This window comes from Asticcacaulis solisilvae, assembly GCF_017875235.1.
GTDB classification, from domain to species: Bacteria; Pseudomonadota; Alphaproteobacteria; order Caulobacterales; family Caulobacteraceae; genus Asticcacaulis; species Asticcacaulis solisilvae_A.
The window spans coordinates 1-56,538 of sequence record NZ_JAGGMI010000010.1; the positions used below are offsets into that span (position 1 = coordinate 1).

Annotated in this window: 56 protein-coding genes (1 of these 56 only partly in view); 37 read left to right on the top strand and 19 right to left on the bottom strand. The window is 61.6% G+C overall.

What is annotated here, in order from left to right:
- Positions 1 to 509: 509 nt before the first annotated feature.
- Positions 510 to 941 (bottom strand): CBS domain-containing protein, encoded by a 432-nt coding sequence (locus J2X24_RS15815; RefSeq protein WP_209723852.1) that lies wholly within the window; start codon positions 939 to 941, stop codon positions 510 to 512.
- A gap of 102 nt (positions 942 to 1,043) precedes the next feature.
- Positions 1,044 to 1,658: a rhomboid family intramembrane serine protease gene (locus J2X24_RS15820; RefSeq protein WP_245344750.1), complete on the bottom strand. Its 615-nt coding sequence runs from the start codon at positions 1,656 to 1,658 to the stop codon at positions 1,044 to 1,046.
- A gap of 302 nt (positions 1,659 to 1,960) precedes the next feature.
- Here J2X24_RS15820 and hfaA point away from each other — a divergent pair, with 302 nt between their 5' ends.
- From hfaA to hfaD, 3 genes are read left to right on the top strand one after another with little or no spacing between them, the layout of a single operon-like run.
- Positions 1,961 to 2,431, top strand: coding sequence for a holdfast anchoring protein HfaA (hfaA, locus tag J2X24_RS15825; RefSeq protein ID WP_209723856.1), 471 nt, complete (start codon positions 1,961 to 1,963; stop codon positions 2,429 to 2,431).
- Positions 2,421 to 3,467 (top strand): holdfast anchoring protein HfaB, encoded by a 1,047-nt coding sequence (gene hfaB / locus J2X24_RS15830; protein WP_209723858.1) that lies wholly within the window; start codon positions 2,421 to 2,423, stop codon positions 3,465 to 3,467. The genes hfaA and hfaB overlap by 11 nt, the downstream gene beginning before the upstream one ends.
- Positions 3,388 to 4,665, top strand: coding sequence for a holdfast anchor protein HfaD (gene hfaD / locus J2X24_RS15835; protein WP_209723860.1), 1,278 nt, complete (start codon positions 3,388 to 3,390; stop codon positions 4,663 to 4,665). The genes hfaB and hfaD overlap by 80 nt, the downstream gene beginning before the upstream one ends.
- Before the next feature lie 54 nt (positions 4,666 to 4,719).
- On the opposite strand, the gene J2X24_RS15840 is transcribed toward hfaD, so the two are convergent.
- From J2X24_RS15840 to J2X24_RS15855, 4 genes are all read right to left on the bottom strand, one after another.
- A complete protein-coding gene (locus J2X24_RS15840; RefSeq protein ID WP_209723862.1) occupies positions 4,720 to 6,723 on the bottom strand; it encodes an ATP-binding protein in 2,004 nt (667 codons plus the stop codon).
- 8 nt (positions 6,724 to 6,731) lie between these two features.
- Positions 6,732 to 7,061, bottom strand: coding sequence for a circadian clock KaiB family protein (locus J2X24_RS15845; RefSeq protein WP_245344751.1), 330 nt, complete (start codon positions 7,059 to 7,061; stop codon positions 6,732 to 6,734).
- Positions 7,058 to 8,773: a circadian clock protein KaiC gene (kaiC, locus tag J2X24_RS15850; protein WP_209723863.1), complete on the bottom strand. Its 1,716-nt coding sequence runs from the start codon at positions 8,771 to 8,773 to the stop codon at positions 7,058 to 7,060. The genes J2X24_RS15845 and kaiC overlap by 4 nt, the downstream gene beginning before the upstream one ends.
- Before the next feature lie 167 nt (positions 8,774 to 8,940).
- A complete protein-coding gene (locus J2X24_RS15855) occupies positions 8,941 to 10,194 on the bottom strand; it encodes an SGNH/GDSL hydrolase family protein (RefSeq protein WP_209723865.1) in 1,254 nt (417 codons plus the stop codon).
- 171 nt (positions 10,195 to 10,365) lie between these two features.
- On the opposite strand from J2X24_RS15855, the gene J2X24_RS15860 reads away from it, so the two are divergent.
- Positions 10,366 to 13,254 carry a M16 family metallopeptidase gene (locus J2X24_RS15860; RefSeq protein WP_209723868.1) on the top strand — a complete coding sequence of 963 codons (2,889 nt, stop codon included), beginning with the start codon at positions 10,366 to 10,368 and terminating at the stop codon, positions 13,252 to 13,254.
- On the opposite strand, the gene J2X24_RS15865 is transcribed toward J2X24_RS15860, so the two are convergent.
- The 3 genes from J2X24_RS15865 to J2X24_RS15875 form a co-directional block, all read right to left on the bottom strand.
- The gene (locus J2X24_RS15865) at positions 13,255 to 13,641 is read right to left on the bottom strand and encodes a type II toxin-antitoxin system VapC family toxin (protein ID WP_209723870.1); all 387 of its coding nucleotides are present in this window, start codon (positions 13,639 to 13,641) and stop codon (positions 13,255 to 13,257) included.
- Positions 13,638 to 13,877, bottom strand: coding sequence for a type II toxin-antitoxin system Phd/YefM family antitoxin (locus J2X24_RS15870; RefSeq protein ID WP_209723872.1), 240 nt, complete (start codon positions 13,875 to 13,877; stop codon positions 13,638 to 13,640). Before J2X24_RS15870 ends, J2X24_RS15865 begins: the two co-directional genes overlap by 4 nt.
- Before the next feature lie 118 nt (positions 13,878 to 13,995).
- Positions 13,996 to 14,802 (bottom strand): hypothetical protein, encoded by an 807-nt coding sequence (locus J2X24_RS15875; RefSeq protein WP_209723874.1) that lies wholly within the window; start codon positions 14,800 to 14,802, stop codon positions 13,996 to 13,998.
- A gap of 147 nt (positions 14,803 to 14,949) precedes the next feature.
- Here J2X24_RS15875 and J2X24_RS15880 point away from each other — a divergent pair, with 147 nt between their 5' ends.
- From J2X24_RS15880 to J2X24_RS15915, 8 genes are all read left to right on the top strand, one after another.
- Positions 14,950 to 15,537, top strand: coding sequence for a PAS domain-containing protein (locus J2X24_RS15880; protein WP_209723876.1), 588 nt, complete (start codon positions 14,950 to 14,952; stop codon positions 15,535 to 15,537).
- A 55-nt stretch (positions 15,538 to 15,592) separates the two neighbouring features.
- A complete protein-coding gene (gene ppk2 / locus J2X24_RS15885; RefSeq protein ID WP_209723879.1) occupies positions 15,593 to 16,375 on the top strand; it encodes a polyphosphate kinase 2 in 783 nt (260 codons plus the stop codon).
- 142 nt (positions 16,376 to 16,517) lie between these two features.
- Positions 16,518 to 17,111, top strand: a complete 594-nt coding sequence (locus tag J2X24_RS15890) for a hypothetical protein (protein ID WP_209723881.1) — start codon at positions 16,518 to 16,520, stop codon at positions 17,109 to 17,111.
- Positions 17,112 to 17,369: 258 nt separating this feature from the next.
- Positions 17,370 to 18,356 carry a 4-hydroxybenzoate octaprenyltransferase gene (ubiA, locus tag J2X24_RS15895; protein WP_209723883.1) on the top strand — a complete coding sequence of 329 codons (987 nt, stop codon included), beginning with the start codon at positions 17,370 to 17,372 and terminating at the stop codon, positions 18,354 to 18,356.
- A gap of 103 nt (positions 18,357 to 18,459) precedes the next feature.
- Positions 18,460 to 19,302, top strand: a complete 843-nt coding sequence (locus tag J2X24_RS15900; protein WP_209723885.1) for a PdaC/SigV domain-containing protein — start codon at positions 18,460 to 18,462, stop codon at positions 19,300 to 19,302.
- On the top strand, positions 19,299 to 19,949 hold the full coding sequence (locus J2X24_RS15905; RefSeq protein WP_209723886.1) for a class I SAM-dependent methyltransferase: 651 nt from the start codon (positions 19,299 to 19,301) through the stop codon (positions 19,947 to 19,949). Before J2X24_RS15900 ends, J2X24_RS15905 begins: the two co-directional genes overlap by 4 nt.
- Positions 19,946 to 20,287, top strand: coding sequence for a VOC family protein (locus J2X24_RS15910; RefSeq protein ID WP_209723888.1), 342 nt, complete (start codon positions 19,946 to 19,948; stop codon positions 20,285 to 20,287). Before J2X24_RS15905 ends, J2X24_RS15910 begins: the two co-directional genes overlap by 4 nt.
- 16 nt (positions 20,288 to 20,303) lie before the next feature.
- Complete coding sequence (locus J2X24_RS15915; RefSeq protein ID WP_209723891.1) at positions 20,304 to 21,542, top strand: sel1 repeat family protein; 1,239 nt, start codon at positions 20,304 to 20,306, stop codon at positions 21,540 to 21,542.
- Here the strand turns inward: J2X24_RS15915 and J2X24_RS15920 are convergent.
- Entirely contained in the window at positions 21,499 to 22,398 is a 900-nt protein-coding gene (locus tag J2X24_RS15920) for an NAD-dependent epimerase/dehydratase family protein (protein WP_209723892.1), read from the bottom strand. The genes J2X24_RS15915 and J2X24_RS15920 overlap by 44 nt on opposite strands.
- Positions 22,399 to 22,515: 117 nt before the next feature.
- Between J2X24_RS15920 and J2X24_RS15925 the strand changes: the two genes are divergently transcribed.
- Together J2X24_RS15925 and J2X24_RS15930 are read left to right on the top strand one after the other, a co-directional pair.
- Positions 22,516 to 24,054: a UbiD family decarboxylase gene (locus tag J2X24_RS15925; RefSeq protein WP_209723894.1), complete on the top strand. Its 1,539-nt coding sequence runs from the start codon at positions 22,516 to 22,518 to the stop codon at positions 24,052 to 24,054.
- A gap of 100 nt (positions 24,055 to 24,154) precedes the next feature.
- Positions 24,155 to 26,059 (top strand): rhamnogalacturonan lyase, encoded by a 1,905-nt coding sequence (locus J2X24_RS15930; RefSeq protein ID WP_209723896.1) that lies wholly within the window; start codon positions 24,155 to 24,157, stop codon positions 26,057 to 26,059.
- Between the two features lie 12 nt (positions 26,060 to 26,071).
- On the opposite strand, the gene J2X24_RS15935 is transcribed toward J2X24_RS15930, so the two are convergent.
- Both J2X24_RS15935 and J2X24_RS15940 read right to left on the bottom strand, forming a co-directional pair.
- Positions 26,072 to 28,051, bottom strand: a complete 1,980-nt coding sequence (locus J2X24_RS15935; RefSeq protein WP_209723898.1) for a putative bifunctional diguanylate cyclase/phosphodiesterase — start codon at positions 28,049 to 28,051, stop codon at positions 26,072 to 26,074.
- A gap of 93 nt (positions 28,052 to 28,144) precedes the next feature.
- Positions 28,145 to 30,055: a putative bifunctional diguanylate cyclase/phosphodiesterase gene (locus tag J2X24_RS15940; RefSeq protein WP_209723901.1), complete on the bottom strand. Its 1,911-nt coding sequence runs from the start codon at positions 30,053 to 30,055 to the stop codon at positions 28,145 to 28,147.
- A 226-nt stretch (positions 30,056 to 30,281) separates the two neighbouring features.
- On the opposite strand from J2X24_RS15940, the gene J2X24_RS15945 reads away from it, so the two are divergent.
- From J2X24_RS15945 to J2X24_RS15955, 3 genes are read left to right on the top strand one after another with little or no spacing between them, the layout of a single operon-like run.
- Entirely contained in the window at positions 30,282 to 31,655 is a 1,374-nt protein-coding gene (locus J2X24_RS15945; protein WP_209723903.1) for a TldD/PmbA family protein, read from the top strand.
- Entirely contained in the window at positions 31,655 to 32,461 is an 807-nt protein-coding gene (locus J2X24_RS15950) for an inositol monophosphatase family protein (protein WP_209723905.1), read from the top strand. Before J2X24_RS15945 ends, J2X24_RS15950 begins: the two co-directional genes overlap by 1 nt.
- A 27-nt stretch (positions 32,462 to 32,488) precedes the next feature.
- A complete protein-coding gene (locus tag J2X24_RS15955) occupies positions 32,489 to 32,719 on the top strand; it encodes a DUF4170 domain-containing protein (RefSeq protein WP_209723906.1) in 231 nt (76 codons plus the stop codon).
- Here J2X24_RS15955 and J2X24_RS15960 read toward each other — a convergent pair whose 3' ends face one another.
- Together J2X24_RS15960 and J2X24_RS15965 are read right to left on the bottom strand one after the other, a co-directional pair.
- Entirely contained in the window at positions 32,720 to 33,223 is a 504-nt protein-coding gene (locus J2X24_RS15960; RefSeq protein ID WP_209723908.1) for a CYTH domain-containing protein, read from the bottom strand. It abuts the gene before it with no gap.
- A complete protein-coding gene (locus tag J2X24_RS15965; RefSeq protein ID WP_209723910.1) occupies positions 33,223 to 33,912 on the bottom strand; it encodes a protein tyrosine phosphatase in 690 nt (229 codons plus the stop codon). The genes J2X24_RS15960 and J2X24_RS15965 overlap by 1 nt, the downstream gene beginning before the upstream one ends.
- A 238-nt stretch (positions 33,913 to 34,150) precedes the next feature.
- Between J2X24_RS15965 and J2X24_RS15970 the strand changes: the two genes are divergently transcribed.
- The 8 genes from J2X24_RS15970 to J2X24_RS16005 all read left to right on the top strand — a co-directional run bounded on the left by J2X24_RS15970 (position 34,151) and on the right by J2X24_RS16005 (position 42,008).
- Positions 34,151 to 35,944, top strand: coding sequence for an ABC transporter ATP-binding protein (locus tag J2X24_RS15970; protein WP_209723912.1), 1,794 nt, complete (start codon positions 34,151 to 34,153; stop codon positions 35,942 to 35,944).
- Positions 35,941 to 36,720, top strand: coding sequence for a lysophospholipid acyltransferase family protein (locus tag J2X24_RS15975; RefSeq protein WP_209723914.1), 780 nt, complete (start codon positions 35,941 to 35,943; stop codon positions 36,718 to 36,720). Before J2X24_RS15970 ends, J2X24_RS15975 begins: the two co-directional genes overlap by 4 nt.
- Complete coding sequence (locus J2X24_RS15980) at positions 36,717 to 37,985, top strand: 3-deoxy-D-manno-octulosonic acid transferase (protein ID WP_209723916.1); 1,269 nt, start codon at positions 36,717 to 36,719, stop codon at positions 37,983 to 37,985. Before J2X24_RS15975 ends, J2X24_RS15980 begins: the two co-directional genes overlap by 4 nt.
- 2 nt (positions 37,986 to 37,987) lie before the next feature.
- Complete coding sequence (gene lpxK, locus J2X24_RS15985; protein ID WP_209723918.1) at positions 37,988 to 38,989, top strand: tetraacyldisaccharide 4'-kinase; 1,002 nt, start codon at positions 37,988 to 37,990, stop codon at positions 38,987 to 38,989.
- 37 nt (positions 38,990 to 39,026) lie between these two features.
- Entirely contained in the window at positions 39,027 to 40,076 is a 1,050-nt protein-coding gene (locus J2X24_RS15990; RefSeq protein WP_209723920.1) for a glycoside hydrolase family 5 protein, read from the top strand.
- A complete protein-coding gene (locus J2X24_RS15995; RefSeq protein WP_209723922.1) occupies positions 40,076 to 41,116 on the top strand; it encodes a glycoside hydrolase family 5 protein in 1,041 nt (346 codons plus the stop codon). The genes J2X24_RS15990 and J2X24_RS15995 overlap by 1 nt, the downstream gene beginning before the upstream one ends.
- Position 41,117: 1 nt before the next feature.
- Positions 41,118 to 41,429, top strand: a complete 312-nt coding sequence (locus J2X24_RS16000; RefSeq protein ID WP_209723925.1) for a hypothetical protein — start codon at positions 41,118 to 41,120, stop codon at positions 41,427 to 41,429.
- Positions 41,430 to 41,495: 66 nt separating this feature from the next.
- Positions 41,496 to 42,008 carry a hypothetical protein gene (locus J2X24_RS16005; RefSeq protein WP_209723927.1) on the top strand — a complete coding sequence of 171 codons (513 nt, stop codon included), beginning with the start codon at positions 41,496 to 41,498 and terminating at the stop codon, positions 42,006 to 42,008.
- A gap of 150 nt (positions 42,009 to 42,158) precedes the next feature.
- On the opposite strand, the gene purD is transcribed toward J2X24_RS16005, so the two are convergent.
- Positions 42,159 to 43,424: a phosphoribosylamine--glycine ligase gene (purD, locus tag J2X24_RS16010; RefSeq protein WP_209723929.1), complete on the bottom strand. Its 1,266-nt coding sequence runs from the start codon at positions 43,422 to 43,424 to the stop codon at positions 42,159 to 42,161.
- Positions 43,425 to 43,573: 149 nt separating this feature from the next.
- On the opposite strand from purD, the gene J2X24_RS16015 reads away from it, so the two are divergent.
- The 10 genes from J2X24_RS16015 to J2X24_RS16060 all read left to right on the top strand — a co-directional run bounded on the left by J2X24_RS16015 (position 43,574) and on the right by J2X24_RS16060 (position 52,069).
- A complete protein-coding gene (locus J2X24_RS16015; protein WP_209723931.1) occupies positions 43,574 to 44,932 on the top strand; it encodes a glycoside hydrolase family 27 protein in 1,359 nt (452 codons plus the stop codon).
- A gap of 63 nt (positions 44,933 to 44,995) precedes the next feature.
- Positions 44,996 to 45,748, top strand: a complete 753-nt coding sequence (locus tag J2X24_RS16020; protein ID WP_209723932.1) for a Bax inhibitor-1 family protein — start codon at positions 44,996 to 44,998, stop codon at positions 45,746 to 45,748.
- 34 nt (positions 45,749 to 45,782) lie between these two features.
- Positions 45,783 to 47,408 carry an exodeoxyribonuclease VII large subunit gene (gene xseA, locus J2X24_RS16025; RefSeq protein ID WP_209723934.1) on the top strand — a complete coding sequence of 542 codons (1,626 nt, stop codon included), beginning with the start codon at positions 45,783 to 45,785 and terminating at the stop codon, positions 47,406 to 47,408.
- A 37-nt stretch (positions 47,409 to 47,445) separates the two neighbouring features.
- A complete protein-coding gene (locus tag J2X24_RS16030) occupies positions 47,446 to 47,664 on the top strand; it encodes a DUF2093 domain-containing protein (protein ID WP_209723936.1) in 219 nt (72 codons plus the stop codon).
- The gene (locus J2X24_RS16035; RefSeq protein WP_209723938.1) at positions 47,643 to 48,503 is read left to right on the top strand and encodes a M23 family metallopeptidase; all 861 of its coding nucleotides are present in this window, start codon (positions 47,643 to 47,645) and stop codon (positions 48,501 to 48,503) included. The genes J2X24_RS16030 and J2X24_RS16035 overlap by 22 nt, the downstream gene beginning before the upstream one ends.
- Positions 48,504 to 48,692: 189 nt before the next feature.
- A complete protein-coding gene (locus J2X24_RS16040; RefSeq protein ID WP_209723940.1) occupies positions 48,693 to 49,187 on the top strand; it encodes a response regulator in 495 nt (164 codons plus the stop codon).
- 119 nt (positions 49,188 to 49,306) lie between these two features.
- Positions 49,307 to 50,578: a flagella assembly cyclic-di-GMP phosphodiesterase TipF gene (gene tipF, locus J2X24_RS16045; protein ID WP_209723942.1), complete on the top strand. Its 1,272-nt coding sequence runs from the start codon at positions 49,307 to 49,309 to the stop codon at positions 50,576 to 50,578.
- 41 nt (positions 50,579 to 50,619) lie between these two features.
- Positions 50,620 to 50,838, top strand: coding sequence for an addiction module protein (locus tag J2X24_RS16050; protein ID WP_209723944.1), 219 nt, complete (start codon positions 50,620 to 50,622; stop codon positions 50,836 to 50,838).
- Positions 50,822 to 51,130, top strand: coding sequence for a type II toxin-antitoxin system RelE/ParE family toxin (locus J2X24_RS16055; RefSeq protein ID WP_209723946.1), 309 nt, complete (start codon positions 50,822 to 50,824; stop codon positions 51,128 to 51,130). Before J2X24_RS16050 ends, J2X24_RS16055 begins: the two co-directional genes overlap by 17 nt.
- Positions 51,131 to 51,196: 66 nt before the next feature.
- A complete protein-coding gene (locus tag J2X24_RS16060) occupies positions 51,197 to 52,069 on the top strand; it encodes a TIGR01459 family HAD-type hydrolase (RefSeq protein WP_209723948.1) in 873 nt (290 codons plus the stop codon).
- A gap of 131 nt (positions 52,070 to 52,200) precedes the next feature.
- On the opposite strand, the gene J2X24_RS16065 is transcribed toward J2X24_RS16060, so the two are convergent.
- Both J2X24_RS16065 and J2X24_RS16070 read right to left on the bottom strand, forming a co-directional pair.
- Positions 52,201 to 53,127 (bottom strand): protein phosphatase CheZ, encoded by a 927-nt coding sequence (locus J2X24_RS16065; protein ID WP_245344753.1) that lies wholly within the window; start codon positions 53,125 to 53,127, stop codon positions 52,201 to 52,203.
- Between the two features lie 29 nt (positions 53,128 to 53,156).
- Positions 53,157 to 53,543 (bottom strand): response regulator, encoded by a 387-nt coding sequence (locus tag J2X24_RS16070; protein WP_192618472.1) that lies wholly within the window; start codon positions 53,541 to 53,543, stop codon positions 53,157 to 53,159.
- A gap of 369 nt (positions 53,544 to 53,912) precedes the next feature.
- Between J2X24_RS16070 and J2X24_RS16075 the strand changes: the two genes are divergently transcribed.
- Together J2X24_RS16075 and ribF are read left to right on the top strand one after the other, a co-directional pair.
- Complete coding sequence (locus J2X24_RS16075; protein ID WP_209723952.1) at positions 53,913 to 54,335, top strand: MaoC family dehydratase; 423 nt, start codon at positions 53,913 to 53,915, stop codon at positions 54,333 to 54,335.
- A 10-nt stretch (positions 54,336 to 54,345) separates the two neighbouring features.
- On the top strand, positions 54,346 to 55,368 hold the full coding sequence (ribF, locus tag J2X24_RS16080) for a riboflavin biosynthesis protein RibF (protein ID WP_209723954.1): 1,023 nt from the start codon (positions 54,346 to 54,348) through the stop codon (positions 55,366 to 55,368).
- Here the strand turns inward: ribF and J2X24_RS16085 are convergent.
- Entirely contained in the window at positions 55,340 to 55,960 is a 621-nt protein-coding gene (locus J2X24_RS16085; protein WP_209723956.1) for a GyrI-like domain-containing protein, read from the bottom strand. The genes ribF and J2X24_RS16085 overlap by 29 nt on opposite strands.
- Positions 55,961 to 56,038: 78 nt before the next feature.
- Positions 56,039 to 56,538, bottom strand: partial view of a hypothetical protein gene (locus tag J2X24_RS16090; protein ID WP_209723958.1) — the 3' portion only. The gene runs 256 nt beyond the window's last position; only the last 500 of its 756 coding nucleotides appear in the window; its start codon lies off the right edge, out of view; the stop codon is at positions 56,039 to 56,041.

The window sequence follows — 56,538 nt, forward strand, 5'->3', positions numbered from 1 at the left end:
AACACTTTGGTAGTCGTGTAGAGATGTATCTCAACATCTCCGCTAGATCACCGCCGCCTGCGTTTCTCTTTCCAATATCTACAATGTCAAAGACCTTATCCGCAACCAGCCGAGCCGGCTGCGGTGATAACCAATCCCGTTATCAGAGGAGGCGCTCATTTACCGAAGCGACCAAACCGTGTCAACCGATTTTTCATCTTTTCCACAGAGCCGTTTGAGCGGCGATTTTTGCGGAAGCGAAGCCGAAAAGTTCCCCGTCGGATGACCTTGCGGACAATCCTTAAAGATCCCTCAGAATCGGTGAAGCGCTGTACTTAATCCTTTTTGGTTCCGGCTTCAAGTCCCAATCGACTTTTTTAGGAGACGATTTCGTGAGGCCGTTGTTTCAAAAGGCTGCGGTGCAGCGAGGAAGCGGCTTCTAGACAAGCCCTCAGAAACACGCAAGCGCCGAATCCGGGGAAATCGCACTTATCCCCAGATTGGCGCTTGTCGACAGTAAGTTCAGGAAGTTAGCCGGCGGCGATATAGCTTTTCAGCGTATGCGCCTCGAGCTCGACCTCGGAAATCTTGGATTTGACCAGATCGCCGATCGAAACGATGCCAACCAAACGCGCACCGTCCATGACAGGCAGATGGCGGATACGGCGATCGGTCATGCGTTCCAGCAGGGATTCGATCGTTTCAGCCTGATCGGCAAAGATCACATCACGCGTCATGATTTCCGACACCGGCTTGGTGAGCGCATCCGCACCCCACTCCGCAATGGCGCCGATAATATCGCGCTCGGACACGATGCCGACGACGCGGCCGATACGGTCGGTGGCAATGAACGCCCCGACCTTACGCGTGTGCAGCAAAGCCGCAACCGATGAAAGACTATCATCGGGTGATACAGTAAAAACCTGACGCCCCTTGGCATTTAGAAGCTGATTAACCAACATAGCGACACCCTCCCGGTGGATTTATCTCATTTGACGCTACTAAAAGAACAGCGTCACCTGAAAGGGAGCGAAAATGCAATGCTTACTGCACTGCAGCAGGGGTCACTTTGTTGTGAAACGATGCCGGTGAAATACACGAAGCCAAGGCGAGATAATCAGCAGGCCGAACAAAAAGCCGGCAATATGCGCTTGCCAGGCGACCTGAACGCCTTCGCCAAAAACCAGCGGCGTAAACGCCGTTGCAGCGTTAAGGCCGCAATAGACGACGGTCATGGCCAGTACCTGCGGATGCAGGAAGGACCGCACGACCGGTTCACGGTCGCGTTCGCCCAGCCGAATCGCCGCTCCCATCAGGCCCGATACCGCGCCCGACGCCCCCGCCACGGATACCGGCGAAGACCAGTTGAGCAGACAATATCCCAGTCCGGCCGCAATCCCGCACACGAGAAAGAAGCCAATATAAGAGGCGACGCCCCCTGCCCCATTGCCGAACGCGCGGATGACGGGGGTGGCGAAGGCCAGGCAGAAGGCGGAATTCATCAGCACATGCGTCCAACTGCCGTGCAGGAATATATGCGTGACCAAAAGCTCGTAGGCGCCGCTGCGCAGCAGGAGCGACGACAGGGCAAAGCTGTCAATCAGGTTTTCGCTGACCACCGGCGACAGGGATTGCAGAAAATAGAGGGAAACAAGGAGGACCGGCAACAGTATGGCCAAAGGCGGCGCATTAAAGAGAGGCTCCTTGCCTCCAGCGCGCTGTGGATTCTCGTAATCTGTCATATTCCGGGACTCAGGCTCTCGCCATTTGCGCTAATTCCTGCCCCCATATGGATCATCCCGCGCCCACTTTGCAACCTCGGCAGCCTTCGCCAGGCACATTTCACTACGTGGAATCCCTAAAAATACAAAGAAAAACGCCGCGATACACGTAATTTTTAGGGTTTGCGGCGACAGTGGCACCCGAATTGCTGGAGGGACATTCGCCTGAGACGTGAATGTCCCAGGCCTGGAGCGTTACAATGCCAAACCTGAACCTCTTCGGCCGTCTGGCCTTAATTTCCTCGGTAGCCGTTGCCCTTCCCGGCCTGGCTTTCGCCCAGGCGACTTCGTCGCGCGGAGTGTCGGCCTATGAAACCGGCTACGGCATGTCGCGCAACCAGATGCAACATGGCGTAAACCCGTCGACGCGCGACGCCAACGGCAACCGCGTCCTGATGGACGGCACGATCGTGACGGAAGAAAGTGTCTATTCCTATTCCAAGACGCTCGGCGCCGGCGATGCCTATTCGGGCGCCGGCAACGGCGGGGCCACGGCCATCGGCAACTATCTGAATGTCACGGTCAACGGCAACTACAACACCGTCATCGTCAATTCGACCCAGACCAACAATGGCAATGTCACTGCCAACAATAACGGCACCACCAAAACCGGCGCCAACGGCACAACCAATGACACAACTTCTCTGAACGGACAGCTCAATGGCTTCTAACAGCAAAACGCACACGGGTGGCTTCAAGCGCATCGCGACCCTGCTGGCCGGAACGGCCATGATCGCCGTCACCCTTTCGGGCTGCGTCTCGGCGCCTGGCGTCAACTCGGCCGGCAATTACAAAACGCCGATCGGCCGCGCGCCGGTCACCAGCAACGCCACCGCTTACTCGGACGCGCTGGTTTGCCTGGGTGAATATGCCCGCGCCCGCCGTCTGGCCTCGCCGCGCCTGGCCGTTGGTCGGATTTCGGACTATACGGGCAAGGTGTCGCTGGAAGGCGGCCGCGAAATCACGCAAGGCGCCTCGCTGATGGCGATGACCGCCCTGGCCAAGGCCGGCGCCCGCCAGGTCGAGCGTTTCGACACCTCGGTCGGCGAATTGGAACTGAAATACTCCAACAACAAGCTGATCACGGACGACCAGGTCGCCAACCCGACCAAGCCGGCCGATTACCGCAAGATCATGGCCGGCCAAGTCGCCGGTTCTGACTTCTTCATCGTCGGCGGCATCACCGAACTGAACTACAATATCCGTTCGGGCGGCTTTGACGCCCTGGCCGGCGAAACCGCTTCGACCGGTATCAAGGGCATGGCCTACAACCGCACCTATGTGATGAATGTCGCCCTGGACCTGCGTCTGGTCGACACCCGCACCCTGGAAGTGGTCGACGTCATCTCCTACCAGAAGCAGGTTGTCGGCCGTGAAGTGAAGGCCGGCGTCTTCGACATCTGGAACGGCAACATCTTCGATCTGTCGGGCGGCGCAGGCGCGCTTGAGCCGATGCAACTGGCGGTGCGCGCTATGATCGAGCGCTCGACGCTGGAATTCATGGCCAATCTGTACGGCGCCGCCGGCCCGCAGGTCTGCCTCGATCCGCAAAACGACTTCCTCTACAGCGACTCGCTCGGCGCGACCGGCGGTCTCACTCCCGCCTACGACAATCTGGAGACCAACAATGCTGGTACGCGCGCCGATCCTTACCGCTGGGAAAACATCGCGGACAAGCCTGTTCGCAAGCATAGCGGCAAGCACTAGTCTCCTGCTGGCCGTTCCTGCGCTCGCGCAGGAAGTCATCGACAATGTTCAGGTGGAAAACGGCGTCATTACGTCGACCAATACTCTGAACGTCGTGCAAAATGACGGGCTGTCGCAAGCCAAGGCTCAAGCCACCGGCAACGAAATGCAGGGCGGCAACCAGGATGTCGACGCGACTGTGACCTCGACCCAGACGGTGCGCGGCTCGATTCGCGCTGCCGCCGATATCCTGGGCCAGGGCACGGATGCCGACGGCCGTCAGTCGCTGGGCACGCCGGTGTATGCGTCGTCCCAGGCCACGGGTAACTATACCGGTTTCACCACCGAGAACGCCCGCGCGCAGGCTTCGACGACCCAGACCTCGACCGCGCCCGAGATCGAAGCGAAGACACACGTCATCGGCCTGAACAACTCGATCTATGTCAGTGGCGAAGGCCGCGCGTCCGCCGAGGCCAACCACACGGCTTACGAAGTGCGCAACGGCCGTCTCGACGCCGCGTCGTGGCAGTCCTCCGACAGCGACGTGAAGGTCAATACCTCAGCCGAAGTGCACTATTCACCCTCGCCCAACCTCTATGCGGCGCAGGCCGGCCAAAATTACTATGGTTCTTACTCGGAAGACCGCGGCTCACAGGAGCACGAGGTCCACCAGACCCAGTCGGGCCGGACCAATTCGCGCGCCGAGCTTTATGGCGGCAATATGTGGAATGTCGGCACCGAATCGACCGCGGTCGCCAATAACGTCAACCTGCAGAATCAGGGCGGTTCTCTGGTCGTGACCAATGACCAGCACCAGGTCGGCGCGGTTCTGTCGCAGGCGGTCACCCATGCCTATGAGTATGGCGAGGCGCACGCCACGGCCACCGGCATCGGTAACCAACTGGCGGCCGGCAATAACGACATCTATGTCCGACTCGACAATAATCAGATCTCGGACGGTGGCGTCGATGTGCTGGCCGAGTTCGAAGGCAATACCGGCTACGACGCCTATATCTCGGCCGAAGCCTATGGCAACCAGGCCCTAGCCTACGCCTGTGCCGACTGCCGCGCCGACATGGGCGTCAATTCGACCCAGATCAACAACAGCGACGTCAATGCCGTGAGCAAGGCGACCGTCACTGGCCAGGGCCGCTCGATCGTGTCGTCGGCCCGCGCCGTCGGCAACAGCGCCACCTACTACGTGTCCGGCAGCAAGTAATCCGGTAGAAGATACAAATAAAAAGCCCCATGCTGTCGGCTGCATGGGGCTTTCTTATCTTATAACGGCCAGAAGCTGCTGAAGCTTTTCGTAATCGACCGGCTTGACCATATGATGATGGAAGCCGGCGGCTTCGGCCATGGCTTTGTGCTCGCTCTGCCCCCACCCGGTCTGGGCAATGAACAGGGTCGACGCCAGCACCGGGTCCTGACGCATGGCGCGGCAGATGTCGTAGCCGTTCATGCCCGGCAGTCCGATATCGAGCATGACGACGTCAGGCTTATAGTCAGATGCCATGGCCAGCGCGTCGGCGCCGTTGTGAGCAATACGATAATCATGGCCCATGGCCTCGACCAGCCAACCGGAGGTCTGAGCCAGGGCCGGGTTGTCCTCGACGATCAGGATTTTCAGCCCGTCCGTCCCTGCCGTTTCCGCCACGGGCGCCTCCGCGTCATTGGCGGGCGCCGGCATCAGGGGCAGGCGAATCGTAAACCGGCTGCCCTTCCCCAGGCCTTCACTGGCGACGGACACGGCGCCCCCGTGCATTTCGACGAGGTTGCGCACCAGGGTCAGGCCAACGCCCAGGCCGCCATGCGAACGTTCCAGCGAATCGTCAACCTGGGCAAACATGTCAAAGATACGGTCAATCATTTCCGGTCGAATCCCAATACCCTGGTCGGTAACGTGGATATCAACCGCGCCGTCATGAATCTCGGTCGCGATGGTAATCGTCCGGCCACGATCGCTGTACTTAGCGGCGTTGTTTAGCAGGTTGGAAAAAACCTGGCTCAGGCGGGTAAAATCGCCCTCGACCCATAGACCATCGTTGACAGGCGCCACGGTCAAGGTGTGGTCGAACTGGGTGATGACCGGCTGCGAGGTTTCCTCGGCGACCCGCAGGATATCCGCCAGCTTCAGGCGTTCGCGGCGTAGCTCGATCTTGCCGCGTGTGATGCGAGACACGTCCATCAGATCATCGACCAGCCGGACCATATTATGCACCTGCCGCCCCATCAGGCCCAGCGCTTCCTCCTGAATGTCACCGCGCGCCTTGCCCGACGCCAGCAGCCGAATACCATTGCTGATCGGCGCCAGCGGGTTACGCAACTCGTGCGCCAGAATGGCCAGGAATTCGTTCTTGCGCCGGTCGGCCAGCTCCAGCGCCGATTCGACGCGCTTGCGGTCGGTAATGTCGGTCAGGGTCAGGACGGCTCCGCGCACCTCGCCGGCCTTGTCGAACAGGAAGCCGGTCGTGAGAATCACGTGGCTGAGGCGCCCGTCGGGCCATTGCAGTACGGCCTCACGCCCGCGCAATTCCGGCGTATCGATGAGGGCACGAAAGGCAAAAGGCTGCAATTCGCCGTCCACCACGTGCTTGAGCGGCAAGGCTTCGTCGAGGAAACGATTGATCGGATCGCCCCCGATAAGGGTCTCGACAGCGCGGCTGGTCCGGACGATCCGGCCGCTAGGATCGCAAACGATAACCGCGTCGCCAACCTGTTCGAGGATTGATTGCGCCAGGATTTCTTCGGAAACGATCCGTTCGCGCGCCCGCTCGGCCGTCAGGTCGCTCAACAGCAGGCAGAGACCGGTTGGATTGTCTTTCAACGGACGTATGCCGAAACTCACCGGAATGCGCTGGCCAGACGCGTTACGTAGGATAAGTTCCCTTTCGGCCTCGCGCCGGGCGCCCTCTTCGAGCAGCGCTTCGATAGCATTGAGACTCGAAGGTATGACAATGTCCTGGACAAGGGTATCCTTGAGGACCGCCTCGTCACGCTGAACCAGTGCGGCGAACAGCGCGTTGCTTTGCAGGATGCGACCGTCGGGCGCCAGCAGGGCCGTTGGATGGTTCACCTGGTCAACGATCAACTGATAGGTCTGTTCCGCCGCGCCCAGCGTCAGCACGGTCGTCTCATCGCCGCCTTCGACCACAACGGCATCGACTTCGCCGCTGCGGATAGCGCGCAGGGTTTCCTGCGCGACCTCCAGTTCCTGGCGGACCCGCGCGAGCTCGGATGTCAGGGCTTCGATCTCGTTGGGCCGCGTGTCGCGCATGGCTGTACTCAGTTGACCTTGATCTGCAGTCCGACCAGGGTGCGGTCGGTGTTCGAGAGATCGCCGATGATCTTGCGGATTGGATGCGGCAGTTGACGAACCAGCGTCGGAATGGCGACGATCTCGTCGCCCTTGGCCAGTTGCGGGTTTTTCAGCAGGTCGATCAGCTCGATCGTATAGCGGCCAGCCAGATGCTCCTCGCAGATTTTCTTAAGGTTTTCATAGGCCCTGACGGACTTCGGTGTTTGTCCGGCGACATAGAGCCTGAGCTGGAAATGCTCATTCGGATCACCTGCCATGGTGTCGTCCGGTGCAGCAGAAGAAAACGCGTCACTCATCTTTGGTGATCCTCATCCATGCGGCGGTTGACAGCCATATCGTCGCGGGACGCCTGCAGAATACGCTCGCCCTCGGCAAATTCGTCGCGAACCTGGGCGGCCTCAGCCTCTTCGGCGTCGAAGGCCGCCTGAAGCGCCAGTATCTGGGCCTCCAGGGCAGCCCGCTTGCGGTCGAGGGCGCGCTTACGCGCATCGGCCTCCAGTTGCCGCGCGCGCTTTTCCGCCGCCTCACGCGCTTCCTGCTGGGTACGCATAGAGCCGGTAAGCACGCCCGCTGGGCCGACATAGACGTCCAGCAAGTCGATGCCCGTTTCATCGATGACGAATTCGCGAATCTGATTGGAATGGGCCGTGCCGCGCGACTTCAGCACGTACATGCCGCGATTGCGCTCGCCGCCCAGCTCGATGTCGCGCAGCAATATCCAGGTGTCGATCAGCGAGGAAATGCCCATATCGGTCGCTTCCTGATCAACCTGCCCGGTCGTCAGATTGACGAATACAGCGGTGATGCCCTGTGCCTTCAGGAAATCGACGAGCCGCAGCAACATGGCCTGCGCTTCGCGCACGTTTCCGGCCGCGATGAAATTGCTGATGGGATCGATGATGACGGTCGTCGGCTGGAAGCGTTTGACCAGCTTATGGATTTCGGTCAAGTGCATTTCCAGGCCATGGAAGGTCGGCCGGGTCGCAATGAACTTCAGAAGCCCCTGGTCTTCCCAAGGCTGAAGATCGAGACCAATCGATTTCATATTGCGCTTGATCTGCGCCGGCGCTTCTTCGAACGACATGTAGAGGCAGCGCTCGCCGCGTTCGCAGGTCGCCTTGGCGAAATGCGCCGACAGGCTGGACTTGCCGGAGCCCGCCGTACCCGAAATCAGCACCGAAGATCCGCGATAAATGCCGCCCGACAACATGGTGTCGAGACGCGACACGCCGGTTGAGACGCGATCGTTGTAAACCTTGTGCGACAAGCCCAGAGACGTCACCGGCAGCACCGAGAAACCGTCTTCGTCGATCAGGAAAGGGTATTCGTTGGTGCCGTGCGATGTGCCGCGGTATTTGACGATGCGCAGACGCCGCGTCGAGGTCTGGTCGACGACGCGATGATCAAGCAGGATCACGCAATCGGAAACGTACTCCTCAAGCCCCTGACGTGTCAGTGTACCGTCGCCACGCTCGGCGGTGATGACGGCGGTGACCCCCTTATCCTTCAGCCAGCGGAACAGCCGTCGCAGTTCGGCGCGGAGAATAGCTTCGTTCTGCAGGCCGCCGAACAGGGTTTCGAGCGTGTCGAGCACCACACGCTTGGCCCCGATCGAATCGATCATGTAACCGAGACGAATGAAAAGACCTTCGAGGTCGTATTCCCCCGTTTCTTCGATCTCGCTGGGCTCGACATGGATATGGTCGACCAGCAGCTTGCCTTCGGCTTCAAGCTTGTCGAGATCGAAGCCCAGCGACCTGACGTTTTCTTTCAGCTCCTCGGAGCTTTCCTCGAAGGCGAAGAAGATGCCCGGCTCGTCGTAGCGCATCGCGCCATGAACCAGGAACTCCATGGACAGCAGGGTCTTACCGCAACCGGCGCTGCCGCAGATCAGGGTCGGCCGGCCTTGTGGAAACCCGCCCTGTGTAATTTCATCAAGTCCGTCTATGCCCGTCAGCGCCTTGGGCAAGCTACCCAATTGCCGGTCATCACTACGCGTATCTGCCATATCGCCTTCAACCAATTCCGCCGTTTATACGGACGGACCTCAAGGCATGACACCTTTCCGCGCATATATATTCGGCCGCCCCAATACTCAGGCGTATCAGATAGAAATGGCCGTGGTAAAGCGGCCATTCATGTTTCCGTATATTTTATAAGGAAACGATCAAAACGTCAGTGTTTTCGAGATTTTGCGCGTTTGATCATGTCCAATGGTACCGCGGCCGCCATGGCGGCGGCGCCGGCAGCGTTGGGATGCAGGTGGTCGCCGAGATCATAGGCCGGCAGCATCCAGCCCGGGCGCGCCGGGTCTTCCAGCGCCTTGTCGAAATCGAAGACGCCATCGAACACAGCCGATTGCCGTATCCAGGCATTGATCGCCTGGCGCCGCTCTTCCTTTTCGTCGGCATAATAGTCCTTGAAGACCGTGCCCTTAAATGGCGTCAGCGTCGCCGCATATACACGCACCCCCCGATCGTGCGCCCGCGCCGCCATCTGGCTCAGGGCATCGGTCATCTGTTGCGCCGACACGTATTCGGGCGTTTCCGGTCCACCGGCGTGGCCCAGATCGTTGATGCCGATCAGGATCACCACCGCCGCCACATTGGGCTGCATCAGGACGTCGCGATCGAAGCGCGACAGTCCGCCTTCGCCGAACCGCGCCCAGGTGCCGTGATGCAGGATGCGGTTGCCGCTGATGCCGGCATTGACGACGTTCAGAGGGATTTTGGCTTCACGCAGACGCGCCGACAGGACGTCAGGCCAGGTGCCGCCGCTGTCAGCCGGAATGCCGAACCCGTCGGTGATCGAATCTCCGAAGGCGACGATGACGCCCCTGTTCTTCGGCGCCACGACCTCGACCTCAGCCAGCCACGGAAAGGCATTGCCGATGCCGATATCGGCCTTGGTTTCCGGCAATAGTTCGGCGGCCGCCTGCGATCCGGGCGCCGAATAAAGCACGCCCCGCTGGATATCGTGAACCGTGGTCAGTGGCGCTGCCCCGGAGGTAAAGACGCTAACCGCCAGGTCGCTTCCCGCTTCGGTCTTCAGCGCAACGGGGTCACTCATCATATAGGCGCCGGGCGCAATGATGACGCCCGAACGGCCATTGAAGGTGACAGCAGTGTCGGTCGCCATGTCGATGCGGCTGCCGCTGATCCGGCGCGCCACGCGGACATCGTCCAGACGCAAGGGCGTCTTGCCGTAGGCATTGCTGATACGCAGCCTGAGCGCCTCGCCGCCTTCGGATATTCGCACGATCTGGCGCAGCGTCAGGTTGGTGGCGGCGGCTTCGCTGCCCGACGGTTCGGGCGCGGCGTACCAGGCCGGCGTCCAGTTCTGCGGCCGGGTGTCAGCCAGCGCCTGGGTATGCACTGTGGCGGCCAGGACCACACCGAGCGAAAAAGCATACAGGCGCGACAGCTTCATTATCCTTCTCCTCCACCGCTTTTGCCAAGGCTTAGACGACGGCGCCACAGGGCGCAAGCCGAAGCGCCCGGCTGCAATTTTAACTTTATTCGGCCGGATTTTCCTGCAAGGGTCCGGTGCATCACGCAGTGTACGAAAACACCGCGACAAAGCAGTCTGGAGCGCGACCCGATGTCCAAAGCCACCCCGGTAAAGTCTGTCCTGATTTCCGCCTTTGCCGTTCTTGCCTTGACCACCACGGCGCTCACGCCCATCCACGCCCTGGCCGAGGCGGTTGCCGCAAAGGCGGTCGCGCCCGATCCGACCAAGCCGGTGTCGTTCGCCCAGGACTTCTCCGACCTCAAGCCTGATCCCGCCGTGCGCTTTGGCCGCCTTGCCAACGGCATGACCTATGCCGTCATGCGCAATGCCACGCCGCCGGGCACGGCGTCGATCCGCCTGCGCTTCGAAGCCGGCTCGCTGATGGAAAGCGACAAGCAGCTCGGCCTCGCCCACTTCCTTGAGCACATGGCGTTCAACGGCTCGAAGAACGTCCCCGAAGGCGAGATGATCAAGATCCTTGAGCGTCACGGCCTGCAGTTCGGTCCGGACACCAATGCCCATACCAGCTTCGGTGAAACCGTCTACGAGCTGGACCTGCCCAAGACCCACGACGAGATTCTTGACACCGGCCTGATGCTGATGCGCGAAACGGCCGGCAACCTGCTGCTGGAACAGGCCGCCATCGACCGCGAACGCGGCGTGATCCTGGGCGAAGAACGCGCGCGCGCCACGCCGCCCTTACGCGACTATATCAAATGGTCCGAAACCGCCTATGCCGGCCAGCGCTATCCGACGCGCCTGCCGATCGGCAGCACGGAGATCATCAAAAACGCCACTCGCGCCGACTTCGAAGACTATTACAACGCCTATTACCGTCCGGAACTGGCGACCCTGGTCGTCGTCGGCGACATCGACGTCGATGCCATCGAGGCCAAGATCAAGGCCAGGTTCTCCGACTGGACGGCACGCGGCGACAAGGCCCTGCGCCAGACGGACTTCGGCGCCTACAAGACCAAGCCCCAGAACAGCGGCGTCTACACCGAAAAAGGCCTGCCGGACGGCATTTCCGTCACCTGGTCCAAGGCGCCCGATGAAACCTACCAGACCAAGGCCTCAAGCACGGATGATTTTATCGATTCGCTGCGCCTGGCGCTGCTGAACGATCGCCTGGAACGCCAAGCCAAGTTGCCCGAAACCGCATTTGCCGCCGCCGGCGTCTATCAGGCCGGCGCCGAGCGCACTGCCGAAAGCGTGCAATTAAATGTCACGCCCAAGCCCGGACAGGCCAGGGCCGCCCTCACCCAGGCCTACACCACGGTGCGTCAGTTCGCGCTTTATGGCGCGGAACAGTCTGAACTCGACCGGCTGCTGGCTGACTACGAGGCCATGTTCAAACAGGCCATGCAGGGCGAAAAGACACGCAACAACCGCGGCCTGGCCGAAGGCATCATCGAAGCCGTCGGCGAGCGCGAGGTCTTTACTTCGCCAAGCCAGGACTTCGCCTTCTTCCAGGAGCTGAAACCGCGCCTGACGCTGGACACCATCAATAAAGGCGTGGCCCCGCTGTTCGCCAGCGACGGTCCCCTGCTGTGGCGCAGCGGCGAGACGACGGGCGATCTCGACGCCGCCGCCCTGACCGCGACCTATGCCGCCATCCAGGGCGCACAACTGGCGAAAGCCGAAGTCAGTGCCGCCAAGCCGTGGCCCTATGCCGATTTCGGCGCGGCCGTTCAGCCGTCAAAGCGCGAGGACATCAAGGATATCGGCGCGGTCCAACTGACCTGGCCGAACGGCGTCAAGGCCACCATCAAGACGACCGATTTCAAGGACGACGAAATCGGCGTCACCGTGCGCTTCGCCGGCGGTCTGGCGGCCCTGTCACCATCCAGGAACCCGCCGGTCTTCGAAGCCTCGGCGCACGGCGTCCAGGAAGGCGGCCTCGGCAAGCTGACCGCTGCCGAACTCAAGGATACCCTGGCCGGCAAGATCGTCGGCATGGGCTTTGACATTGGCGAGGACGCTACCGTCCTGTCAGGCGGCACCAATCCGACCGACTACGCCACCCAGATGCAGCTCCTGATGGCCTTTGCCACCGATTCGGCCTACCGCGCCGATTCGTGGGAGCGGCTGAAGTCCTTCGTGCCCAACTACTACACTTCGCTCAACGCCACGCCGGAAGGCGTCTTCCAGCTCAAGGCCAATGCCGCCCTGCACTCAGGCGACCCACGTTTCGGCATTCCGCCGCAGGAGGAATTCCTCGCCACCACCAACGACCAGGTCAAGGCGCTGATCGACACGCAACTGAAGACGGCGCCGGTCGAAATCACCATTGTCGGCGACATCTCGGAAGCTGACGCCGTGGCCGAGATCAACAAGACCTTCGCCACGCTGAAACCCCGCTCCGCCGTCACGCCGGCCAAGGACGCCGCGATCGTCAAGTTCCCGACGGCCAACCTGTCCCAGGTCTTCGAGCACCAGGGCCGCGCCGACCAGAACATGACCTTCATCGCCTGGCCGAGCTCGGACTTCTTTACCAATACTGGCCAGGCGCGCGGCCTGGAGCTTTTGTCCAACGTCCTGCAACTGCGACTGATCGACGTCATCCGCGAAAACAAGGCGATGACCTACAGCCCCAATGCCGGTTCCTATGCATCGAACGCCTTTGTCGGCTACGGTTACCTGAGCGCTCAGGCCTCGGTGAAACCTGAAGACAGCCAGGCCTTTATCGATGCCCTGACCGAGATCGTCGCCGACCTGAAGGCCAAGCCGATCAGCGATGACGAACTGCTGCGCGCGCGTAAGCCCTCGCTCGACCGGCTGGAAAACGACCTGAAAACCAATGGTTACTGGAACCGCGTCCTGCCGGGCACGGCGCGCGACCCGCGCCGCATCGAAGCTATCCGCTCCCGCCGCGACCAGCTGACCAAGGTGACGGCCGTCGACATCCAGAAGCTGGCCAACGCCTATCTGGACATGAATAAGGCCATGCGCATCCAGGTGAAGGCGGCGGCAAAATAGTTAAAGTTTGCGGATCGGACCGGGGTACTGCGCCACAAGCGGGTCCCCGGTTAGCAAAAGAATGCCTTCCACGGTTGCCTGCGCAATCAGGAGCCGGTCGAACGGGTCTTTGTGAAGCGGAGGCAGTCCAACAACGGCGACGGCGTGCTCCCCAAGTATCGGGAGTTCGATATAGCCATTGTCCAGATATGATCTTCGCAGCCAGCGTGGGTCCACTTTGAAATCGTCACGCCCCATACCTGCCTTGATTGCCACTTCCCAGATACTGGCGGCGCTGAAGACAAGCTCATTGTCCGAGTGCGCCAGCAGCTGGCGCGTTTCTTCCGGAATGCGGTGTGAACTTGTCGAAAGCCATAAAAGAATATGGGTATCGAGGAGGAACTTCATTCCTCACCATAAAACATCTTGGCGATTTCATCCGCGCCCATGGTGTCGAAATCATCCGGCACTGCGAATTCACCTGCCAGAAAATCAAACCGTTTCGGCTGCGCCGGCGCATCTATGGCCACCAGTTTAGCAACCGGCTTGCCTGTCTTGGCGATAATGACTGTTTCGCCGTTACCTACTTGTTCGATCAATCGCGACAAATGGGTCTTGGCTTCATGGATATTGACGGTGCGCATCCACCGGCCTCCTATGACTAAGTTCAATTAGTCTAGTCTTTTGGGCGCATATTGGCAACAAAAACCCCGCCTCGATGAAGCGGGGTTTTCAGTTTTGGAATGCAGTACTTTATATGGATTACTGGACGAAGCCGCCGACGCCGCCGTCGAAGCTCATGGTCGACATCTGGCTCGACTGGGCGGCGATGCGGCGCTCCTTCTTGATGGTTTCGGTACGCGTCATGGTCAGGATCTTGATGCCGGCGCCAAAGCGGCGCAGCAGCGAACGCTCATTGCACTGGCGGGCGGCGGTCTGCTTGCGGCAGGTCAGTTCGCCCTTCTCGAACCACAGGGCGTCGCCCTTCTGGCAGGTGACAGTCTTGCCGCCGTCGAAGTTCACCTTACCGTCATAGTCGGCATAGACCCATTGCATGCGGGTGCCGGCGATGCAGCGATAGACTTCCCCGGTATAGCTATCCAGGATATCGCGATCACCGCGGACCTGCGAAGCCGGATGCGGCAGGCCGCGGTCGTCGATGCAGGTCGCCTGCAGAACCATGCGGCGCGTCATCGACTTGCTTTCCGAATAGGATTCGAACTGTTCGTCAGCGGTCATGACGGTGAAGCCGCCGACCTGCTGCGGATAGCCGGGGGTCTGCGACCAGTTGCCGTAACCACCACCATAATAGGTGCCCCCCGCCGAAGCGCTGCCTGAAGCCGAGGCATTGGCCTTGACGTTGACATTGACGTTGACATCGACATTACCCTTGCCGCCGCCGTGATGACCACCACCGCAGCCATTGCAGGGCGGCTTGGGGTTATGCGGCGCTTGCGGCGGTGCCGGCGGCTTACAGCCATTATTGCAGCCCGCAGCGGCCTGACCGGCGACGGCCAGAAGGCCGAGGCTAAGCACGGCGACGATCCATTTCGAAACAATTGCGCGCATTCCGACGCTCCTAAGTGGTTTTGCCGGAGGTCAAAGCAATGAGCGTGCCGCGCTATGATTGCCTTTACGGGAAAGGCTTTCGCGTATCAGGCGTATCCTTAACCGGCGGCAGGATTCTTGCGTCGGGACACACGAAAGGAGGCCGCCATGGCTCATTCCGGTACAGTTACGTTCCTTAGCTACTGGCGCGGCCTGCAGACCTCGCCTGAGCAGGCGCCCACGCGGGAACGATTCGATCCGGCGGCGCTGAAAAGCCTTATTCCGCAACTGATCATGCTGTCCGGTGACGACCATGTGCACCGCTTCCGGCTGGCCGGCGGGTTTGTGAATGCTTTCCACGGCTACGAACTGAAGGACACCGCCTTCCCGGCCCTGTTCCGTTCGCCCTTCATAGATACAGTGCATACAGCCCTGGTCATGAGCCGCCGGCGCGAACAGCCGCTTTTGCTCACCGTGTCGGCGCCGTGGCGATCGTTCGATTCGCTCATAGCCGAAGACGACCTGTCCCAATCCGATACAGTGACCTTCGAAATCTGTCTGTGCCCCCTGCGCGGCCGCACCGGACAGGCCGACCGCTTCGTTGGCGTTTATCAGACGACAAGCGCGCCGCCGAAAAATCCGCGCGGTTCCGTCGGCCGCTATAATCTGGTGTCGTCGCGCCTCTATGAGCCCAATCGCGGGGCGGCCGCCGCCCATCTGCGCCTTGTCGCCGCCGAAGGCAAAAGGATAGCTTGATTTCTTATCGGCCCAAGGCGCAGTCTCCCTCCCCTGTCCGGAGAAGGAGACTATGATGGCCAAGGACGACAACAAAGCCGACAAAAAGGCAGAAGCCGAGGCGCGCCTCGAACAGCTTCAGATCGCCCTGGTCGACGCCCAGATCTGGACGACCGAAAACAACAAGAAGATCTGTATCCTCTTCGAAGGCCGCGACGCCGCCGGCAAGGACGGCACGATCAAGCGGCTGACCGAAGTCCTGTCGGTACGCCAGACGCGTGTCGTCGCCCTGCCCAAGCCGTCAGACCGCGAGCGCGGCCAGTGGTGGTTTCAGCGCTATGCCGAACACCTGCCCAGCTTCGGCGAATGGGTGATCTTCAACCGCTCATGGTACAACCGTGCCGGCGTCGAGAAGGTCATGGGTTTTTCCAGCCCTGAGGAGCAGGAAACCTTCATTCGCGACGTGCCTGACTTCGAAGCCATGATCGAACGCGGCGGCATCCACCTCATCAAGCTGTGGCTCGATATCTCGCGCGACGAACAGAAGCAGCGGCTGGACGACCGGCGCAGCGATCCGCGCAAGCGTCTCAAGGTGTCGGGCCTCGATGCCGTGGCGCAGCAGCGCTGGGACGACTATTCGAAGGCGCGCGACGACATGCTCCTAAGGTCCCACAGCGAAGCCGCGCCGTGGACCATCGTCATGACCGATTCCAAGACCAAGGCGCGTGAAGCGATCATCCGCCATGTCCTGCGCGAAGTCGGCTGTCCCGAATATTCGGTCGAGGTCAAGAAGCCCGATCCCGATATCCTCTTTGACTACAGCGAAGTCATTGCGGGCCGGAAGACGCTCAACGCCTGAATCCAGGCGCGCGCAAAAACAGCCATAAAAAATCGTCAACGCCGCCGCGCGCGGTAACCAATTGTTGACCCTGATTTGTCACGATTCGCCAAGAGTTGCGGACCGGAAGCGTTCGCTCAAGAACAGAAGGTTCCGAACCGCGATGACGACGAATGCGTCTGGCGCCCATAGCCCTGTCCGCCGCGCCAGCCTCAAGATGTGCGGCGATTGCACCCTGTGCTGCAAGGTTTACGAAATCGAGGATTTCGAGAAGAAGCCGGGCAAGACCTGCCATAATGTGCGCGACGAAGGCGGCTGCGGTGTCTGGGGTCTGCACCCCAAGGCCTGCCAGGAATTCAAATGCCTGTGGCTCAAGCATGACGACATGGACGGCCGCTGGCGTCCGGACCACGCCGGCTTTGTCATGCGCCTCGAAGGCAAGGGCACGGTTTGCATCGACGTCGACCACGACCGCCCGAACGCCTGGCGTCGCGAGCCTTACTATTCGCAACTGAAGGCCTGGTCCGAGGTCATGCCGCGCAACGAAGGCCTGGTGCTGGTCTACGCGCCGGAAGCCATGTACGTCATCACGCCGATGGAAGACCTGCCGCTCAAAGCACCTAAGAAAGGTGATGTTCTGGAAACCGGCATGGAGGACACGCTCTTCGGCCGCCGTCCCTATGCCCGCGTCGTCCCGGCCCGCGAAGCCAAGCGCAGCCGCGACACCGAATTCCACTTCCACAAACGCGTGGGTTAATTTGTAAATTACATCAAACTTCGCCCTCCCCATTTATGGGAAGGGGGGACCGCCGAAGGCGGTGGGCGGGGCTAACTGTAGAAGTCAGTAGATGTGTAGATTCAAATTTGAGTTTTTGAGTAAGCTGGTCGTTCGGTAAAGCCCCGCCCACCATCCGCTCCGCGGCTGGTCCCCCCTCCCCACAAATGGGTGGGCGAAGATAGTACCTGCGTCCAAATAACACTCGACTTTCCCTTTCCCCCGGCCCATCAAGTCGCCATGTCAAAGACCGCCCCGCTCCCCGACGCCGCCCGGACGAACTGGGTCGACCGGCTGGCGCCCGCAAAGGCCCGCCCCTGGCTGAAGCTCGGCCGCTTCGACCGGCCCGTCGGCATCTGGCTCCTGTTCCTGCCATGCGCCATGGGCCTGGCCTTTGCGGTCGCCCGCCCCTACTTCACCGCCGATCCGCTGACCGGATCCATGGTCTACGATCCGCAGGGCCTGGCGAAACACTTCCCGATCTACAAGCTCATCCTGTTCCTTATCGGCTCAGCCCTGATGCGCGCCGCCGGCTGCGCTTTCAACGACTTGATCGACCGCGACATCGACGCCCAGGTCGAGCGCACGCGCAATCGCCCCATTCCCGCCGGCCAGATCACGCCGAAACAGGCTGTGCTGTTTATCATCCTGTGCAGCCTGGTCAGCTTCGGCATCCTGATTCAACTGGGGACGCTGGCCATCCTGCTCGGCGTGATGTCGCTGCTGCTGGTCGCGGCCTATCCGTTCATGAAGCGCATTACCTGGTGGCCGCAGGCCTGGCTGGGCCTGACCTTCAACTGGGGTTTCCTGATCGGCTACGCCACGGTCGGCAATGCGCTCAGCATTCCGGCGCTGGTTTTCTATGCCGGCCTGATTGCCTGGACGGTCGGCTATGATACCATCTACGCGCTGCAGGACCTGGAAGACGACGCCATGGTCGGCGTCAAGTCGAGCGCGCGTCGCCTAGGGGAAAATGCCGCCACCGGCGTCAGCATCTTCTACGGCCTGGCCGTCCTCCTGACCGGGCTGGCTGCGCACCTGGCCCAACTTCCGCCGCTGTTTTTCGGTGGACTGATACTGGTGGCCCTGCATCTGTTCAGCCAGGTCGCCCGCATGCGCATCGACGATGGTCCCCTGGCGCTCCGGCTTTTCAAGTCCAACCGGACGACAGGGCTGTTGTGGGTGGTCAGTCTTCTGGCCGTCCACCTGACCAACGCCATTGCGTGAAAGGCACACCACAAATTTCGCCTGACAGGCGATAGACAACCAACACAGAGTCAGCGATGCAATAAAGTGCCGCAAGACTTGAGGACCGACCGGGAGACGTGACATGGGGAATCGACTGACGATCGCACGCCTTTCGCTGGTGGCGCTGGCCCTGCTGGGGATGGCCAGCTGCGACAACAAGCCGAAAACCGAAAAGACCAAGAGCGGTGACAAGCCACTGACCGTGGCGCCACTGGGCTTCGCCAAGGCCGATGCTGACGCCGAGGTGCGCCTGACCCTGCCCGAAGCGATCCGGGCGCATCCGGAACTGCACACCCAGCTCTATACGACGGGCGAACGCAAGCTGAAGGAGTTCGTCACCTCCGCCCACACGGCCCGCACAGACCAGGCCGCCGAAGGCATCGAGGTGCCGACCTATTTCCATTCGATCAACTGGAAGATCGCCGCGCAAAATCCGCGCCTCCTGTCGCTCTATGCCGAAGAGGACGATTTCCAGGGCGGCGCTCACCCCAACAGCACCTTTGAAGCCCTGCTATGGGACAAGTCGAGCAAGGAACTGATCAATACGGCCAGGCTTTTCACCACCGGCGCCGACCTGACGGCCGCCAACGCCTATGTCTGCCAGCAGATTGAGATCGAGCGCTCCAGGCGCGTCGGCGAACCGACGACCCAGGCGGCGTCGGGCTTCACCTGCCCCAAGCTGGCTGACAGCCGGCTGATCCTCATTCCTTCGACCGTCAACGGCAAGTTCGGCGCCATCGACGTCCTGTTCGCGCCCTACGAAGTCGCGCCCTATGCCGAAGGTCCGTACGTCATCCGAGTCCCGCAGAGCGTCGTACGCGGCCAGCTGAACCCGGAATTCGCCGACCAGTTCGCCGGCGAAGCCGCCAAGGAAGCTCCGCCCGTGGCTTCCGAATCGGCTGCGGAAGCCGCTCCAGAAGAATGAGCGACCTTACCGCGCGCCAGGCCTTCATAACAGCGCAGACCACGATCCAGCCGGTCCCAGGCCTGCCGATACGCCTGTACCAGGCCAGTGAGGTCACGCCGCTATGGCTGATGACCGAAGACGATATGGCCCATGCGCGCCTGCCACCGCCCTTCTGGGCCTTTCCCTGGGCCGGCGGCCAGGCCCTGGCGCGTTACATCCTTGAAAATCCAGCGATTGTCCAAGGCCGGCGCGTCGTCGACATCGCGTGCGGTTCGGGCCTCGTCGCCATAGCCGCGGCAAAAGCCGGCGCGGCACACGTGCTGGCCAACGATATCGATCCCTATTGCGAAGCCGCCGTCAGCCTCAATGCGGACCTTAACGGCGTGGCCATCGATTTTCATGGCGGCGATCTGTTGGCCGGGCCCGCACCGGAGGCCGACGTCTTCCTGGCCGGTGATATCTGTTATGAAAAGCCCATGGCCGACGCCATGCTGACATTTTTTCGCCGCCTTGGCGCGGAATCTTCGGTCTATATCGGCGATCCGCACCGCAGCTATTTCCCGAAGGAAGGCTTGAGGCGCTGCGCCGACTACGACATCGTCACCACGGCCGACATCGAAGACGCTTCCGTCAAGCCTGCCGCGGTCTGGAAACTGGACACATGACCAAGACCCACCATACGATCGATTACGTTGAATTTTCAGCGGAAAATCTGCCCGTTGTACAGACGTTTTACAGCAAGGCGTTCGGTTGGGACTTTACCGATTATGGTCCGGATTACACCTGTCCGACCAATGCCGGGCTGGACGGCGGCTTCTTTACGTCGCCTGAACCGGTCAAGCCGCTGATCATTCTCTATAGCGGCAATCTCGAAGTTTCACTTGAATCGGTAACGGCCAACGGCGGCAAGATTACACGCAATATATTTGACTTTCCCGGCGGCCGCCGCTTTCACTTCGCTGATCCCGCCGGCAACGAATTGGCGGTATGGTCCGATAAGTAAAGCCTCGCGAACCGGAATGACGCATAAAGCCCACATACTGCCCGCCCTCGCCGCCGCACTCGCGCTTTTGCCGGCGCTGGCCACGGCGGCGCCGTCCGAACAGGCCTTGCGGCCCGATCCGCAGGCCCTGGCGGCCGTCAAAACCAAGGCTGAAAAAGGCGACGTCGCCAGCCAGTACGCCTATGGCCACGCCTTTCTCTATGGCACCTACGGCCAGACCATCGATGCCGCGCAGGGGGTGACCTGGCTGAGCAAGGCCGTCGATGGCGGCAGTGGCGGCGCGGCCTACGACCTGGCGCGGCTCTATGACGAAGGCAAGGACGGCGTACCCAAGGATGCTGGCTTGGCCATGACCTTCTATCAGAAGGCCAGCGAACGTGGCGTCCCGGCGGTCCAGGAACACGTCTGCCAGACCAAGACGGCCGCCGCCAGTTCGGCCGAGGACTGGGCCCAGGCCTTCCCCTATTGCCAGAAGGCGTCGGCGCAAGGCAGCGTCGAGGCCAACCAAGCGCTGGGCATCGCCTATCTCGAAGGCCGCGGTACGGCCCAGGACACCGGCCTGGGCATTCAGTTCCTGCAGCGCGCCGCCGCCAAGGGCGACCTTGCGTCGATGACGCGCCTGGCGCAGATCTATTCCGACGGCAGTGTGGTCCCTCAGGATCACGCCAAGGCCTTCACTTGGCATCGCCAGGCGGCGCGTTACGGCGCCGTGCCGTCGATCCTGGCCATGGCCCGCCAGTACGAGGCCGGGCTTGGCACCGAAGCCGATCTCAATGAGGCCGCCCGGCTCTACGAAATCCTGGCGCGCCACGGCAGCGTCGAAGCCGCCGAATGGTTCACCGCCCATCCCGACGTGTCGCGCAACAAGCTCGTCAACACCATCATCACGCCCGACAATATTCCATCGGGCCTGATCCTCTACGCTGTCGTCAGCCACGACCCCCGCTTCACCACGCTCGACATGCAGGGCTATGTCCGCCAGATGTCGCTCGACATCTATCCGATGAAGGCCCAGGAGGCGGCGATGGCCGGCATGGCCACCGCCGAATGCCGCATCAGGCCCGACGGCAATTTTAAGGACTGTATCGTCGTTGACGAAAGCCCGCCAGGCTACGGTTTCGGTCCGTCGATCATCCGGATCATGGACGCCTTGCAGAATTCCGGCAACAAGAGCGCCTGGACCAGCCGCTACGCCGGCAAGGTGCTGCAGGTCACCGCACGCTGGAAGCTTCCCGATCAGGACCCGTTTCGCTGAAATCGGGCGTAAACGGTCCCGGCGCATAGCCGAAATCCGCGATGGCCGGCGCCGGATCGAAGCGAAGATCCTGATTCATGCGCAGGACCATGCCGATATTGCGCTTCAGCTTCCTGCCGGGCTGCAGGATATCGAGCATGCCAAAACCTAGCCGCCACGCCCATTGCGGGACATCGACGATCAACGGCTTGCGGCCTAAGGCGCTAAAGATGCGCCCGGCCATGGCGCGATAGGTCAGGGTTTCTCCCCCCGGTACATTATAGGCCTTGTTCCGAGTCGCGCCCGTCATTGCGACGGTGATCGCCGCCTGCGCCAAGTCGCGGGCATGGACGGGCTGACGCAGCCCATCGGCCGGGCCGCAGACCGGAAACAGCCCAAACCTGCGGATCATAGCCGCCATGCGCGTGACGTTCTCGTCAAAGCCTTCGTCATAGATCAGGGTCGGTCGCAGGATTGTCCATGCCACACCGCGCGCCTCACAAAAATCAATCATTGATTTTTCGCCTGCGGAGAGTTTCCCTACGACTACTCTCTCCTCATCGGTTTCTGAATCGCCCTTGGTAAAGACGCTGGTCGAAGAGAAGGCGACCAGACGGGTCATACCGACCTTAACCAGATGATTTAACAGCTTTTCCTGAAGCAACCATATTGGCGTGCAGACGATAACGGTGCAAAAATTCATGCCAGGTCGAAAGCTTTCCGGCGCTTCAAAATTCAAAATCAACGATTGATTATCAAGCGGTTTGCGCGAAGTGAAACGCACAGGTCCTGGCCATTCCCCTGCGACTTCGCGTAGCCGCCGCCCAATAAGCGAACGGGCGCCGATGACCAGCAGTGCGTTGTCAGACGATTCCATCGCGCCAGTCCTAACAGCTTGACAGCGGAAAGGACAGGCACATGCGGCGATCGGCCCATTTGCCTTCGCTGTCGAACCCGCCTATGTCAGCGCCATACCAAGGCGTTGAGAACACATATGGCCTACAAATCGCTCAGAGACTTTATCGCCAAGCTGGAAGCCGCGGGCGAACTGGTGCGCGTGACGAGTCCGGTCTCGACGCACTTGGAAATGACCGAGATACAGACGCGCCTGCTGGCCGAAAAAGGCCCGGCCGTTCTGTTCGAAAACGTCCTTATGCCAGATGGTTCCAAATCGCCCATGCCGGTGCTGGTCAACCTGTTCGGCAATGTGAAGCGCGTTGCCATGGGCGTGACGCTTGATAACAAGGAACGCTCCGAGCCATCGGACCTGCGTGAAGTCGGCGAACTGCTGGCCTTCCTGCGCCAGCCCGAACCGCCGCGCGGTTTCAAGGACGCGCTCGAACTCCTGCCACTCGCCAAGACCGTCATGGGCATGCGACCTAAGACGGTAAAATCGGCGCCCGTTCAAGAGATTGTCCTGAAAGGCGAAGACATCGATTTAACGCGCCTTCCGGTCCAGGGGTGCTGGCCAGGCGAGCCGGCGCCGCTGATCACCTGGCCGCTGATCGTCACCAAGGGGCCATCCGATTCGCGCGAGGACGACTATAACCTCGGCATCTACCGCATGCAGGTTCTAGGCAAGGATCGGACGATCATGCGCTGGCTGGCCCATCGCGGCGGCGCGCAGCATCACCGCCGCTGGAAGGCAGGGGGCAAACGCGATCCCTTGCCCGCCGTGGCTGTCCTTGGCGCCGATCCCGGCCTGATCCTGGCGGCGGTGACACCCGTGCCGGACACCCTGTCGGAATACCAGTTCGCAGGCCTCCTGCGCGGCCAGAAGGCCGAACTGGTCGAGGCCAAGACCGTGCCCCTGCTGGTACCCGCCCACGCCGAAATCGTGCTGGAAGGCCATGTGCTCCTCGACGAATATGCCGACGAAGGCCCCTATGGCGACCACACCGGCTATTACAACAGCGTCGAAAAGTTCCCGATCTTCCAAGTGTCGGCCATCACCATGCGCCGCGATCCCATCTATCTGTCGACTTTTACCGGCCGCCCGCCCGATGAGCCGAGCGTGCTGGGTGAGGCTCTGAACGAAGTCTTCATTCCGCTGATCCAGCAGCAGTTTCCGGAAATCATCGATTTCTGGCTGCCGCCTGAGGGGTGTTCGTATCGCATCGCCGTCATCGCGATGAAGAAGGCCTATCCGGGCCACGCCAAGCGCGTGATGATGGGCGCATGGTCGTACCTGCGCCAGTTCATGTACACCAAGTGGATCATCGTCGTGGACGACGACATCAATGCCCGTGACTGGAAAGATGTCATGTGGGCGCTGTCGACGCGCATGGATCCGGCGCGCGACATCACCGTCGTCGAAAACACGCCGATCGACTATCTCGACTTCGCCTCCCCGGAAAGCGGCCTGGGCAGCAAGATCGGCCTCGACGCGACCAATAAGTGGGAGCCCGAGACGCACCGCGAGTGGGGCGAGAAGCTCTACATGGAGCAGGACGTCATCGACCGTGTCTCGGCCAAGTGGGCGGAGATGGGGCTGCCAGGCTCCGGAAAGCCCATTTGGGCAAAGGGCAGATGATTGAAAATGCGCAATCGTGCGTAATTTTCGTTTGGTCGTGACGGATTTTGCAGCATAGTCGGTTTAACTCTGCAATCATAATCCAGAGAGGCCGCCGCTCATGTCCTTCCGCCGAATTGCCCTTGTCACCACCGCCCTGGCGCTTCTTGCCGGCGGCGCTTCCGCTCAGAATGCGCGCAAGCTGGAAACGCTCGACCGCGGCGCCGTCGCTGTCGCCACCGGCAATGGCGTCCTTGTCAGCTGGCGCATCCTGAACAGCGATACTGCCAACCAGACCTACGACGTTTGGCGCGACGGCAAGAAGGTCAAGACCATCAAGGGCGTGAGCAACTGGCTTGACGCCAAGGGTGTCGCGGGTTCCAGCTATCAGATCAAGGCCGGCAAGGAGACCTCCGCGGTCGTCAAGCCGTGGGCCAACGGCTATCTCGAAATCCCGCTCGATGTCCCGGCCGGCGGCACCACGCCCGACGGCAAGGCCTATACCTACACCGCCAACGACGCCTCGACCGGCGACCTGGACGGCGACGGCGACTACGAAATCATCCTGAAGTGGGATCCGACCAACGCCCAGGACAACAGCCGCGCCGGCTATACCGGACCGGTCCTGCTCGACGCCTACACGCTGGAAGGCAAGAAGCTGTGGCGCATCGACCTGGGCCGCAATATCCGCGCCGGCGCCCACTACACGCAGTTCTTGGTCGAAGACTTCGACGGCGACGGCAAGTCCGAACTGATCGTCAAGACCGCCGACGGCTCGAAGGACGCCCAGGGCAAGGTTATCGGAGATGCCCATGCCGACTGGGTTTCAACCGGCGGTGAACTGGAGCAGACCGACCGCACCGGCTCGGTACAGACGCCCGACGGCAAGCTGATGGCGCAGTTCCAGGGCCGCATCCTGAAGGGCCCCGAATACCTAAGCGTCTTTGAAGGCGTCAGCGGCCGCGTCCTCGACACTGTCCCTTACTGGCCGACACGCGTGCCCGAAGGCGACACGGCGACGCCGGAACGCCTGAAGGAGATCTGGGGCGACGGTTACGGCAACCGCTCAGAACGCTATCTGGCCGGTGTGGCTTGGCTCGACGGCGCCCTGCCCTCGGCGGTCATGGCACGCGGTTATTACGGGCGTACAACCTTGGCCGCCTACGACTATCGCAGCGGTAAGCTAAGCCAGCGCTGGACCTTCGATTCGACCGCACCCGGTGTGCCCGAAGGCTTCAGCGGCCAGGGCAACCACCAGCTCAGCGTCGCCGATGTCGATGCGGACGGCCGCGATGAAATCATCTACGGCGCGATGGCGCTCGACGACACGGGCAAGCCGCTGTGGACCGCCAAGCTGTTCCACGGCGACGCCATGCACGTCAGTGACCTCGATCCGACACGCCCGGGCTTGGAAAAGTTTGGCGTGCACGAAAGCCCAAAGGCGAACGGCAACAAAGGCTCGGCGCTTCTCGACGCCCGCACCGGGGAAGTCCTATGGACGACCTACACCGACAAGGATACAGGCCGCGGCGTGGCGGCGGACATTGATCCGCGCTATCCCGGCGCCGAGGCCTGGGCGTCGAACGGCGGCAACCTCTATAATATCAAGGGCGAGGTCATCGGCGACAAGCGGCCGCGCCAGATGAACTTCGCCATCTGGTGGGATGGCGACCCGTTGCGCGAGATGCTCGACAACATCACTATTTCCAAATGGGACTGGAATACCGGCGAGACCCGACCGCTGCTCCAGGCTGACGGCATGGCGTCAAACAATGGTACCAAGGCCACGCCGGCACTGCAGGCTGATATTTTGGGTGACTGGCGCGAGGAGGTCGTGTTGCGCAAGGCCGACAATACCGCCTTGCGTATCTACTCGACTCCCATCCCGTCGGATATCGGCCTGGTGACGCTCATGCAGGACCCGCAATATCGCGCGGCCGTGGCCTGGCAGAACACAGCCTATAACCAGCCGCCGCACCCCAGCTTCTATATCGGCGAAGGCTTCAAGGCGCCCGCCAGGAAGTAACGCCAACCACAATTACCCCGCGGCCCGAATTTCCGTTCGGGCCGTTTCTTTTTGCGTATCCGGGGGCCGAACGTCTGCCTGTGCCGTTTCCCTCCGCAGATAGCCGCCGACCTCTCCCGCCGGCATCGGCCGCGAGAACAGGAAGCCCTGGATAAAGCGCGCCTTCACCTGCAACAGTTGGCTAAGTTCGCGCTCGGTCTCGACGCCTTCGATGACACAGTCGAGGTTCAGGTTGCGGCACAGGTCGACAATCGTCTTGATGATCTTGACCGCGGTGTTGTTCTTCACCAGCTGTGTCACGAAGCTGCGGTCGATCTTGATTTTATCGACGGGCAGGCGGTGGATGTAGCTGAAGCTGGAATAGCCCGAGCCGAAGTCGTCGATTGCGATTCGGCAGCCCATGCCCTTCAGTTGCAACAGGGCGTCACAGGCCTGCTCGAAGTCGGTCAGCATCGCCGTTTCGGTGATTTCGAACTCGATACGGCGCGGATCGACGCCCGATCGTTTCACAGCTTCGCGGATATTGTTGATCGAAAGGCTTGACCGCAGGTCGCGCGCCGACAGGTTGAACGAGACACGCACGTGCGACGGCCACGCGGACACCTGGGCCAGCGCCTTTTCAAGCAGGATAAGCGTGACGTGGGTGATCAGGCCGGACCGTTCCGCCGCCTTGATGAAGACGTCGGGGCCGACATCGCCCAGTTGCGGGCTCGTCCAGCGCGCCAGGGCCTCAAAGCCGGTCGTCCGGCGCTCGATGGCATCAACCTGCGGCTGGAAGACGATGGACAGCTCCCTGTCCAGGTCGGCCGCGCGTAAGGACTGGTCGACGATGCTGAAGTCGTGCATCTCCGCTTCATGCGCCTTAGTGAACACGACCGGCGCACCACGCAGATTCTGCTTGGCAAAATAGAGGGCATAGTCGGCGCGTTCCAGCAATTGCGAGGCGGTCAAATGACTGTCGGCCGCGCGGACAAACCCCACAGAGGCCGAGATATTGGCCGCCACGCCACCGAGGAGATAGGTCTCACGCAGGCGATCGCACAAGGTAGCGCCGAACGCCTGCAGGTCCCCGTCGGAGCGGCTGCCGGGCAGAATAACCGCGAATTCGTCGCCGCCTATACGCGCCGCGAAGCCATCGCCTCCGCAATGTTCGCCCAGGCGCTGAGCAACATGGATCAGCAGCTCATCCCCAACCGAATGGCCGTAGATGTCATTGACGGGCTTGAAGCCGTCGAGATCGATCAGCGCCAGGTCGAAAGGCGCGCCATGACAGGTCTCGATCTGCCGGAAGAAGCTGCGGCGATTGGGCAGGCCGGTCAGGGCATCACAGTTCGCCATGGCCGAGGCCTCGGCGTGCAGTTTTTCCGCGACGATGCGCGCGCGGATGGCCTGGAACAGGGTATTGCGCACGACCAGCGAGATCATCATCACCACCGGCACGATCAGGATGGCCAGCACCGCCGAGTCCTTGCCGACGATTGTCCCCTTCGTCACGGCGAAGCCGATCAGGGCCGCCAGGGTAGCTATGAAGCTCGGCAGCATGACGCGCAGACGCACGCTGGTGGCGCCAAAAATCAGGGCAAGGAAGGCGAAATAGACCAGCCGCTGCGGATCGTAGTGGAGAAACTGGTAGATAACCGGATTGACAAGCAGCAGCGCATTGACCGTCGCACTGGCGATATCAAGACGCAGAAGGCTTTTCGTGTTCCGCAGGTAACGGAAATAGAAGAAGAAGCTGGCGGCCGAATTCATGATGGACAAGGCCAGCAGGATGGCGAGATCGGTGCCGGTTTCCGTCTGGAAACGGTTATAGACGACGATGCTGTAATAGACGCCCGTGATCAGGCAGAAGGTGCGGACAATCGGCACGATGGCATCGAATTCGTCCGCCGGCGTCAACCCTTTCGGCGCCGCAAAGCCGTGGTTGCGAAAGAAGCCAAGGATCCGGTTTACCCGGCCGCGCCATGGGCGCTCCGCCTTTTGTTCACCCACAGCTCTGCCAACCCCTTGTTTCCTTGACGTTGTGTAACAGATATCCTTGAAAGAAAGCCTAATGCCTGTGTAGACTACTCTACATATCTGCCGTCATACCGCCCGACGAAGCGGTTCAGGCTGCGCGTTGTGCTCGGCCGCCAGGTAGCTTGGGATTGCATCCGGCCCCATTGGACGCGCGAACAGATAGCCCTGAACATAGCGGGCATTGATTTCGCGCAGCGCCGCGCACTCCGCCTCGGTTTCGACGCCTTCGACAATGTGTTCCAGCCCCAGATTGCCGCACAGGTCGATCATGGTCTTGACGATCATCCGCGTCTGGCTGCTGGCGATCTGGGTGATGAAGGACCGGTCGATCTTCAGCGTGTCGATCGGCAGACGGTGCAGGTAGCTGAAGCTGGAAAAACCCGAGCCGAAATCGTCGAGGGCGATCCTGACACCCAGCCCTTTCAAGGCATTCAATCCTTTCAATGCCTGGTCGAAATCCGTCATCATCGCCGTTTCGGTGATCTCGAATTCGATACGACTGGCGGCGACGCCACTCGACAGCACGATGTCGCGGATGGCCTCGATGGCGCGCCACGAATGCAGGTCGCGCGTCGACAGGTTGAAGGTGACGAACAGGTCTTCGGGCCACTCGCGCACGGCCGTCAGCGTCTTGCGCAGCAGGATTTCGGTCAGCTTGCCGATCGTGCCCGACCGCTCGGCGGCCTGGATGAAGACGTCAGGCGTGACGGCACCGAGTTGCGGGCTGTTCCAGCGCGCCAGGGCCTCGAATCCCACCGTCCGCTGGGTCCGGAGGTCGTATTGCGGCTGGAAGACGATATGCATTTCCGCGTTCAGGTCGCCATTGCGCAGGGCGGTGTCGACGCGGTTGAAATCGCGCATCTCGCCTTCGTGACGGGCGTCGAATATGACGATTTCGCCCCGGGCATTGGCCTTGGCGCGATAGAGGGCATAGTCGGCGCGTTCAAGAAGCTGCGTTCCGCTGGCCTTTTCACTGCCGGCGCGCACCACGCCGATCGATCCGGACAGGCTGGCGGTGGCGCCGCCGAGATGAAACGGCTGGCGCAGGCTGCCACAGATCTGGCGCCCCAGCGCCAGCAGTTCGGCCTTGCCGCGGCGCGACGGCAGGATCAGTGCGAATTCATCGCCGCCCAGGCGCGCGATGATGGCGTCGTCGGGACAGGCAGCCTGGAGTCTGTGGCCAACCTCGACCAGGACGGCGTCGCCGGCGGCATGGCCATAGACGTCGTTGATGGGCTTGAAGCCATCCAGGTCGACCAGTCCCAGATCGAAGGGTTGGCCTACGCGCAGGCGCTCTTCCAGTTCAGCGAAAAAGCTCCGCCGGTTGGGCAGGCCGGTCAGGGCGTCGTTGTGCGCCAGCGCCGAGGCTTCGTCGCGATGGCGATCGGCCATGACGCGGGCGCGGACCGCCTTGAGGATGGTGATCCTGAGGATGACGCTCATGCACAGGCCGGTCATCAGCGCCGTCAGCGCAATCCAGGCATATTGTTCGATATGGCCGGGCTCGCGTCCGGCGGCGATCATGGCGAAGGTGGTCACACTGACCAGGGCGGCCGGCAGGACGACGCGCGTCGAAACGCCGGATATTGCGAAGATCGGCAGGATCAGGGCGAAGTAGATCAGCTTGAGTGGATCATAAAGGACAGCGATGTCTATGGCCGTATTGTAGAACAGCAGGAAGTTGGCGATATGGCCCGCCACGATCAGCCGGCGCATGGAATGGGTCTGCCGCGTGTAGCGCAGTAGCAGCATCCCGGCGATGACCGAAACAAAGGCCGCCCCGGGCACGACGCCCCAGTCGCCGGGTACGCGATAGGTCAATCCATTGACCACATAGTAGGCCACGAGCGCCCAGAGATAGCCCCGTACGACGGGCCGCATGGTGGCCGCCAGTTCACGGCGCATCACGGCCGCGTCAGCGCTGTCCGGGCGGCGGGTCCGCTGGCGCCAGATGATCCTGTTGCTTAAGTCCTTCATCCCTGAGCCAAGCCGCGCACAATCGATTGTAAACTGCCTCACAATGGAGAACGGCAACTGCGACACAGGAACACCCAACTCTACGCCTACACAAACAGGGGTAATGGGTTTAACCGCTGGCCGGTCAACGCAATGCTAAGCGATGTGGTTAAAGCCCGGGCTGTTCGTATCAATTTGTCACAAACGAGACTTGCCTTGTGACGGCGGGCGGGCCTATACCCATTTCATGTTGCAAACGCGAAGCAAGCCCGTTTCCCGAACGCCTTTCGAACGCCTGAACGACGTGATCGAAGCCGCGAAAGCGCGCGGCGCCGACGCAGCCGAAGCGGTATTCGCCGAAAGCCGATCCTTAAGCGTCAGCATCCGCAAAGGTGAACTCGAAACAGTCGAACGCGATGAGACGGCCGACCTGGGTCTGCGGGTGTTCGTCGGCCGGAAGCAGGCTGTCGTCTCGGTCTCCGAATTCTCGCCCCAGACCCTGGACCGCCTGGTCGAACGCGCCGTGGTCATGGCGTCCCTGGCGCCCGACGATCCCTATGCCAGCCTCGCCGATCCAGCCTGCCTTTACCGCTCCGGCGGTTCGGAAGACAGTCTGCAGATTTATGACGACACGCACCTGTCGGCCGAAACCCTGCAGAACCAGGCCCTGGCCATCGAAGCCGCCGGCCTCGAGGTCGATTCCCGCCTGCAGGGCGACGCGGCGTCCACCGGTTACAGCCAGAATTGCTGGCATATGCTGACCTCGGGTGGCTTTCGGGCGACGCACCACACCAGCCTGTTCTTCCTGTCCGGTCGCTTTATCGCCACCGGCGAAGACGGCGCCATGGAACGCGACGGCGAAGGCCGCAGCACACGGTTCGTCGAGGACCTGCCCAGCGTCATCGACATCGGCACCACCGCCGCCGAGCGCGCCATCAAGGCGCTGGGGGCGCGCAAAATACCTACCCAGAAGGCCCCGGTCCTGTTCGACAAGCGCATCGCCAAGTCGCTGATCGGCCAGCTCCTGGGCGCGATTTCCGGCACGGCCATCGCGCGTGGCTCCAGCTTCCTCAAGGACAAGCTGGGCCAGCAACTGTTTCATCCGTCCATCCAGCTGATCGACGATCCGCTGCGCGTGCGCGGCCTCGGCTCCTGCCTGTTCGACGACGAGGGTGTGGCGACCAGGCGCATGTCCCTGATCGAGGACGGCGTCCTGACGACGTGGCTGCTCAACACCGCTTCGGCACGGCAGTTAGGCATGACGACAACGGGCCACGCCTCGCGCGGCCTGGCCAGCCCTCCGGGTGTCGGCGCGCACAATATCGTGCTTTCGGCCGGGCCCAGGTCCTGCGCCGAACTGTTGAAGGATGCCGGCAAGGGAGTGATCGTCACCTCGATGTTCGGCCCCAGCGTCAATTCCGATACCGGTGACTGGTCGGCCGGCGCCTCCGGCTTCTGGTTCGAAAACGGCGAAATCCAGTATCCGGTCAACGAAATCACCGTTGCCGGCAACCTGATCGACATGTACCAGCGCCTCGTCCCGGCCTCCGACCTGGAAATCCGCGGCACAATGGATACGCCCAGCCTCCTCATCGATTCTCTAAGCGTCGGTGGCAAGTGATGGCAAGCGCCGTGGCGGCCACCGATCTTGACCTGATCATAGACAAGGTGCGCCGCGCCGGCGCCCTGGCGCAGCACCTCAAGGCGCACGGCCTGATCACCAGCTTCAAGGCCGACGGGTCCATCGTCACCAATGCCGATACCGAGGTCAATCTCTGGCTCAAGGAAGCGTTGCTCGAGGCGCGCCCCGACTATGGCTGGCAGAGCGAGGAATCGCCCGACAATGCCGAACGCCTTAACGCCGCGCGGACCTTCGTGCTCGACCCGATCGACGGCACCATGGGCCTGTCGAAGGGCAGCCCCTACTGGACGATCGCCCTGGCCATTGTCGAGGCCGGACGCCCCATAGCGGCCGTCGTCTATGCGCCTGACGCCCATGAACTGTTCAGCGCGGCGGCTGGCCAAGGCACGAAGCTCAACGACCAGCCCGTCCACGCCCGCGACCGCCAGACCCTGGAGGACGCCGAAGTCGTCGGCGATTCCCGCCTGTTCAGCCGCGACATCTGGCCGGAAACCTGGCCGCGCCTCAGCGTCCAGTCACGTCCATCGGTCGCCTACCGCATGTGCGTCGTGGCCGCCGGCCGCGCTGACTTCACCATGGCGCTGACGCCCAAGCGCGACTGGGATGTGGCCGCCGCGACCCTGATCGCCCAGGAGGCCGGCGCCGTTGTCTCCGATCATTTGGGAAATCCTTACGGTTTCAATGCCAAGGATAGCCTCAAACCCAGCCTGATCTGTTCCGGTCCGGCGCTGTTTCCGGAAATCATCCGGCGCTGCGCCCACCTGCTGACGCTGGAAAACCCCTAAAACATACCTGACTATTTGAGTGATACCATGAGCGACAAGCAACTTCTCCACCTCGTCATCGGCGGCGAACTGCAGGACCTGAACGGCACGACCTTCAAGGACCTGAAGGCGATCGAATTCGTCGGCGCCTATCCGAACAATGCCGAAGCCGTCAAGGCGTGGCGCACCAAGGCACAGTCCACCGTCGACAACGCCCTGATGCGCTATTTCGTCATCCATGCGCACAAGCTGATCGACCCAGCGACCGAAGGAGAATGATCAGGCGTCGGCCAGACGATACAGATCGGCCGCATAGCCCTTGTTGGACAGCTTCTTGTTCGTAAAACGATTGTCGGCGGCGTCCACCGCGTGGATGATGCCGCCGGCGATCTCCGCCGGGATATGATCCGGCGCCGCCTGGCCGCGCGGCAGTTCGGCCTCGGCCATGACGAAATAGACCTGGCCGTTCTCGTCGCGCAGGAAATCGACCACCCATTCGACTTCACCCGTCAATAGAACGTAGCGCGTCTTGACGATGCGCTGGGTGGACAGTGGCCATAGCAGGCTGAAATCGTCTTCGGAAATGGCCGTTTCGATCTCGACCAGTTCGCCCGCCTGCGGCGCCCACTTTTTGTAGGTGAAGATGTAGTCGCCGTCGCGCTGGCGGATGCGCGGACCGTCGTCGAGATAGCCCTGGCGGACGTCGTGCCTGGTCCATCCCCTCAAATGTCCCGCGTCGAAGGCGATGTCCAGCACGTATTTGCGTTCGTTTTCGACCGGCATTATTCGCGCCTCAGCAATTTCTCGGTCATCATCGTGCCCCACCATGACGCCTTGAAATCGGCCTTGATGCGGACGGGATCATATTCCGGACTATCCACCCAATCCAGGAAACTGATGCCGCGCGGTTCGATATCGCGCAGATAGACTTCGAACAGGTAGTCGAGCACACCGGTCAGGCCCGATTTCATGTGCAGGTATTTAAAACTCAACTGTTGACGCGCCTGCTCGATCGGCTGGCCGAGGTGCAAATGGGCGTAAAGGACGCTCATCATGCCGGCGCGGTCGGCGCCCGACTTGCAATGCAGCAGCGCCGGATATTCGATGCGGTCGAACAAGGCCTTGGCGGCGAAGATTTCGCCGCGCGTTGGCAGGCTGCGCGAGGTTAACCCGAAATTCTCCAGCTTCAGGCCCAGCTTCTCGCAAGCATACTTCTCGAGATAGTAGAACGATCCAAAACCGCCACGCAGGTTTATGACCGTCTTGATGCCCTTGTTCTTCCATTGCGCCAGCTGGAACGGCCACGGCTGGTTGGTTCGCAGCATCTTGTCGTCGATCCAGTGGGCATTGGTGAAGCCAAGTCGCAGGTAGGCGTGGTCACCCCACAAATAATGCAGATAGGTGCCGAAACGCTGCCAACGGGTCTCCGTCGGAAACTTGGTCTGGCGAAATTTCTTGGGGTAGAGCTTCAAAAACGGCCTCAAAAACAATTTTCCGAAGCGTAAGCTTCGGCAAGCACGACGTGCGCCCGAACTTATGCGAGGAGCCCCGCGGCGCTTGAGCGGCAAGGAATCCGCCATTAACACAAAAGCGCGCGACAGGCTTACGGAAATGACGCATAAACCCATATAAACACTGACAAACCGTTTGCCAGACCGAATGCCGCTCGAACCCAGACCACTGCCCCCAAATACGCTGTCTTCCGTCGAGATGCCCGCGAAAGCGATCGTCCGCCGGATATGGACGCAGTATCTCGCGGCACAGAAGCGTCTTCTCGGCATTGCCCTGGTCTGCGCGGTCGTCGTCGCCGTGGCCACCACGCTGTTCGGCGTCCTGATGGGATCGGCCGTGGACCTGCTGTTCCACACCTCCTCCGGCAAGTCGCTGGATTTTCTGCCCGCCGAAATCGTCGCCGCCATCGTCGCCAATCCGATGCTGATGATCCCGCTGATCACCATCGGCGCGGTCATTATCCGCTTCGCCGGCCAGCGCGGCCTGACGGTCTCGCTCAATACGGTCGGCAATCGTCTCGTTGGCAATATCCAACGCGACCTGTTTTCCCGCCTCGTGCACGCCGATCTTGGCCGTTTGCAAAAGGCGCATTCCGGCCAGCACCTGTCATCGGTGCTTTACGACGCCGACCTGGTGCGCGACGCCGCCTCGACCGGCCTGGTGCAATACGTCCAGAGCACCCTGATCGCCATCGGCGCCATCGCCAACATGATCTATTTCGACTGGACCATGACCCTGGCCGTCCTCCTGATCGCGCCCCTCATCGGCCTGGTCATGGGCAAGTACCTGAAGCGCACGCGCAAGGCGGCGCAGGGCGCCATGGCCGAGACCTCGAGCCTGTCGACCGCCATCATGGAAAGCCTGGACGGCATCAAGGTCGTCAAGGTCAGCAACCAGGAAACCGCCGAGGAGGCGCGCGTCGGCGATGTCATCGACCGCCGCCAGGGATATATGATCAAGGGCGCCAATGCCCGGACCATGGCCGCGCCGGCGACCGAACTGCTGACGGGCCTGCTGCTGGCGGGGCTTTTGGCCTATGCTGGCTGGCGCGCGCAGGGCGGCTTCATCACGGCAGGCGACCTGTTCGGCTTTGTCACGGCGCTCGGCATAGCCAGCCAGGCCCTTCGCCAGTTGACGGGCCTGCAAGGCACTTTCAGCCAGGGCATGACGGCGGCGCGACGCCTGTTCGCAGCGTTGGACATCAAGCCGGAAATCACTTCGGCCGCCGATGCCGTGGCACTCCCCCGCGACTTCAACCGTTTGAGCTTTGACAAGGCCAGCTTTGCCTATGGCGAGGCCCCCGTCCTGCACGAGGTCAGCTTCGACGTCTCGGCCGGGCAAAGTATCGCCCTGGTCGGCCCTAGTGGCTCCGGCAAGTCGACCCTGCTCAACCTGGTCCCGCGCTTCTTTGACCTCAGTTCGGGCGCCATCCGTTTCGACGGCGTCGACCATCGCCAGATTTCACTCGCCTCGCTACGCGATAATATCGCCCTGGTAACGCAGGATCCTTTCCTGTTCGATGATGCCATTCACGCCAACATCGCCTATGGTCGCCCCGACGCCACGACCGCCGAGATCGAGCAGGCCGCGCGCGACGCCGCCGCCGACGGCTTCATCCGCAGCCTGCCGCAAGGTTACAACACCCGTGCGGGCGAAGCGGGTTCACAGCTGTCCGGCGGGCAAAAACAACGGATTGCGATCGCCCGCGCCTTTTTGAAAAACGCACCTTTACTGCTGTTGGATGAAGCGACTTCGGCGCTCGACACCGAGTCCGAAGCGCTCGTACAACAAGCGTTGGAACGCCTGATGAAGGGCCGCACGACTTTTGTCGTAGCCCATCGCCTGTCGACCGTGCGTAACTGCGACCTGATCCTGGTTCTCGACAAGGGCCAGATTCGCGAGCACGGCACGCACGACAGCCTGATGCGCGCGAGCGGGCTCTACAGTCGTCTGGCCGCCGCGCAACTTGGCACCTCCCCGGAGGCGGCATGAAAGAGCTTCTGAAACGCCGCAAGCTGCAAAACATCCTCGGCAGCCTGATCTCAGCCTATCTGAAGTTCTGCTACGCCACGACGCGCTGGCAAAGCGAAGGCCGCGCCGAGGTCGAGGCCGTATGGGCCAGCGACACCCCGGTGGTGCTAATGTTCTGGCACGAGCGCCTGCACTTCGGCCATTCGAGTTGGCCGCTGGAAAACGCCCAGCCTATCGCGGTCCTCAGCTCGACGTCGAAGTTCGGCGACGTCATCACCAAGGTCACCGACGATTTCGGCCGCTACACCATCCGCGGCTCCTCCGCCAAAAAGTCCAATCCGGGCAAGGACAAGCGCGGCGCCCAGGCCTTCCGCGACATGCTGCGCTGGCTGCGCGATGGCAAGGGCGTGGCGACCACGCCCGACGGCCCGCGCGGTCCTGCCCGCACAATGACCGAAGGTAGCCTGAAGCTGTCGCAAATGAGCGGCGCCGTGCTGGTCTGCCTTGGGCAATCGGCGAAACACTATGTCGAGTTCAACACCTGGGACCGGATGCGCCTGCCCCTGCCCTTCAATCGCGGCGCCATGGTGTGGCGCGTCCTGCCGGCGGTCTCATCAAAGATCGACGAGGTGGAATTCGAACGCCTGCGCCTGGAAGCAGAACGCGCGCTCAACGAAGCGACCGACCGCGCCGACGACCTGACCGGCGCCAAACGCGGCACCGGCGGCGGCCGCCAGATCGGCTGGGAGGAAAAGCAGCGCGCCGAACAGGACGCCGAAACGGACGACGGGCAATGACGTTGCCTTTAGCCGTCTATCGCGGCGCGGCGCGGGCCTTTCACGCTTTCGCGCCGAAACTGCTGCAGGACCGCGTCGCCAAGGGCAAGGAAGATCCTGCGCGATTTATGGAACGCCTGGGGCAGACGACGCAGGCCAGACCCGACATACCCGTCGTCTGGATCCACGGCGTCAGCGTCGGTGAAAGCCTGTCGGCCATTCCGATCCTTGAACGTCTGCGGACCGACCGGCCGGACCTCGGCCTCCTGATCACTACGGCGACCACGACCTCGGCCGAGATTCTGAGCCGGCGGTTGCCCGAAGGCGTCATCCATCAATATGCACCGATCGACACGCCCCAGGCCGTCGAATCCTTTCTCGATCACTGGCGGCCACGCCTGGCGATCTTCATCGAAAGCGATATCTGGCCGAACCTGCTGCAAGGCCTGACGCAGCGCCGCGTTCCGCATGCGCTGTTGAGCGCGCGCATCACCGAAAAAACCTATCGCGGCTGGCAGACCTTTCGCCGCAGCATGACTGAACTGCTTAAGGGCTACGCGCTCGTCATGGCGCAGGACGACGCCTCCGAAGCACGTTTGCGCGCCATGCAGGTCACGCCGGGCGCCCAGGCCAATCTCAAGACCGTCGGCGCGCCGCTAAGCGTCAATGCAAAGGAACTGGCCAACTTGCGGGACGCCATTGCCGGCCGGCGGACGATCGTCGCCGCCAGCACCCACTACGGCGAGGACAATGTTGTCGTTCGCGCCCTGGAATCCCAGATCCGCGGTGGCGATCTGCTGATTCTGGTGCCGCGCCATCCGATCAAGGCCAGCGAAATCCGGCTCGATATGGAAGCCCTGGGCTTCACCGTCGCGCAACGCTCGCAGGGCGGGGCGATCACCGCTGAGACCCAGATCTATCTGGCCGATACCCTGGGCGAACTGGGCCTCTTCTTCTCGTTGGCCGATTTGGTCGTCATGGGCGGCAGCTTCCTGAGCGGGATCGGCGGGCACAATCCGCTTGAAGCCGCGCGCCTCGGCAAGAGCGTCATCACCGGCGACGATATCAGCAACTGGGAAGGCATCTTTGGCACCCTGCTAACCGCAGGCGGTGGCTGGCGCGTGCAGGGTCCCGACGAACTGGCTTTCCTGAGCGGTGAACTGCTGCGCGCGCCCGAAGCCATAGCCGAGGCCAACGCGCGTGCGCTGGAAGTCAGCCGGATCGAAGCCGGCACACTCGATCGCGTGTGGCAGGCACTCTTGCCTCTCCTGCCGGAAGGCGCCTGATCATGGCGCTCAATACCCCTGCATGGTGGTACAAGCGCGGCGCAGAGGGCGCGCCGTGGTGGCGCCCGGCGTTGTGGCCGCTGTCGCTCGTGTGGCGCGCCGTCAACGATGCCAAGCGCGCCAAGGCAAAGCCCTATCGCTCAAAGCTATTCGTCATCAGCGTCGGCAACCTGACCTTAGGCGGATCGGGCAAGACGCCAATCACCGCCGAGATCCTGCGCCTGCTCGACGGCGCGGTCGGCCTGTCAAAAGGCTATGGCGGCACGCTGGATGGTCCGGTACGCGTCGATCCGGCAAGCCACACGGCGTCCGAGGTCGGCGATGAACCGCTGATGCTGGCCCGGCGCACGCCCTTCATGATTGCCAAGGACCGCGCCGCCGGCCTCAAAGCGCTGGAAGGCCAGACACAAATTGCCGTTGTCGATGATGCGCACCAGAACCTCCAGATCGCCAAGGATCTGCACGTGCTGGTGGTTGATGGCGATACACGTAACGGCGCCTGGCCATTCGGCGACGGCGGCATCTGTCCGTATGGCCCCCTGCGCGAATCGTTTGGCGAAGGCCTGGCGCGCGCCGATATCGTCGTCCTGTGGATGCCGGACGGTTCGGCTCCTGACGCGAGCCTGCTGGACCTGCTTTCGTCACGGCCGGTCTTCGTGGCCCGGCTGGTGCCGCAGCCCCCCGCTCTCACCGGCCCGGTCTACGGCTTTGCCGGCATCGCCAAGCCATGGAAATTCGAAGCAACGCTGAAAGCCCTTGGCCTGACGATCGCGGGCTTCGAAGGCTTTCCCGACCATGCCGCCCTCTCCGAGGATACTCTGAACCGGTTGGCCGCCAAAGCCGGCGACGCCCCGCTGATCACCACCGAAAAGGACTGGATCAAGCTGTCGCCCGCCTGGCGTGCGCGCATTACCCCGTTACCGATCGCCGCGCGCTTCGATGACGAAGAGGGTTTCAAATCCGCACTTTTGACGGCGCTCGACAAGGCGGGTTTCAAGCGATAGGCTTTTCGAAAATCGATATAAGAATTCGGAGGAGACCATGCTGAAATCGCTCTTGACCGGCGTCTGTCTGGCGGCCGCGCTTGCCGCTTCATCCGGCCACGCCGACAATCCCGCGCCCAATCCGCCGCCGACGGTCTCGCAATTCAGTGATATCTCCGCCCACGACCAGGTCCGCCAGATGGGCCGGGGCGTCAATATCATCGGCTATGATCCGTTCTGGCAGGACGGCGGCAAGGGCAATTACACCGAAAAGCACTTCGCCGAGATCAAGGCCGCCGGCTTTTCGACCGTGCGCGTGGTGCTGTTCACCTTCAAGTTCCTCGATGGCGACAACACGCTCGATCCGAAGTGGTTGAACCGCCTGGACTGGGTCGTCGCCAACGCCAAGAAAAACGGCCTGACCGTCATTCTCGACGAGCACGATTTCGACAGTTGCTCCAAGGATATTGCCGCCTGCACGCCCAAACTCAAGGCCGTCTGGTCACAACTGGCCGAGCGCTACAGGAACGAGCCGAACACGGTCGTCTTCGAACTGATGAACGAACCGCACGGTCAATTCGACGCCGCCACCTGGAACGCCACCTTCCCCGAAGTCCTGGCTGTCATCCGCAAGACCAACCCCAAGCGCAATGTCATCATCGGCGGCGTGCAGTGGAACAGCCGCAACACGCTGAAGGACTTGAAGCTGCCGGAAGACGACCGGCACATCATCGCCACTTTCCACTATTACGATCCGTTCCACTTTACCCACCAAGGTGCCGCATGGGCGCCGCCTGAGATCACCAAGCTGAAGGACATCCGCTTCGGCACGCCAGAGCAGATCGCCCAGGTCGATGCCGATTTCAAAGCTGTCTCCGACTGGTCGAAGGCCAATGACCGCCCGGTGCTGCTGGGGGAATTCGGCGCCTATGACGCGGCCGCCATGGAAGACCGCGTCTTGTGGACCTCGACGGTCGCCCGCACCGCCGAAAAGTACGGCTTCGCCTTCGGCTACTGGCAGTTTTCCAGCGATTTCCTGCTCTACGACTTCAAGACCCAGTCCTTCGTCAAGCCGATCCTCAAGGCGCTGGTTCCGGAGACCAAGTGATGAAAGCCTTCCTCATTGCCGCGGCGCTGATGGCCCTGCCCTTTGCGGCCCAGGCTGACACTTACAAGGGCAAGACGGCCTATGCCGAAATCACCCCTGAAGCGCAGGTCGCGCGGCTGGGAGCCGGCATCAATATCATCGGCGGCTACGATCCGTGGTGGAAAGACGGCGAGACGAAGTTTCGCGAAAAGGATATCGAGGAAGCCGCCAAGGCTGGCTTTACCCATATCCGCGTGCCCCTGTTCGCCTTTGACCACCTGACCGCCGAAGGCAAGCTGACACCCGCCTATCTGAAGAAGATCGACACTGTCATCGACCTGGCGGCGGCGCAGAACCTCGACGTCATCCTCGACGTCCACATGTTCGAATACTGCGCCAAGAACGTCGATTCGTGCGCCGACAAGCTGGCCTCGACCTGGTACGAGCTGTCGGAGCATTACCGGGACGCGCCGAACAGCGTCGTCTTCGAACTGCTCAACGAGCCCAACGGCCAGGTCGACGACGCGATCTGGAATGCCTGGGTGCCCGACCTGATCTCGATTATCCGCGAGACCAATCCGACGCGCAACGTCGTCGTCGGTCCAACCCTATGGAACAGCATCGACAAGCTGGCCGTGCTGCAACTGCCGGCCAATGACCGTCACCTGATCGCCACCTTCCACTACTATTCGCCCTTCCCCTTCACGCACCAGGGCGCGTCGTGGGCGCCAGCCGATATCATGGCGCTCAAGGACGTGCGCTGGACCGGCAAGCCGGAAGAGGTGGCCGCCATCAATGCCGATTTCGACAAGGTCGTCACCTGGTCCAAGGCCAATAAGCGCCCGATCCTGCTCGGCGAATACGGCGTCTATGGCCTGAACGCGCGCATGGAAGACCGCGTCGCCTGGACGAAGGCCGTGTCGAAGGCCGCCGACGACCGTGGCTTTGCCCGCGCCTACTGGTATTGGGATGGCGGCGCCACCAGCTTTGGCGTATGGGACCAGGACAAGCGTCAATGGGTCAAGCCGATCCGCGACGCGCTGGTTCCCAAAGGAAAATAGCATGGTCGCCAAGGCCAAACGTTCGATGGAAGACGTCGCGGTCGTTGACGGCGTCAAATACCGCTGGCACATCCACCGCGAACCGCAATGGGCGACGGTGGATGGCGCCAAGGGGCTGTGCATCTCGGTCCAGCATGACGAGAACCCGCAAAAGGTCCTTCTGCTGGAATACCCATTCCCCAAACCCAGCCGCCACGCCCAGCGCCCCAAGGTCTCCAAGCAGGACGTCGCCGTCCAGATCGGCAAGGCGATCGCGGACGGCTGGGAGCCCGAATCGCGCGGTAAGCCGTTCACGTACATGATCGAGGCGTGACAATAGGTGTAAGGCCTGGCGCTGCTGTCTGTCTGTGCTAGGCTCGGCGCAAGGGGAAGTGACGCGATGGATACCGAACACGAACTGTGCGAAACCGTGCGGGAATATAGCCGCGAAAGCTGGCTGCACGCGCGGCATAATGAGACGCAGCGCTCGGCCGTGTCCGGCGCGATTATCGCGATTTCGGCGGCGGTCGTCGGCTTTATCACCCGCCATGAGCTGACCCAGGCCGACCTGCCGCTGACACTTTTCCTGATGTTCCTGGGGCTGTTCGGCGCCGCCTTCTGCGCCAAGCACTATGAGCGCTTTTCGCTGCATATGGAGATTATCCGCGAAAGCCAGGCCTATCTCGATCGCCTGCTGCCTGGCGAGCCACTGGGAGACATCTTCACCACCGCCAAGGCCGCGCACAAGCGCCGGGGTCACTGGCTGCGCGGCGTGCGGCTGAACCATTTCTGGATCCTGCTGCACCTGATGATTGCGACGCTGGGCCTGCTTTTGTCGGTCTATATCAACGCCAATCTGTTCGACGGCATCATCATCTGGGCGCAGGATATATACGCGCAGATTACCCGCTAAGCTCCCTCCTCCCTGTTGCGAAGCAATGGGGAGGTGGCATCGAGCGTCAGCGAAGATGACGGTGGGGGGTAACGCGGGAGGTGTAGGCCCCACCACCGCTGCGCTACGCTTGCGGTCCCCCTCCCCATCGCTACGCGACAGGGAGGAGAGTCAGAGGGCTCTCCAACCAATATCCGTTCTGTAAAATCCGCCTGGCCAATCGATCTGATTGATGGCCGCGTAGGCCTTGTCGCGCGCTTCATGGATCGTCTTGCCACGGGCGCAGATGTTCAGCACGCGCCCGCCGGCAGCCTTGAGCGCGCCGTCGTCGCCGCGCACCGTTCCGGCATGGAAGACCGTGACATCGTCGCCGAAGTCCTGGTCGGCGCCGCGGATCAGCGAACCGGTCAGCGGGCTGTCCGGATAGCCCTTGGCGGCGTAGACGACGCAAACCGCCGCTTCGTCATGCCATTGCGGCGCCGGCAGGTCCTTGAGGCCGCCCTTGGTCGCGGCGACCAGATAGGGCACGATATCGCTCTTCAGGCGCAGCATCAGCACCTGGCATTCTGGGTCGCCGAAACGGGCATTGTATTCGACCAGGCGCGGACGGCCGCCTTCGATCATCAGACCGGCGTAGAGCACGCCGGTATAAGGATTGCCCTCAGCCTTCATGCCGGCCATGGTCGGCTTGAGGATTTCGGTCTCGGTGACTTTAAGCAGGTCCGGCGTGACGATCGGCGCCGGCGAATAGGTGCCCATGCCGCCAGTATTCGGCCCCGTATCGCCGTCGAAGGCGCGCTTGTGATCCTGGGCCCAGCCAAACAGCAGCGCCGTCTCGCCGTCGCACAGCGCAAATACCGAAGCCTCTTCGCCGGTCATGAACTCTTCAATGACGATCTGGCTCGAGGCAGGACCGTAACGGCCACCCAGCATGGCTTCGATCTCGGCGACCGCGTCCTGATAGTCCGGCGAAATAGCGACGCCCTTGCCGGCGGCCAAGCCATCGGCCTTGATGACGTAAGGCGGCTGATAGGATTTCAGGAAGTCGCGCGCCTCGGCGACCGTGGTGAAGGTTTCGGACGCAGCGGTCGGGATATTGTGGCGCTTGCAGAAGTCCTTGGTGAAGGCCTTGGACGATTCGAGCTGCGCCGCCGTCCGCATCGGACCGAAGCACGGTATACCTAGCTTTTTGCACGCGTCGGCAATGCCTTCGGCCAGCGCGCTTTCGGGGCCGACAACCACGAGGTCGGCGCGTATCTCCCGCGCCAGCGCCGTCAGGCCTTCGACATCGGTCGCCTTTATCGGATGACATTCGCCCAAGGCCGCCATGCCGGGATTGCCGGGCGCGATGACCAGACGCTCGCACAAGGGCGATTGACGAATCTTCCACGCGAGGGCGTGTTCGCGGCCGCCCGAGCCGATCAGCAGGATGTTCATGGGCGCTTCGCTTCTCTCATGCACGCCGCGAGGTCAAGAGGTTTGTCATTCCCGTCAAAACCTGCAATAGTCTGACAATAAGAAAAGACGAGGAAAAATCAGCGCGTTTTTCAACGCTTGTTGTGAAACACAATCATTAGGAACCTCATATGACCGATATGAACCGCCGCGCCGCTCTGACGGCGACGGGGCTTTTTGGCCTGGCAGCCGCCCTGCCTGCGTCAGCGGCCCCCAAGACATCCACCGCCGCCGCCAAGGCCAAGCTTTTAGCGCCGACGCCGCCCATGGGCTGGAACAGCTGGAACAGCTTCGCCACCACCATCACCGAGGCACAGTCGCTGGAAACGGCCAAGATCATGGCCGATAAGCTCTTGCCGTCCGGATACGACATCTTCACCATCGATATCCAGTGGTACGAGCCCGAGGCCGTAAGTTACACCTATAACAGCAACCCCGTGCCGTCGATGGACGGCTACGGCCGGCTGATCCCCGCGCCCAACCGCTTTCCGTCCTCGGCCAACGGCTCAGGCTTTACGGCCATCGCCAAGCAGGTCCACGCCCTGGGCCTGCGTTTCGGCATCCACCTGATGCGCGGCATTCCGCGTCTGGCGGTCGAAAAAAACCTGCCCGTACTTGGCACCCAATACCGCGCGCGCGACATCGCCGATACGTCGAGCACCTGCCCGTGGAACCCCGACATGTACGGTGTCGACATGTCGAAGCCGGGCGCGCAGGCCTATTACAACTCGGTCTTCAGCCTCTATGCCTCGTGGGGCGTCGACTTCGTCAAGATGGACGATATGAGCCGGCCCTACGACGCCCACGCCGCCGAAATCGAAGCGGCGCACAAGGCGATCGTCGCTACCGGCCGGCCGATTATCCTCAGCCTGTCACCCGGCGAAACGCCAGTAGCCCGCCACGCTCACGTGGCCAAGTACGCCGAGATGTGGCGGATCAGCGACGACTTCTGGGACGAATGGCGCCTGCTCGACGAGCAGTTCACGCGCCTGGAAAACTGGAATGAACACCGCCTGCCCGGCCGCTGGCCCGACGCCGACATGCTGCCGCTGGGCCGCCTGGCGCTCGGCAACCGCGACACCAAGTTCACGCCCGACGAGCAGCAGACCCTGATGACCCTGTGGTCGATCGCGCGATCGCCACTGATCATGGGCGGTGACCTGCGTCACCTGGATGCACCGACCCTGGCGCTTTTGACCAATCCCGAAGTTCTGGCCGTCAACCAGAAGAGCCACGACAACAAGCCGTGGTTCGTCAATGATGGCATGCGCATCTGGACGGCCAAGGCTGAAAACGGCGACATCTATCTCGCCCTGTTCAACACGACCGACAAGACGAAGGCCGTCGGCTTGGATCTGAAATATCTCGGCCTGAAAGCCGTAAAGGTCAGCGATCTGTGGGCACGCAAGTCGCTTGGCACCGTTACGGGCCGCGTTAGCGCCGACCTGCCGGCGCACGGCAGCGCACTCTACCGCCTGGCTATCGCATAACGCTGTATTGACAAAATTCCTCATTGGGCTTCTCCTCACGGAAACATCCGTCGGGAGGGGCCTATGGGGGGCGACTGGAACGGTGATGTCCTGGGGGCGGCGCTCAGCCAGTTTTTCCCGACATTACAAAGCAAGACCTTCTTTATTCTGGCCGTGCAGCTGCTGATCACCTGGCTGGGCGCCATGGTGACGCTGTCGCGGATTCGCGCCTTTCACCGCAAGGGCGTCGACTGGCTGACGGCCAAGACCAACGATAAGGGCCAGGTCGATCTGGTGATCAAGAGAGGCGCGCTGGCCGGAGTCAGCGGTTCTTTCGCCATGAGCAGTATCGTCCTATTCCTGCTGTTGTTGTTCTGGGGGCAGCATCAATCCCTGCTGGTTTCCACCCTGATTTTCGCCGGCTGGTCCCTGCTGACGGGCGCCGTCATCGCCATCGCCCTGATCAATGTCGACGAAAATCTCGGCGCCAACGCGCTGGGCCTGACCGTCATGATCGTGCTGGCCGCCGCGATGGTGACCCACCACTATCCCATGGATATGTCGTTCCTGCGCAACTACCTGCTGCTGGCGCTATTAGCCTTGATCGTCTTCTCAATAGTGCGGTTGCTGATGAATATCCCACGCTGGCTGCAGCGCATCGGCGCCCTGTTTGGCGTTATCCTTTTTACCACGTACCTGCTCTATGACTTCGACATGCTGGCCGCCAAGCAGGCCGCGGGCATAAATACCTGGCAGGCGGCGACGCACATGGCCATCGAGCTCTATCTCGACATCATCAACCTGCTGCTGGAACTGCTCGACGCGCTCAGTGATTGATGGACAGCATTAATGCCGCGGCCTAAAAAGCCGCATGGCCGATCTGCTGACCGAATCATCCAATGCCGCTCCCTACTCCGTTTCGGAGCTGGCCGGCGCGCTGAAGCGTACGCTTGAAACCACCTATGACCACGTCCGGCTGCGTGGCGAGATCTCCAAGGTCACGCGTCATTCGTCGGGCCACGTCTATCTGACGATCAAGGACGACAAGGCGGCGATCGATGGCGTCGTCTGGAAGGGCCAGGTGTCGCGCCTCCAAGCTCAGCCCGACCACGGCCTTGAAGTCATCGTCACCGGCCGCATCACAACATTTCCGGCTTCATCAAAATATCAGATCGTTATCGAACAAATGGAAGTGGCGGGCGTCGGCGCCCTGCTGGCCCAGCTCGAACGGCTCAAGCAAAAGCTGCACGCCGAGGGCCTGTTCGCCGCCGATCGCAAGCGTCCCCTGCCTTTCGCGCCCAAGGTCATCGGCGTCGTCACCTCACCGACCGGCGCCGTCATTCGCGATATCCTGCACCGCATCCGCGACCGCTGGCCATGCCGCGTTATCGTCTGGCCGGTCGTCGTGCAAGGCGACACGGCTCCGCCGCAGGTGATCCGCGCCCTGAAGGGCTTGGAAGCTGGTGAAAACGGCCTGCCCCGGCCCGACGTCATTATCGTGGCACGCGGTGGCGGCAGCGTCGAAGATCTGTGGCCGTTCAACGACGAAGGCCTGGCGCGTGCGGTATCCGCCTGCACTATCCCGGTTATCTCTGCCGTGGGCCATGAGACCGACACCACCTTGATCGACTACGTCTCCGACCGTCGCGCGCCGACACCGACGGGCGCCGCTGAAATGGCGACGCCGGTGCTGGGCGAACTGCGCGCCTTCGTATCCGACCTGGAGCGACGCCGCCAGACAATCATTTCCAGAATAATGGAAGTTCGCCGTGAGCGCGTCGCGCTTTTGAGCCGTGCCCTGCCCAAGCCGCAGGAGCTGATCGACACAGCACAGCAGCGGCTGGACTTCGTGGCTCACCGTCTGAGCGGGGCTTTGAGCGCCAATCTCAATGCCCACCACGTCGCGCTGCAACGCACCTCGGCGCGCTTCCGCCCGGGCCTGCTGGAGCAGCCGCAACGGCTGAAGACCGACCAGTTGGCACAGCTGTCGCAGCGGCTGGCGGCCGCCATGACGCGCAAGCTGGCCCTTACCGAAAGCCACGCCCGCCTGCCGCAACTGACCGCGCGTCTGGGCGACGGGCTGAAACGCATCGCCACGACCAAGGGCGAACGCCTGCCGGATCTTACCCGCCGCATGGACGAATCTTTGCGCCGAGCCACAATGCAAAAAGGCGAGCGCCTGCCGGAACTGTCACAGCGTCTTGGCGAAGCCATAACGCGGTCCTTGAGCCGGCACGCCGACCGGTTGAAGGGCCTCGACCAACTGCGGCTCAGCCTCAATCCCGACCGGCCGCTGGAACTGGGGTTTGCCCGGGTCAATCGCAAGGACGGCCAGCTCGTCACCGCGCCTGACATGGTGTCGGCCGGCGAAGGGCTGGAACTGACCTTCAAGGGCAGCCGCAAGCTGGACGTCACAGTCGGCGAAGGCGCCCCGCCCGCGCCCAAGCCTGTGGTCAAAAAACCTGGCCCGCCGCCTCAACAGGGCAGCCTGTTCTGACCTTGATTAGCGCCGCCGGGCGTCATATGTTCATGGGATGAACATGCATTCCTCTCAGCCCCTCCTGCCCGGCCAGGCCGTCCTCCAGTACGGAGACGGCGAATACAGCGTCATGCGGCCCGGCAAGTTCGTCATCTGCGCGGTTTCCGGCCGCCAGATCCCGTTGGAGGCGCTGAAGTACTGGAATCCCCGCACGCAGGAGGCCTATGCAGGCCCCGAGGAAGCCACGGCCCGATGGAAAAACCTGAAGGCCTGACCCGCAGACATCTTCTTGCAAGCTTAAGCGGCCTTGGTGTGGCGGCTGCCTGGCCTGCCATGGCTACGCCGGAATTCGACGCCACCTTGCCCTTCAACCTGAAGGGGCGCTTCGTCCAGGGCGGCTATTGCGTCGGCCAGGGCGCGCCGTTCGCCGAGCTTTGGGTCGATGGAAGCCCGCGCGGACGCGCTGCAGATGACGGCTGGTTCTATGTCGGCTTCGACCGCGATTCCGCCTCCTCCTGCCGAATCAGCGTCAAGGATCATGGCCGGACGACCAGCGTCATGCTGGCCATTGCGCCTACCGCCTACGACATCCAACGCGTTGATGGACTGCCGCAGCAGACGGTGACGCCGACCGAACCCGATGTCCTTGAGCGCATCAAGCGTGACGCCGAGCGGAAAAACCTGGCCTTTACCAGCCGCGCCCTTGAGGACGGTTTCCGCAAGCCCTTCCAGTTTCCGCTTAGCGATTTCCGCGTGTCCGGCCGTTTCGGCAACCAACGCATCCTGAACGGCACGCCGGGTGCTCCGCACTACGGTTTCGACATGGCCGCGCCCGCGGGCACGCCGATTCGCGCGCCGCAATCGGGCCTGGTCGTGCTGGCGGAACCGGACATGTTCTACGAAGGCGGCCTCGTCTTCATCGATCATGGCCAGGGCCTGATCTCGATGTACCTCCACCAGTCGGAAGTCGTGGTCCGGACGGGGCAGCGCGTCTATCCCGGCCAGGTCATCGGCAAGGTCGGCGCCACCGGCCGCGCCACGGGTCCGCATCTGTGCTGGCGGCTCAAGTGGGGTGACCGCCGCATGGACCCAAGCCTGATGGTAACAACCTAAGATTGCCGCCCCGCCATCCGCCGCCTTCCGTAAGCGTGAGGGTACCGGCTTGCCGAAAATGGCTTGTCTTTTTACCGGCAGGCGAATTATTCGCTTGAAAATGTTACGCTGTTCTTCATAACAGCGAATCGCGCCGTATCATAATATCAGTCAAAGGCGCCCGTCACCGCACACGCTTCGACCAGGGTCATGGCCGATTACAGCAGTTTGAAAATCCTGCTGGTTGAAGACAACCAGCACATGCGATCGATCGTTGGCGCCATCTTGAAAGGCTCCGGCATCCGGAATGTCCGCGAAGCGCGCGATGGCGCGGAAGCGCTCGACATGCTGCGCCAGTTTCCCGCCGACATCGCCTTGGTCGATTTCAACATGGACCCGATCGATGGCGTCGAATTCACCAAGATGCTGCGCAACGCGACCGACAGCACCAACCCGTACCTGCCGATTATCATGATCACCGGCCATTCGGAACGTTCGCGCGTCATCCAGGCCCGAGACGCCGGCGTCAACGAATTCGTCGTGAAGCCCCTGACCGCCCGCGCCTTGCTTGGCCGTCTGGACAGCGTCATCATGCGTCCCCGCCCGTTCATCCGTTGCCGGAACTACTTCGGTCCGGACCGCCGCCGCATCGTCGACCAGTCCTATGCGGGCCCGTTCCGCCGCTCGACCGACGGCATGATTTAGAGAGCCTTGATCCGAAGGCGCGGGGCAATAGTTAACAAGCCCCTTTGCGGGACACGCAAATCATCTCATAGTAGCGCGGTGATTCTATCTGCGCCCGATCTGCGGCCACGGAAGCCTCGATGAGAAAACTCACCCCAGTCCTGCTGATGGGCACCTATCTTCTGCTGTCCGCCAGCCTGGGCGCGACCCTGTACAACGGCGCGTCCGAGCCGGCGACCGCGGTCGCCGCCATGCTGGGCTGCCTCGGCGTCTGCGTCGCCTTTCACGTCTTCGTCGGTCAGCGGCTGGTCGAGATGCGCGTTACCCGCGACATCGAGCAGGTCCGCGAGGCACACCGGCTGATGGTCGATGCAATCGATTCGACGCAGAAGGACATGATCGAGCTGGCTGACCGCGTGCAGAACCAGCGCACCTCGCGCTCGGAAGAACTGACCTCCGAAGTCCGCATGCTCGAAGACCTGGTCAAGAAGCTGGGCGAAAGCATCGAGGACCGCCTGGCCGAATGGCAGGCAGCGCCGGCTGTCATGACCCAGCCGCGCAATGCCCGCGAAGCCCAGAGCCTGGCGCTGATCGAGACGATCCGTGAAGCTCTTACGCAGAACCGGGTCGACCTGTATCTTCAGCCGGTGGTCAGCCTGCCCCAGCGCAAGACCATCTTCTACGAAAGCTTCTCGCGTCTGCGCGATGTGTCGGGCCGCGTCTTGATGCCAGCGGAATATCTGAACGTCGCCGACGCCGAAGGTCTTGTGCCATCGATTGATAACCTGCTCCTGTTCCGCTGCGTGCAGATCGTCCGCCGCCTGGCCAAGCAGGACCGCCGCATCGGTATCTTCTGCAACATCTCGCTGACCTCGCTGCGTGACGAAACCTTCTTCCCGCAGTTCCTCGAATTCCTCAATGAGAATCGGGATCTCGCCGGTGCGCTGATCTTCGAACTGGGCCAGGACGCGTTCGCGTCGCGCGGCTCGGTCGAGGCGCGCAACATGGCCAAGCTGGCCGATCTCGGCTTCCGCTTCTCGATCGACAAGGTCATGAGCATCGATTTCGACCTGCAGGACCTGCACCGTTCGGACGTCCGCTTCGTCAAGGTCAGCGCCGGCATCCTGCTGGACCAGTTGCTGAATATCGAAGGCAAGCCGGTCCTGAAGTTCATGAAGGACATTCATGCCGGCGACTATGCCTCGCTGCTGGCGCGCTACGGCATCGAGGTCGTGGCCGAGAAGGTAGAAAACGAAAAGCAGGTCGTGGACATCCTCGATCTCGAAATCGGCTACGCCCAGGGCCACCTGTTCGGCGAACCGCGCGCCATCAAGGAACAGGTTCTGGCCGAGACCGATCCGCCCGCCGGCTTTATCAAGTCCACCCTGCCCCAGGTCCGCCGCCGGGCCTGAGGCGGTTTGCTGCTCCAACAATTCTGATGTAGATTGCTCTCATGGGTATCCTGACGCCAGAAGAGATCAATCAGCTCACCGTCGCAGAGCGACTGGAGCTTATCGGTGAACTGTGGGATAGCATCGAAAATAAAGACATTCCGCTGACGCCCGCTCAACTCGCCGAACTGGATCGCCGTATCGCAACTTTTGACGAAGATATCAAAGAAGCAGTGTCTTGGGACGATCTGAAGGTCGAGTTGATTGCCCGGGCACCTTAATGCTGGAATTGTCTTTACTCCTGCCGCCCGGCAGGAAGTTATCGATGTCCAAAATTGGTACGAGACCGAAGCAAAGGGTCTGGGCGTTCGTTTTCGTGAAGTGCTCGACAAGCAACTGACGCGCGTCGCCGCCAATCCTTATCGTTACCCCGTCGTTCGCGGCGAAGTTCGCAAATCTCAGATTGGCCGATTTCCTTACCTCATTTTCTTCAGAGAAGAAGAAAATGTCCTATATGTGTTGTCCTGCTTCCATTCGAGCCGTGATCCGCTGATCTGGCAAAAGCGGCTTTAACCCCTTCCCCTGCCCTGCTCCACTCGCTAAACAGCGCGCAACTGTAACCCCTATTGCGAGTGTGGAATGTCCCAACCCGAACTGCTGTCCGGCCTGTCGGCCGTCGCCAACCAGTATGATGCCATCTTCTGCGACATCTGGGGCGTCATCCACAATGGCCGCCAGCACTTCCCGCCTGCCTATGAGGCGCTGAAGCGCTTCAAGGCCGAACGCGGACCGGTCGTCCTGATCTCCAATTCTCCGCGCCCGCGCGACAGCCTGGTCGCGCAACTGGCCAGCTTGGGCATCATGGAGGACGGCTTCTCAGCCGTCATTTCCTCCGGCGATGCCACGCGCGAATATCTGCGCAAATTTGCCCCGACCGGCCCCGCCTGGCGCATTGGCGATCCGCGCGAACAGTCGCTTTACGAAGGCATCGATATCGACCTTAACGGCACGCCGGAAACCGCCGCCTTCATCTCGTGCACTTCGCCCTATAATGACGAAACCGACACGGTCGAGCAGTACCGCCCGCAGTTCGAAATCGCCGTCCAGAACCGCCAGGTCATGATCTGCGCCAATCCGGACAAGGTCGTGCAACGCGGCGACAAGATCATCATCTGCGCCGGATCCCTCGCCGATCTTTATGCCTCCATGGGCGGCGAAGTCATCATGGCCGGCAAGCCCTACGCCCCCATTTACGACATGTGCTATGCCGAACTGGACCGCCAGACCGGCCGCGCGCATGACAAGTCGCGGATTCTGGCCATCGGCGACGGCCTGCCGACCGACGTGCTGGGCGCCAATGGCCAGGGTCTGGACCTATTGTTCATAGCCGCCGGCATCCATGCGCTGGAAGCCACCGACGATAGCGGCAAGCTCGATCCGCTGCTGCTCAAGAAGCTTCTGGACGTTGAGACCGCTAAGGCGCGCTACGTCGCCGAAGCCTTGCGCTGGTAACGCAAAAACGCGGTGGCCATCGGCCACCGCGTTCTCGCACCATCGCAATATATCCGCTTGCGGCTCTCTAAGGCCGCTTGTCAGCGTCTTTGCTTGTTATTTCAGGCGTTTCCTGGCTCCAAACTCAGGACTTAGTCGAACAGGGCGTCGATGTCGTCCTGGCTGTTCGTCTTGCCCATGTCTTCCGGGGCAATGTCGAATAGGGCGTCGATATCGTCCTGGCTGTTCTTCTCCTCGGCTGCCGGCGCAGGGGCTGGCGCGGGTGCCGGGGCAGCAGGTTTGGGCGCTTCAGGCGCTTTCGCGGCCGGAGCCGGTTGCGGCTTGGGCGCAGGGGCCGGTTCGGGCGCCTTCGCGACCGGAGCCGGTTCAGGTTTCGATTCTGGCGCCTTGGCGGCCAGTGCGTCGGGCGTCACGGCAGGGGCCGCCGGAGCCTCGTCGAACATAGCGTCAATGGCGTCCTGCTTCGTTTCCGGACCACCGATGGCAGGACCGTTCAGCAGCAGGTCGTGACGGCGCTTCTCTTCCGCGGACATCTCCTTCGGCGCACCATCATCAATGCCGAGCGTGCTGGCTAGGCGGCCGACACGTTCCTCGATCTGCTTCAGGACGTTGACCACCTTCGACACACGCTGGCCGGTAATGTCCTGAAACGAACAGGCTTCGAAGATCTTCATAACCTCGTCGTCGACCTTGGACTTGTAGTCCGGGTCGGAACCGTCGTAGCCCATGATGGCTTCGGCCGAATTCATGATGGCGTGGGTAGCGTTTTCCGTGTCACGGGTGATCGCTTCCAGCTCAGCGCCGGCGGTCGGGATGCGATCTTGCGAAATGTCGTGCGGACGCATTTCGCGGATCTCTTCCTTCGCCTTGGCAATATAGCCGGCAATGATGCTGAATTCCTCAGACCGGCGCTTGTCCAGCTGTTGAAAGAAGCCGCGCATCAGGGCGACCAGCGCTTCCGACTGCTGCATCAAATTGATCAGCTTGGGTTCGAGCTCGCCGACCATCGCGGGATCGAAATCCCCCGCATCAATGGCGTCTCGTTTTTCTGCTGGCATGGCCATAATGTTGTATTCCAAAAAGAGACTTAGAACTCGCCGAGAACAGCCGTGATCTTCTGCTTGAGAGTCGCGGCATTGAATGGCTTAACAATGTAATTGTTAACGCCGGCTTTCTTGGCGGCGATAACGTTCTCGGTCTTGCTTTCGGCGGTGACCATGATGAACGGCGTCCGCTTCAGACCGTCGTCGGCGCGAACCTTGAGCAGCAGCTCGTAGCCCGTCATCGGTTCCATGTTCCAGTCGGAAATGACCAGGCCGTAGGAACCCTTTTTCATTTTTTCGAGCGCTTCGGTACCGTCCGAAGCCTCTTCAACATTCTCGAAACCCAACTGCTTCAGCAGGTTCGAGATAATCCGCAGCATGGTCTTGTAGTCGTCAACGACCAGGACCGGCATGGACATATCGATGGCCATGAGTGAACGCCCCACTTTTTCTAAGTGAACCCGCAACGTGCGGGCCCTTCGGATAAGACATGAGCCAATATGAAGCAAAGTGGATAAAATCAGGTTAAGGTCGTTTTTGAAATTTATTGATATATTTCAATAGTATAAGCTATATTAACCACGAAATATGGTGAAAGTCGCAAACAAATACGGACGATAAAACATAAAACTTGCCGCCCTGTCCCGGCGCAGGACATGTTTCTGGCTTGCCTCGCCCCAAGACCAAGACGAGCGCATCATGACGCGCTGGTTTTGTCGTTCGTCGCGATATTTTGCCGAAAACCGCTTACACTTTTCGGCATATCGCTCTAGATGGACATTCATCTTGCGGGACGCCTTATGAGCACAGCCTATTATCTCGACGAACTGAGCCTGGAACAGACGGCATCGCGCGTCTTCACGGTCGACGATGCCGCCATCAACGCGTTTGCGGATGTGTCGACCGATCACAACCCGGTCCATGTCGACGAAGCCTTCGCGCTGGCGTCTCCGTTCAAGGGACGCATCGCCCACGGCATGCTGATGGGCGCCTATATCTCCGCGACGCTGGCCGGAGAGCTGCCGGGCCAGGGCGCCATCTATGTCTCGCAGTCGCTAAACTTCAAACGCGCCGTGCGCCCGGGCGACGAAGTCACGGTCACCGTGACCATTACCGACATCGACCTGAAGTCGGGCCACGTCACCCTGTCGACCGTCGTCAAGGTGCGCAACAAGACCTTTGTCGACGGCACGGCCGTCGTCATCGCGCCGAAACGTCTTTAAGTTAAGCCTCATGTTTCCCAACCTGCCCCCTGCCCTGCGTCCGGCTGGAATCCAGATTCACCACCTCAGCCTGGATGCGCAACGCTATGTGCAGGACGATGCTGAGCCCAGAGCCTCGGACCTGCCCGACGGCGCGGCGGCGGCGATCGGCAGTTTCGACGGCGTTCATACGGGACATCAACAGGTCATCGCCACGGCAGTGGCCGCGGCGAAAGCCAACGGGAAACCCTCCGCCGTCATCTGCTTCGAGCCGCACCCGCAGGGCCTGTTTCATCCGGAAGGCAAACCTTTCCGGCTGATGGACCTGTCGCAGCAGTTGCGGGCATTCGCCGCGCTCGGCGTCGACTATGCCTATGTGCTCGACTTCGACCGCCGTATGTCGCAACTGACGGCGGAAGACTTCGCCAGGCTGATCCTGGCCGAGCAACTCCGTCTCAGCCATGTGTCGGCAGGATTCGACTTCCGCTTCGGCCAGCGCGGCCAGGGCCAGGCCGAGGACCTGACCGAGTTCGGCCGGCGCTTCGGCTACACTACCGACATCCTGCCCTGCCAGACCGACGACGCCGGCAACAAGCTGTCGTCTTCAGCGGTACGTGAAGCCCTGCTGGCCGGGGATGTCTCGCGCGCGACGCAAATTCTTGGCCGCCCGCAGGCCTATCTGGGTGAAGTCATCCACGGCGCCAAGCAGGGCCGCACCATCGACTTCCCGACGCTCAACCTGAAGCTGGGCAGCTATCTTCGCCCCCGCTACGGCATCTATGTCACGCGCACACGCTTCGGTGATGGTCGCGTCGTCAACGGGGTCAGCAATATCGGTGTCCGCCCGACGGTCGGCGGCGACATCGAACTGCTGGAAACCTACCTGTTCGACTTCGCGGAAGAGGTCTATGGCCAAGTCGTCGAAACCGAACTGCTGCATTTCATCCGTCCGGAAGCCAGGTTTGCCTCATTCGACGAACTGAAAACCGCCATCGCGGACGATGCCGCAAAAGCACGGGCATTCTTTATTGAATCCGCTTCACCGGCTGCCTGAGCAAGGTCCTGAGCTTTTCCGGCGCCACTTTGCGCGGATCGCCGAGATAGATTTCGTGATGCTTGCCGGTTTCCTTCAGGTCGTTGGCCGGCAGCCACTCGTCGTGCAGCCGCTTCAAGGTCGGGCCTTCGTCATCGTATGAACCGATGTGCAGTATCTGGGCGGATAAACCTTCATCCAGCACTTCCAGCCGCGCCTGCTCCACGCCCGGCAGCCCCTTCTTCATCATAACTTCGGAGAGCGCCGCCCTGACGTGATCGGCGGTAATCCAGTCGGGCTGCAAAATCATCATGGTCCACGACCATTTCGACTTCTGCCGTGTCACGAAAGTCCCCATATCGTTCGCCCACCACAGCCCTTCCAGTGGGCCCACGACATAGTCGCGATCAAAGGCGCGCTTCGACATGAATTTCAGCGTGTAGGACAGCGAATAGAGCGCTTCGACCGCCTGCTTATACTCCGGCGCCGTATTGGGATCACCCGCGCCATCGTACATCAGGTACGGCAGGGGCGGCACATCGACCAGGACAAAGTCCTTCGACGGGGCGCTGTAGAGCGACTTATATTCGTTTTTGAAATCGATCTTGGACATGGACGCATCCTGAAAGTGTCTGAACTGACTTCAAAATGCGCCCACGCGCTGCAAAAAAACGGCAGCACCTCTTACCCATCAGAACGGCGACTTGAGAATGCCGGCATAGTAGAGTTGGTACTTCCAGAAACGGATATACTTGCCGATCTTGGTCTTGGGACGCGGCGCCGTGCCAGGGTCGGAGACATTGCGGCCATGACCGATATGGCGCGCCACGCCGGGCAACAGGAAGGCCTGGGTCCCAACTTCCTTGATGATGGCCGACATGCGGTCGGGCGTCACGCGGTTGAACGGCTTATAGCGATGATAGATCTCGGTGCGGAACAGGCCAGGATTGGGCGACCAGCCGAACCACTCCGGATGCGCCTTGGGACTGATGTGCGCGAATTCACGGCCAGCATAGGTTTCTGGCGTCGAGCGCCGGCGGTATTTGCCCTTGATCTCGTCAAACGCCCGGACGGTCACATTGGTGATCCTGGGGTTGGCCTCGAAGGCCGCCAGCGCCCCTTCCCAGTCGACCGGGCCGTCGAACGCCCAGTCATCTTCCAGATGGAAAAGATAAGGCGTCTCCACCGCCG

Coding starts and splice junctions, on each gene's coding strand:
- J2X24_RS16035 (WP_209723938.1), top strand. CDS start 47,643: ATGGAAAAACCTGAAGGCCTGACCCGCAGACATCTTCTTGCAAGCTTA.
- kaiC (WP_209723863.1), bottom strand. CDS start 8,773: ATGGCAGATACGCGTAGTGATGACCGGCAATTGGGTAGCTTGCCCAAG.
- J2X24_RS15955 (WP_209723906.1), top strand. CDS start 32,489: ATGAGCGACAAGCAACTTCTCCACCTCGTCATCGGCGGCGAACTGCAG.
- J2X24_RS15855 (WP_209723865.1), bottom strand. CDS start 10,194: ATGAAGCTGTCGCGCCTGTATGCTTTTTCGCTCGGTGTGGTCCTGGCC.
- J2X24_RS15950 (WP_209723905.1), top strand. CDS start 31,655: ATGGCAAGCGCCGTGGCGGCCACCGATCTTGACCTGATCATAGACAAG.
- tipF (WP_209723942.1), top strand. CDS start 49,307: ATGAGAAAACTCACCCCAGTCCTGCTGATGGGCACCTATCTTCTGCTG.
- J2X24_RS15910 (WP_209723888.1), top strand. CDS start 19,946: ATGACCAAGACCCACCATACGATCGATTACGTTGAATTTTCAGCGGAA.
- hfaB (WP_209723858.1), top strand. CDS start 2,421: ATGGCTTCTAACAGCAAAACGCACACGGGTGGCTTCAAGCGCATCGCG.
- J2X24_RS15990 (WP_209723920.1), top strand. CDS start 39,027: ATGCTGAAATCGCTCTTGACCGGCGTCTGTCTGGCGGCCGCGCTTGCC.
- J2X24_RS15840 (WP_209723862.1), bottom strand. CDS start 6,723: ATGCGCGACACGCGGCCCAACGAGATCGAAGCCCTGACATCCGAGCTC.
- J2X24_RS15815 (WP_209723852.1), bottom strand. CDS start 941: ATGTTGGTTAATCAGCTTCTAAATGCCAAGGGGCGTCAGGTTTTTACT.
- xseA (WP_209723934.1), top strand. CDS start 45,783: ATGGCCGATCTGCTGACCGAATCATCCAATGCCGCTCCCTACTCCGTT.
- hfaD (WP_209723860.1), top strand. CDS start 3,388: ATGCTGGTACGCGCGCCGATCCTTACCGCTGGGAAAACATCGCGGACA.
- J2X24_RS15875 (WP_209723874.1), bottom strand. CDS start 14,802: ATGCGCGCAATTGTTTCGAAATGGATCGTCGCCGTGCTTAGCCTCGGC.
- ribF (WP_209723954.1), top strand. CDS start 54,346: ATGTTTCCCAACCTGCCCCCTGCCCTGCGTCCGGCTGGAATCCAGATT.
- J2X24_RS16015 (WP_209723931.1), top strand. CDS start 43,574: ATGACCGATATGAACCGCCGCGCCGCTCTGACGGCGACGGGGCTTTTT.
- J2X24_RS15860 (WP_209723868.1), top strand. CDS start 10,366: ATGTCCAAAGCCACCCCGGTAAAGTCTGTCCTGATTTCCGCCTTTGCC.
- J2X24_RS16075 (WP_209723952.1), top strand. CDS start 53,913: ATGAGCACAGCCTATTATCTCGACGAACTGAGCCTGGAACAGACGGCA.
- J2X24_RS15975 (WP_209723914.1), top strand. CDS start 35,941: ATGAAAGAGCTTCTGAAACGCCGCAAGCTGCAAAACATCCTCGGCAGC.
- J2X24_RS15940 (WP_209723901.1), bottom strand. CDS start 30,055: ATGAAGGACTTAAGCAACAGGATCATCTGGCGCCAGCGGACCCGCCGC.
- J2X24_RS16000 (WP_209723925.1), top strand. CDS start 41,118: ATGGTCGCCAAGGCCAAACGTTCGATGGAAGACGTCGCGGTCGTTGAC.
- J2X24_RS16050 (WP_209723944.1), top strand. CDS start 50,620: ATGGGTATCCTGACGCCAGAAGAGATCAATCAGCTCACCGTCGCAGAG.
- purD (WP_209723929.1), bottom strand. CDS start 43,424: ATGAACATCCTGCTGATCGGCTCGGGCGGCCGCGAACACGCCCTCGCG.
- lpxK (WP_209723918.1), top strand. CDS start 37,988: ATGGCGCTCAATACCCCTGCATGGTGGTACAAGCGCGGCGCAGAGGGC.
- J2X24_RS15845 (WP_245344751.1), bottom strand. CDS start 7,061: ATGAGTGACGCGTTTTCTTCTGCTGCACCGGACGACACCATGGCAGGT.
- J2X24_RS15870 (WP_209723872.1), bottom strand. CDS start 13,877: ATGCGCACCGTCAATATCCATGAAGCCAAGACCCATTTGTCGCGATTG.
- J2X24_RS15925 (WP_209723894.1), top strand. CDS start 22,516: ATGGCCTACAAATCGCTCAGAGACTTTATCGCCAAGCTGGAAGCCGCG.
- J2X24_RS16070 (WP_192618472.1), bottom strand. CDS start 53,543: ATGGCCATCGATATGTCCATGCCGGTCCTGGTCGTTGACGACTACAAG.
- J2X24_RS15915 (WP_209723891.1), top strand. CDS start 20,304: ATGACGCATAAAGCCCACATACTGCCCGCCCTCGCCGCCGCACTCGCG.
- J2X24_RS15865 (WP_209723870.1), bottom strand. CDS start 13,641: ATGAAGTTCCTCCTCGATACCCATATTCTTTTATGGCTTTCGACAAGT.
- ubiA (WP_209723883.1), top strand. CDS start 17,370: ATGTCAAAGACCGCCCCGCTCCCCGACGCCGCCCGGACGAACTGGGTC.
- J2X24_RS15905 (WP_209723886.1), top strand. CDS start 19,299: ATGAGCGACCTTACCGCGCGCCAGGCCTTCATAACAGCGCAGACCACG.
- J2X24_RS15930 (WP_209723896.1), top strand. CDS start 24,155: ATGTCCTTCCGCCGAATTGCCCTTGTCACCACCGCCCTGGCGCTTCTT.
- J2X24_RS16040 (WP_209723940.1), top strand. CDS start 48,693: ATGGCCGATTACAGCAGTTTGAAAATCCTGCTGGTTGAAGACAACCAG.
- J2X24_RS15880 (WP_209723876.1), top strand. CDS start 14,950: ATGGCTCATTCCGGTACAGTTACGTTCCTTAGCTACTGGCGCGGCCTG.
- J2X24_RS16065 (WP_245344753.1), bottom strand. CDS start 53,127: ATGCCAGCAGAAAAACGAGACGCCATTGATGCGGGGGATTTCGATCCC.
- J2X24_RS16005 (WP_209723927.1), top strand. CDS start 41,496: ATGGATACCGAACACGAACTGTGCGAAACCGTGCGGGAATATAGCCGC.
- J2X24_RS15890 (WP_209723881.1), top strand. CDS start 16,518: ATGACGACGAATGCGTCTGGCGCCCATAGCCCTGTCCGCCGCGCCAGC.
- ppk2 (WP_209723879.1), top strand. CDS start 15,593: ATGGCCAAGGACGACAACAAAGCCGACAAAAAGGCAGAAGCCGAGGCG.
- J2X24_RS16060 (WP_209723948.1), top strand. CDS start 51,197: ATGTCCCAACCCGAACTGCTGTCCGGCCTGTCGGCCGTCGCCAACCAG.
- J2X24_RS15960 (WP_209723908.1), bottom strand. CDS start 33,223: ATGCCGGTCGAAAACGAACGCAAATACGTGCTGGACATCGCCTTCGAC.
- hfaA (WP_209723856.1), top strand. CDS start 1,961: ATGCCAAACCTGAACCTCTTCGGCCGTCTGGCCTTAATTTCCTCGGTA.
- J2X24_RS15900 (WP_209723885.1), top strand. CDS start 18,460: ATGGGGAATCGACTGACGATCGCACGCCTTTCGCTGGTGGCGCTGGCC.
- J2X24_RS15970 (WP_209723912.1), top strand. CDS start 34,151: ATGCCCGCGAAAGCGATCGTCCGCCGGATATGGACGCAGTATCTCGCG.
- J2X24_RS16030 (WP_209723936.1), top strand. CDS start 47,446: ATGAACATGCATTCCTCTCAGCCCCTCCTGCCCGGCCAGGCCGTCCTC.
- J2X24_RS16020 (WP_209723932.1), top strand. CDS start 44,996: ATGGGGGGCGACTGGAACGGTGATGTCCTGGGGGCGGCGCTCAGCCAG.
- J2X24_RS15980 (WP_209723916.1), top strand. CDS start 36,717: ATGACGTTGCCTTTAGCCGTCTATCGCGGCGCGGCGCGGGCCTTTCAC.
- J2X24_RS15995 (WP_209723922.1), top strand. CDS start 40,076: ATGAAAGCCTTCCTCATTGCCGCGGCGCTGATGGCCCTGCCCTTTGCG.
- J2X24_RS16085 (WP_209723956.1), bottom strand. CDS start 55,960: ATGTCCAAGATCGATTTCAAAAACGAATATAAGTCGCTCTACAGCGCC.
- J2X24_RS15945 (WP_209723903.1), top strand. CDS start 30,282: ATGTTGCAAACGCGAAGCAAGCCCGTTTCCCGAACGCCTTTCGAACGC.
- J2X24_RS15920 (WP_209723892.1), bottom strand. CDS start 22,398: ATGGAATCGTCTGACAACGCACTGCTGGTCATCGGCGCCCGTTCGCTT.